This is a genomic window from Pseudomonas lijiangensis (assembly GCF_018968705.1).
In the GTDB taxonomy this organism is placed as follows: domain Bacteria; phylum Pseudomonadota; class Gammaproteobacteria; order Pseudomonadales; family Pseudomonadaceae; genus Aquipseudomonas; species Aquipseudomonas lijiangensis.
Window position 1 is genome coordinate 5,760,172 of record NZ_CP076668.1, and the last position, 57,671, is coordinate 5,817,842.

The 57,671-nt window shown below is 59.9% G+C and carries 54 protein-coding genes and 1 pseudogene (2 of these 55 only partly in view); 23 read left to right on the forward strand and 32 right to left on the reverse strand.

What is annotated here, in order from left to right:
- Positions 1–902 carry the 3' portion of a LysR family transcriptional regulator gene (locus tag KQP88_RS24670; RefSeq protein WP_216704446.1) on the forward strand. 52 nt of this gene lie to the left of the window's left edge, so the window shows 902 of its 954 coding nt (coding positions 53–954); the start codon falls outside the window, past its left edge; it ends in the stop codon at positions 900–902.
- On the opposite strand, the gene KQP88_RS24675 is transcribed toward KQP88_RS24670, so the two are convergent.
- From KQP88_RS24675 to KQP88_RS24685, 3 genes are all read right to left on the reverse strand, one after another.
- On the reverse strand, positions 853–1,074 hold the full coding sequence (locus KQP88_RS24675) for a PA3496 family putative envelope integrity protein (RefSeq protein WP_200994395.1): 222 nt from the start codon (positions 1,072–1,074) through the stop codon (positions 853–855). The two genes, KQP88_RS24670 and KQP88_RS24675, sit on opposite strands and share 50 nt — an antisense overlap.
- 96 nt (positions 1,075–1,170) lie before the next feature.
- Entirely contained in the window at positions 1,171–2,037 is an 867-nt protein-coding gene (gene hexR / locus KQP88_RS24680; RefSeq protein WP_025262576.1) for a transcriptional regulator HexR, read from the reverse strand.
- A gap of 167 nt (positions 2,038–2,204) precedes the next feature.
- Positions 2,205–4,700 (reverse strand): putative bifunctional diguanylate cyclase/phosphodiesterase, encoded by a 2,496-nt coding sequence (locus KQP88_RS24685; protein WP_216704447.1) that lies wholly within the window; start codon positions 4,698–4,700, stop codon positions 2,205–2,207.
- Between the two features lie 235 nt (positions 4,701–4,935).
- Between KQP88_RS24685 and uvrD the strand changes: the two genes are divergently transcribed.
- The 3 genes from uvrD (at position 4,936) to KQP88_RS24700 (ending at position 8,908) form a co-directional block, all read left to right on the forward strand.
- Entirely contained in the window at positions 4,936–7,119 is a 2,184-nt protein-coding gene (gene uvrD / locus KQP88_RS24690; RefSeq protein ID WP_216704448.1) for a DNA helicase II, read from the forward strand.
- Positions 7,120–7,430: 311 nt separating this feature from the next.
- Positions 7,431–8,273, forward strand: coding sequence for a Tim44 domain-containing protein (locus KQP88_RS24695; RefSeq protein ID WP_216704449.1), 843 nt, complete (start codon positions 7,431–7,433; stop codon positions 8,271–8,273).
- Positions 8,274–8,500: 227 nt separating this feature from the next.
- Positions 8,501–8,908, forward strand: coding sequence for an SMI1/KNR4 family protein (locus KQP88_RS24700; protein ID WP_025262580.1), 408 nt, complete (start codon positions 8,501–8,503; stop codon positions 8,906–8,908).
- A 28-nt stretch (positions 8,909–8,936) separates the two neighbouring features.
- Here KQP88_RS24700 and KQP88_RS24705 read toward each other — a convergent pair whose 3' ends face one another.
- Positions 8,937–10,703 carry a cation:proton antiporter gene (locus KQP88_RS24705; RefSeq protein ID WP_122320681.1) on the reverse strand — a complete coding sequence of 589 codons (1,767 nt, stop codon included), beginning with the start codon at positions 10,701–10,703 and terminating at the stop codon, positions 8,937–8,939.
- Between the two features lie 309 nt (positions 10,704–11,012).
- On the opposite strand from KQP88_RS24705, the gene KQP88_RS24710 reads away from it, so the two are divergent.
- Positions 11,013–11,498 carry an acyl-CoA thioesterase gene (locus KQP88_RS24710; RefSeq protein WP_117167877.1) on the forward strand — a complete coding sequence of 162 codons (486 nt, stop codon included), beginning with the start codon at positions 11,013–11,015 and terminating at the stop codon, positions 11,496–11,498.
- Between the two features lie 139 nt (positions 11,499–11,637).
- Here KQP88_RS24710 and pdxY read toward each other — a convergent pair whose 3' ends face one another.
- A complete protein-coding gene (pdxY, locus tag KQP88_RS24715) occupies positions 11,638–12,510 on the reverse strand; it encodes a pyridoxal kinase PdxY (RefSeq protein ID WP_216704450.1) in 873 nt (290 codons plus the stop codon).
- A 114-nt stretch (positions 12,511–12,624) separates the two neighbouring features.
- On the opposite strand from pdxY, the gene KQP88_RS24720 reads away from it, so the two are divergent.
- Positions 12,625–13,017 (forward strand): DUF3301 domain-containing protein, encoded by a 393-nt coding sequence (locus KQP88_RS24720; protein ID WP_198723206.1) that lies wholly within the window; start codon positions 12,625–12,627, stop codon positions 13,015–13,017.
- Here the strand turns inward: KQP88_RS24720 and KQP88_RS24725 are convergent.
- Positions 12,999–13,973, reverse strand: a complete 975-nt coding sequence (locus tag KQP88_RS24725; RefSeq protein WP_216704451.1) for a CobW family GTP-binding protein — start codon at positions 13,971–13,973, stop codon at positions 12,999–13,001. The genes KQP88_RS24720 and KQP88_RS24725 overlap by 19 nt on opposite strands.
- A gap of 54 nt (positions 13,974–14,027) precedes the next feature.
- On the opposite strand from KQP88_RS24725, the gene KQP88_RS24730 reads away from it, so the two are divergent.
- Entirely contained in the window at positions 14,028–14,402 is a 375-nt protein-coding gene (locus KQP88_RS24730) for an NADH:ubiquinone oxidoreductase (RefSeq protein WP_095068077.1), read from the forward strand.
- Here the strand turns inward: KQP88_RS24730 and KQP88_RS24735 are convergent.
- A complete protein-coding gene (locus KQP88_RS24735; RefSeq protein ID WP_216704452.1) occupies positions 14,399–15,049 on the reverse strand; it encodes a DUF1826 domain-containing protein in 651 nt (216 codons plus the stop codon). The two genes, KQP88_RS24730 and KQP88_RS24735, sit on opposite strands and share 4 nt — an antisense overlap.
- Complete coding sequence (gene zigA, locus KQP88_RS24740; protein WP_216704453.1) at positions 15,049–16,257, reverse strand: zinc metallochaperone GTPase ZigA; 1,209 nt, start codon at positions 16,255–16,257, stop codon at positions 15,049–15,051. Before zigA ends, KQP88_RS24735 begins: the two co-directional genes overlap by 1 nt.
- Positions 16,258–16,410: 153 nt before the next feature.
- Here zigA and KQP88_RS24745 point away from each other — a divergent pair, with 153 nt between their 5' ends.
- Positions 16,411–16,803, forward strand: a complete 393-nt coding sequence (locus KQP88_RS24745; RefSeq protein WP_095068080.1) for a glutamine synthetase — start codon at positions 16,411–16,413, stop codon at positions 16,801–16,803.
- A 6-nt stretch (positions 16,804–16,809) separates the two neighbouring features.
- On the opposite strand, the gene KQP88_RS24750 is transcribed toward KQP88_RS24745, so the two are convergent.
- The gene (locus KQP88_RS24750) at positions 16,810–18,039 is read right to left on the reverse strand and encodes an N-acetylmuramoyl-L-alanine amidase (RefSeq protein WP_198723214.1); all 1,230 of its coding nucleotides are present in this window, start codon (positions 18,037–18,039) and stop codon (positions 16,810–16,812) included.
- 186 nt (positions 18,040–18,225) lie between these two features.
- Entirely contained in the window at positions 18,226–18,747 is a 522-nt protein-coding gene (locus KQP88_RS24755; RefSeq protein WP_198723217.1) for a DUF3617 domain-containing protein, read from the reverse strand.
- Positions 18,748–18,906: 159 nt separating this feature from the next.
- Here KQP88_RS24755 and cls point away from each other — a divergent pair, with 159 nt between their 5' ends.
- Positions 18,907–20,346, forward strand: a complete 1,440-nt coding sequence (cls, locus tag KQP88_RS24760; protein ID WP_216704454.1) for a cardiolipin synthase — start codon at positions 18,907–18,909, stop codon at positions 20,344–20,346.
- A 2-nt stretch (positions 20,347–20,348) separates the two neighbouring features.
- Here the strand turns inward: cls and cfaB are convergent, their stop codons facing one another.
- From cfaB to hflK (KQP88_RS24785), 5 genes are all read right to left on the reverse strand, one after another.
- Positions 20,349–21,533, reverse strand: a complete 1,185-nt coding sequence (gene cfaB, locus KQP88_RS24765) for a C17 cyclopropane fatty acid synthase CfaB (RefSeq protein ID WP_216704455.1) — start codon at positions 21,531–21,533, stop codon at positions 20,349–20,351.
- Between the two features lie 197 nt (positions 21,534–21,730).
- Complete coding sequence (locus KQP88_RS24770; RefSeq protein WP_216704456.1) at positions 21,731–23,644, reverse strand: cation-translocating P-type ATPase; 1,914 nt, start codon at positions 23,642–23,644, stop codon at positions 21,731–21,733.
- Positions 23,641–24,678, reverse strand: coding sequence for a protease modulator HflK (gene hflK / locus KQP88_RS24775; RefSeq protein WP_216704457.1), 1,038 nt, complete (start codon positions 24,676–24,678; stop codon positions 23,641–23,643). Before hflK (KQP88_RS24775) ends, KQP88_RS24770 begins: the two co-directional genes overlap by 4 nt.
- A complete protein-coding gene (hflC, locus tag KQP88_RS24780; protein ID WP_200994407.1) occupies positions 24,675–25,700 on the reverse strand; it encodes a protease modulator HflC in 1,026 nt (341 codons plus the stop codon). The genes hflK (KQP88_RS24775) and hflC overlap by 4 nt, the downstream gene beginning before the upstream one ends.
- A gap of 11 nt (positions 25,701–25,711) precedes the next feature.
- The gene (gene hflK / locus KQP88_RS24785) at positions 25,712–27,664 is read right to left on the reverse strand and encodes a protease modulator HflK (protein ID WP_216704458.1); all 1,953 of its coding nucleotides are present in this window, start codon (positions 27,662–27,664) and stop codon (positions 25,712–25,714) included.
- Between the two features lie 486 nt (positions 27,665–28,150).
- On the opposite strand from hflK (KQP88_RS24785), the gene KQP88_RS24790 reads away from it, so the two are divergent.
- The 3 genes from KQP88_RS24790 (at position 28,151) to KQP88_RS24800 (ending at position 32,775) form a co-directional block, all read left to right on the forward strand.
- Complete coding sequence (locus tag KQP88_RS24790; protein WP_200994410.1) at positions 28,151–29,770, forward strand: glucan biosynthesis protein D; 1,620 nt, start codon at positions 28,151–28,153, stop codon at positions 29,768–29,770.
- Between the two features lie 401 nt (positions 29,771–30,171).
- Complete coding sequence (locus tag KQP88_RS24795) at positions 30,172–31,479, forward strand: hypothetical protein (protein WP_216704459.1); 1,308 nt, start codon at positions 30,172–30,174, stop codon at positions 31,477–31,479.
- A gap of 9 nt (positions 31,480–31,488) precedes the next feature.
- Complete coding sequence (locus tag KQP88_RS24800; RefSeq protein ID WP_216704460.1) at positions 31,489–32,775, forward strand: glycoside hydrolase 5 family protein; 1,287 nt, start codon at positions 31,489–31,491, stop codon at positions 32,773–32,775.
- Here the strand turns inward: KQP88_RS24800 and KQP88_RS24805 are convergent.
- The 9 genes and pseudogenes from KQP88_RS24805 to flgA form a co-directional block, all read right to left on the reverse strand.
- Positions 32,769–33,422, reverse strand: coding sequence for a response regulator transcription factor (locus tag KQP88_RS24805; protein WP_216704461.1), 654 nt, complete (start codon positions 33,420–33,422; stop codon positions 32,769–32,771). The two genes, KQP88_RS24800 and KQP88_RS24805, sit on opposite strands and share 7 nt — an antisense overlap.
- The gene (locus tag KQP88_RS24810) at positions 33,422–34,486 is read right to left on the reverse strand and encodes a sensor histidine kinase (protein WP_216704462.1); all 1,065 of its coding nucleotides are present in this window, start codon (positions 34,484–34,486) and stop codon (positions 33,422–33,424) included. Before KQP88_RS24810 ends, KQP88_RS24805 begins: the two co-directional genes overlap by 1 nt.
- Before the next feature lie 54 nt (positions 34,487–34,540).
- On the reverse strand, positions 34,541–35,842 hold the full coding sequence (locus KQP88_RS24815) for an ABC transporter ATP-binding protein (protein ID WP_216704463.1): 1,302 nt from the start codon (positions 35,840–35,842) through the stop codon (positions 34,541–34,543).
- Between the two features lie 12 nt (positions 35,843–35,854).
- Positions 35,855–37,609, reverse strand: a complete 1,755-nt coding sequence (locus KQP88_RS24820; RefSeq protein ID WP_216704464.1) for an ABC transporter permease — start codon at positions 37,607–37,609, stop codon at positions 35,855–35,857.
- Between the two features lie 365 nt (positions 37,610–37,974).
- Positions 37,975–38,838, reverse strand: coding sequence for a methyl-accepting chemotaxis protein (locus tag KQP88_RS25680; RefSeq protein WP_407681848.1), 864 nt, complete (start codon positions 38,836–38,838; stop codon positions 37,975–37,977).
- A 39-nt stretch (positions 38,839–38,877) separates the two neighbouring features.
- Positions 38,878–39,897 (reverse strand): annotated as a pseudogene (locus KQP88_RS25685) (methyl-accepting chemotaxis protein); the annotation flags it as partial.
- A gap of 191 nt (positions 39,898–40,088) precedes the next feature.
- Positions 40,089–40,517 (reverse strand): flagella synthesis protein FlgN, encoded by a 429-nt coding sequence (locus KQP88_RS24830; protein ID WP_216704466.1) that lies wholly within the window; start codon positions 40,515–40,517, stop codon positions 40,089–40,091.
- Between the two features lie 51 nt (positions 40,518–40,568).
- Positions 40,569–40,859 carry a flagellar biosynthesis anti-sigma factor FlgM gene (gene flgM, locus KQP88_RS24835; protein ID WP_216704467.1) on the reverse strand — a complete coding sequence of 97 codons (291 nt, stop codon included), beginning with the start codon at positions 40,857–40,859 and terminating at the stop codon, positions 40,569–40,571.
- A gap of 87 nt (positions 40,860–40,946) precedes the next feature.
- Positions 40,947–41,669 carry a flagellar basal body P-ring formation chaperone FlgA gene (flgA, locus tag KQP88_RS24840; protein WP_253950528.1) on the reverse strand — a complete coding sequence of 241 codons (723 nt, stop codon included), beginning with the start codon at positions 41,667–41,669 and terminating at the stop codon, positions 40,947–40,949.
- Between the two features lie 162 nt (positions 41,670–41,831).
- On the opposite strand from flgA, the gene flgB reads away from it, so the two are divergent.
- The 11 genes from flgB to flgL all read left to right on the forward strand — a co-directional run bounded on the left by flgB (position 41,832) and on the right by flgL (position 52,092).
- Entirely contained in the window at positions 41,832–42,248 is a 417-nt protein-coding gene (flgB, locus tag KQP88_RS24845; RefSeq protein WP_216704468.1) for a flagellar basal body rod protein FlgB, read from the forward strand.
- 14 nt (positions 42,249–42,262) lie between these two features.
- A complete protein-coding gene (flgC, locus tag KQP88_RS24850) occupies positions 42,263–42,670 on the forward strand; it encodes a flagellar basal body rod protein FlgC (protein WP_216704469.1) in 408 nt (135 codons plus the stop codon).
- A 3-nt stretch (positions 42,671–42,673) separates the two neighbouring features.
- Positions 42,674–43,351 (forward strand): flagellar hook assembly protein FlgD, encoded by a 678-nt coding sequence (locus KQP88_RS24855; RefSeq protein ID WP_216704470.1) that lies wholly within the window; start codon positions 42,674–42,676, stop codon positions 43,349–43,351.
- An 81-nt stretch (positions 43,352–43,432) separates the two neighbouring features.
- On the forward strand, positions 43,433–44,581 hold the full coding sequence (flgE, locus tag KQP88_RS24860; RefSeq protein WP_216704471.1) for a flagellar hook protein FlgE: 1,149 nt from the start codon (positions 43,433–43,435) through the stop codon (positions 44,579–44,581).
- 3 nt (positions 44,582–44,584) lie between these two features.
- Entirely contained in the window at positions 44,585–45,340 is a 756-nt protein-coding gene (locus KQP88_RS24865; protein WP_216704472.1) for a flagellar basal body rod protein FlgF, read from the forward strand.
- A 31-nt stretch (positions 45,341–45,371) separates the two neighbouring features.
- Entirely contained in the window at positions 45,372–46,154 is a 783-nt protein-coding gene (gene flgG, locus KQP88_RS24870; protein ID WP_216704473.1) for a flagellar basal-body rod protein FlgG, read from the forward strand.
- Between the two features lie 23 nt (positions 46,155–46,177).
- A complete protein-coding gene (locus tag KQP88_RS24875) occupies positions 46,178–46,858 on the forward strand; it encodes a flagellar basal body L-ring protein FlgH (protein ID WP_216704474.1) in 681 nt (226 codons plus the stop codon).
- A gap of 11 nt (positions 46,859–46,869) precedes the next feature.
- Positions 46,870–48,015 carry a flagellar basal body P-ring protein FlgI gene (locus tag KQP88_RS24880; protein WP_216704475.1) on the forward strand — a complete coding sequence of 382 codons (1,146 nt, stop codon included), beginning with the start codon at positions 46,870–46,872 and terminating at the stop codon, positions 48,013–48,015.
- Entirely contained in the window at positions 48,015–48,980 is a 966-nt protein-coding gene (gene flgJ, locus KQP88_RS24885; RefSeq protein WP_216704476.1) for a flagellar assembly peptidoglycan hydrolase FlgJ, read from the forward strand. Before KQP88_RS24880 ends, flgJ begins: the two co-directional genes overlap by 1 nt.
- A 278-nt stretch (positions 48,981–49,258) precedes the next feature.
- Complete coding sequence (flgK, locus tag KQP88_RS24890; RefSeq protein WP_216704477.1) at positions 49,259–50,869, forward strand: flagellar hook-associated protein FlgK; 1,611 nt, start codon at positions 49,259–49,261, stop codon at positions 50,867–50,869.
- 26 nt (positions 50,870–50,895) lie between these two features.
- Entirely contained in the window at positions 50,896–52,092 is a 1,197-nt protein-coding gene (gene flgL / locus KQP88_RS24895) for a flagellar hook-associated protein FlgL (RefSeq protein ID WP_216704478.1), read from the forward strand.
- Positions 52,093–52,219: 127 nt separating this feature from the next.
- On the opposite strand, the gene fliR is transcribed toward flgL, so the two are convergent.
- From fliR to KQP88_RS24935, 8 genes are all read right to left on the reverse strand, one after another.
- Positions 52,220–53,008 (reverse strand): flagellar biosynthetic protein FliR, encoded by a 789-nt coding sequence (gene fliR / locus KQP88_RS24900; RefSeq protein WP_216704479.1) that lies wholly within the window; start codon positions 53,006–53,008, stop codon positions 52,220–52,222.
- A gap of 5 nt (positions 53,009–53,013) precedes the next feature.
- The gene (gene fliQ / locus KQP88_RS24905) at positions 53,014–53,283 is read right to left on the reverse strand and encodes a flagellar biosynthesis protein FliQ (protein WP_216704480.1); all 270 of its coding nucleotides are present in this window, start codon (positions 53,281–53,283) and stop codon (positions 53,014–53,016) included.
- Positions 53,284–53,299: 16 nt separating this feature from the next.
- On the reverse strand, positions 53,300–53,998 hold the full coding sequence (gene fliP, locus KQP88_RS24910) for a flagellar type III secretion system pore protein FliP (RefSeq protein ID WP_216706041.1): 699 nt from the start codon (positions 53,996–53,998) through the stop codon (positions 53,300–53,302).
- Between the two features lie 59 nt (positions 53,999–54,057).
- A complete protein-coding gene (fliO, locus tag KQP88_RS24915) occupies positions 54,058–54,480 on the reverse strand; it encodes a flagellar biosynthetic protein FliO (RefSeq protein WP_253950529.1) in 423 nt (140 codons plus the stop codon).
- Positions 54,477–54,953: a flagellar motor switch protein FliN gene (fliN, locus tag KQP88_RS24920; protein WP_253950530.1), complete on the reverse strand. Its 477-nt coding sequence runs from the start codon at positions 54,951–54,953 to the stop codon at positions 54,477–54,479. Before fliN ends, fliO begins: the two co-directional genes overlap by 4 nt.
- Positions 54,946–55,998, reverse strand: coding sequence for a flagellar motor switch protein FliM (gene fliM, locus KQP88_RS24925; protein ID WP_216704481.1), 1,053 nt, complete (start codon positions 55,996–55,998; stop codon positions 54,946–54,948). The genes fliN and fliM overlap by 8 nt, the downstream gene beginning before the upstream one ends.
- A gap of 3 nt (positions 55,999–56,001) precedes the next feature.
- Positions 56,002–56,475, reverse strand: coding sequence for a flagellar basal body-associated protein FliL (gene fliL / locus KQP88_RS24930; RefSeq protein ID WP_216704482.1), 474 nt, complete (start codon positions 56,473–56,475; stop codon positions 56,002–56,004).
- Positions 56,476–56,597: 122 nt separating this feature from the next.
- On the reverse strand, positions 56,598–57,671 hold the 3' portion of the coding sequence (locus tag KQP88_RS24935) for a flagellar hook-length control protein FliK (protein WP_216704483.1). 294 nt of this gene lie beyond the right edge of the window; only the last 1,074 of its 1,368 coding nucleotides appear in the window; the start codon falls outside the window, past its right edge — the gene reads right to left on this strand; its stop codon occupies positions 56,598–56,600.

The following is a 57,671-nucleotide window of genomic DNA, read 5'->3' on the forward strand; positions in this document are numbered from 1 at the left end:
AAGTCTGCGACCTGCGCTCCTACAGCCGTGCCGCGGAGGAAATGGCCCTGACTCAACCCGCTGTCAGCCTGCAGATCCGCCAGCTTGAAGAGCTCATCGGTCAGCCGCTTTTCGAGTATGTCGGCAAAAAGCTGTACCTGACCGAAGCCGCCGAAGCCCTGCAACTGGCCAGCCGTGACATCTTCGGGCGCCTGGAAAGCCTGGATATGCAGCTTTCCGACATGCAGGGCTCGTTGCAGGGCCAGTTGAAACTGGCCATCGAGTCGAGCTGCAAATATTTCATTCCGCACCTGTTCGCGGCCTTCAAGCGCCAGCATCCCGAGGTCATCCTCAACCTGACCGTGGTCAACCGCGCCATGGTCATCAGGCGCCTGTCCGACAACCGCGACGATCTGGTGGTGATGTCCATGGTGCCTCAGGACATGGGCCTGGAATTCCTGCCGTTTCTCAACAACCCGATTGTGGCGGTGGCACCGGCCAGCCATCCTCTTAGCAAGCAGGAACAACTGAGCCTCAAAGACCTGGAACCCTGGCCGCTGCTGATTCGCGAAGCAGGTTCGGGGACCCGCAGAGCGTGCGAGGAATACTTCAAGGAAAAGCGCGTGCATTTCACCCAGACACAGGAAGTGTCATCCAGCGAAGCGCAGCGCGAATGCGTGGTGGCAGGACTTGGAGTGGCGCTGCTCACCCGTCACGCCGTCTGCGCGGAGCTCGCCACCGGTGCCCTCAAGGAGCTGCCAGTGGCCGAGTTGCCGCTTTATCGCAGCTGGTGCGTGGTACAAGCCAGGGATAAACGCCTGTCTCCCGTGGCTCACGCATTCCTTGCGTTCATCCGCACCGAACGTGCGCAGATCAGCCAGCTTGTCGAGCGCTTCGACGGTCGTCCACGGACGGCTGGCTAGCCTGCCAGTGATTGCCGGTCATGCTGTCCATGTAATCGCAGAGGTCCTGATTGAGCTGCCGCGCTTCGCAGTAACTTTCAATCGCGCGACGAAACTCCATGCGGCGCTGGTCTTCCTGCTGACGACGAGTCTTGACGGTGCTGTTGGGTAAGTCATCGTAATGCCGAGCCATATCCTGTCTCCCAGTACGTTGCGGGAGTACAGAGTGACGCCGGGGCATGACGCTCAGACGGCGAATGCATGACAAGTTGATGAAGGTTGGCGCCCTTCAGTCCTCGTGGGCTTTAACCGACTTGGGGGACAACCGCAGGCTGCGCAGACTGCGCTTGACGCTCTTGAGGTGGTTGACCAGACTCGGGCCGCGAGCCATGGCAACACCCATCGCCAGCACATCGATGACCACCAGGTGCGCGATACGCGAAGTCAGCGGCGTGTAGATTTCAGTGTCTTCATGCACATCGATGGCCAGATTGACCGACGACAGCTCGGCCAGAGGCGTCTGGCTGGGGCAAAGCGTGATGAGTGTGGCGCCGCTTTCGCGAACCAGATTCGCCGAAATCAGCAGATCCTTGGAGCGACCGGACTGGGAAATACACACCGCGACGTCGGTCGGCTTCAAGGTCACTGCCGACATGGCCTGCATGTGCGGGTCTGAATAAGCCGCAGCGCTCAACAACAGACGGAAGAACTTGTGCTGGGCATCGGCCGCTACCGCACCCGACGCACCGAAACCATAGAACTCCACACGATTGGCGCCCGCCATGGCGGTCACGGCCAGTTGCAAGGCATGGGGATCGAGGTTTTCACGCACTTCCATCAAGGTGTGCAGGGTGGTGTCGAAAATCTTCAGGCTGTAATCGGCAACCGAATCGTCTTCGTGAATCGCGAACTGACCGAAACTCGCTCCGGCTGCAAGGCTCTGCGCCAGCTTGAGCTTGAGGTCCTGAAAGCCCGTACAGCCGATGGCGCGACAGAAGCGCACGATGGTCGGCTCACTGATCCCGACGCTGTGGGCCAGGTCAGCCATGGAACTGTGCATCACGGCCGCAGGGTCAAGCAGCACATGGTCGGCTACCTTGAGCTCCGACTTGCGCAGCAGATTACGTGACTGGGCGATGTGTTGCAGCAGATTCAAGAGGCAGACTCGCTAATGATGCGGTGGGCGGGTTGTAGCTTTCTTGTAGTTATACTACATGACCTGCGAGCCGCCCAGTTAAACGAGCCCTGAACGTCATACACAAGCCATTGAATGACAAATCTTCCGTTTTTGTGGGAATAATCCTACATTTTGGAACGCTGCCACTATGGCCGGGCCAGGCTCAACATCCCCTCCATCATCGACGCTTCGAGCGGTCGACTGATCAGATAGCCCTGAACCTCATCGCAACCCTGCGCCTTCAGAAACTCCAGTTGTTTCTCGTTTTCCACACCTTCGGCCACGACCTTGAGCCCCAGGCTGTGAGCCATGGCGATGATCGCCTGGGTAATTGCCGCATCTTCCGTGCCGTCATCCAGGCCACGAATAAACGCTTGATCAATCTTTACGTAGTCCACCGGGAAGCGTTTGAGATAACTCAATGAAGAGTAGCCGGTGCCAAAGTCGTCGATGGCCAGTTTGACGCCCAGCTCACGCAACTGCTGAAAGGTCGCGATGATGTGTTCGACGCTGTCCAGCAACTGGCTTTCGGTCAGCTCCAGCTCCAGCAAATGCGGCGCCAGCCCCGTCTCGTCCAGGACCTGCCTCACCAGACTGACCAGCTTGCCCTGCCGCAACTGATGCACCGAAAGGTTGACCGAAACCCGGATCGGCTCAAAGCCCTGACGCTGCCACTCACAAGCCTGCCAGCAGGCCTGGCGCAGCACGAACTCGCCGATGTCGGCAATCAGGCCGGTTTCTTCGGCCAGACCAATGAACTCGCCCGGCGGCACCATGCCCCGCGTCGGGTGACGCCAGCGCACCAGGGCTTCGGCCGCATCCAGACGGCCATTTTCCAGCAGCATCTTGGGTTGATAGAAGACTTGCAACTGGTGCTCTTCAATGGCTTTGCGCAGCTGGATTTCCAGTTGCAGGCGCTCCAGCGTGCTGGCCCGCAGGCTTTCGGTGAAGAACTGGAAGTTGTTGCCGCCCAGATGCTTGGCATGCCGCATCGCCATATTGGCCTGACTCACCAGTGCCGAGACTTCACGGGCAGAGTCCGGCAGCAGGCTGATACCCACCGAAGCACTGATGACCAACTCGTTACCCGCCACCGACAGAGGCGTACGCAGCTTGCTCAACAAGCGGCTGGTAACACGCGCCAGACTGGAAAGGTTGGCATAGGCATCGAACAGCACGGCAAATTCATCGCCGGACAGACGCGCAATGGTGTCCGCCTCCGGCATGGCGCTGATCAGGCGGCGGGCAACATGCTTGAGCAACTGATCGGCGACTTCATGGCCCAGGCTCTCGTTGAGCAGCTTGAAACGATCCAGGTTGATATGCAGCAGCGCCAGGCTTCTTCCGCCCTGACGCACCCGCAGATTCGCTTCGCGCAGGCGCTCCTTGAACTGCGAGCGATTGGCCAGACCGGTCAACTCATCGAAATGCGTGAGGTAGCGCATACGCTCTTCGGATTCGCGGTTGGCCGACAGATCCGTAAAGAAGCCGACAATATGGCTGACATTGCCTGCAATATCGCGCACTACAGTCATTTGCAGCCATTGCGGGTACAACTCGCCGTTCTTGCGCGCCTCAACCAGTTCGCCCTGCCAGCTTCCGGTCTGTTCCAGTGCGTGGTGAATGGCCTGGAAGTGACGGCGGGCATCGAGGCTGCTGGCGATATCCATGACCTGACGTCCCACCACGTCTTCAGGCGTATAGCCCGTGAGCCTGGAGAACGCCTGATTGATGGTGAGAATCCGGTACTGCGGGTCGAAAATCATGATGCTTTCGCTGACCGCATCGAAAACCTTCTCGGCCAGACGCGGCGGGCTTTTGCTCAAGGCCAGATTGGCGGCTTCAAGCTCCAGGGTGCGCTGCGCCACACGCTCCTCAAGCCCGGCCTGCGCCTCGCGCAGACTGTGCTCGGCCTGACGACGCTGCTCGACCTCACGGCCCAGAATTTCATTGAGTTCATCGCCCTTGGCCCGAGCCTGCTGCAAATGCTCGATCAGGGCCTGGTTCTGAAAACGCTGCAACAGGCTGCGCAGTATCAGGCGATTGATCTGCCAGGCCACCACAATCAGGGCAAACAATAGAATCAGACCCAGCCAGCCCCAGCCACGCAAAGGCACGTCGCCGCCCATAAACAGATAGGCGATGGGAGGTAACAGACACGACAGGCTGAAGGTGAGAAACGCCGTGAGGCTGACGGCATAGGCCACGCTGGCGCACAGGGTTGCGCCGCCGATCATGCCGAACACCCAGGCCTGCTGCTCGAAACTGGTCACGGGCACCAGCGCCATGGCTGCGCAGGCCAGGGTCAGACCGCTGACCACCGCGCCAAGCAGAAACATCCGCCGCCAGACCGGTTGTGCCTGACGCTCGGGAGATGCAGCGCGAAACGCTGCAACCTGAATGATCCGCAGGCCCACAAGCACCGCCAGCCAGATCAGCCAGATACTGACCAGCATGTAGCGCTCAGGACTCCAGAGCAGCCATGCGCAGACCAGACCACTGATGAACATGAACAGGGTCGGCAGCAATGAACCCTGATAAAGCATGCGCGTGCGCTCGACCCTCAACCGGGTCGCGAACTTCTTGCGAATGGCCCGCCGGCTGGTGTCAGAAGCATCGTGGGCACTGAAGCTGAAAGGCATGACGGGGTTCTTGTATTTGATAAGACCTTGGCATGTGTCGAGCATACACAAGCGCTGGGCCAGACCAAACTGCCGCCACCATAAAACTGTGACTTTCAGCGCTGTTCCGCACAACTTCGGCACAGCGGATGCCTCTCGAGGTCGGACATGACCGATCGTCAGCATCGGCGGCTTTTTTATTACCCATGACAAAGCATGGTTTGCCCGCCATGGCGCGGCACCCTAGAATGCGTCGATGCGCGATGATCTCTCTCTCCTTCTCAATTCCCTCAACGATGCCCAGCGTCAGGCCGTAGCTGCCTCCCTGGGTCGTCAGTTGGTCCTGGCCGGCGCTGGTTCCGGCAAAACCCGTGTGCTGGTGCATCGCATCGCATGGCTGATGCAGGTCGAGCAAGCCTCCCCGCATTCGGTCCTGTCGGTGACGTTTACCAACAAGGCCGCAGCCGAGATGCGTCATCGCATCGAGCAACTGATGGGCATCAGCCCGGCAGGCATGTGGGTCGGCACCTTCCACGGCCTGGCACACCGCCTGCTGCGAGCGCACTGGCAGGAAGCCGGGCTGGTGCAGACGTTCCAGATTCTGGACAGCGACGACCAGCAGCGTCTGGTCAAGCGCGTGATCCGCGAGCTGGGACTGGACGAACAGCGCTGGCCGGCACGTCAGGCACAGTGGTTCATCAACGGCCAGAAAGACGAAGGCCTGCGCCCCAAACACATCCAGGCCAGCGGCGATCTGTTCCTGGGCACCATGAAGTCGATCTACGAAGCCTATGAAGTCGCCTGCCAGCGCGCCGGCGTCATCGACTTCTCCGAACTGCTGCTGCGTGCGCTGGACCTCTGGCGCGATCATCCCGGCCTGCTGGCGCATTACCAGCGGCGCTTCCGTCATGTTCTGGTGGACGAATTCCAGGACACCAACGCCGTGCAGTACGCCTGGTTGCGACTGCTGGCCCAGGGCGGCGACAGCCTCATGGTGGTGGGCGACGACGACCAGTCCATCTATGGCTGGCGTGGCGCGAAGATCGAGAACATTCACCAGTACTCGTCGGACTTCCCCGACACCGAAGTCATCCGTCTGGAGCAGAACTACCGCTCGACGGCCAGCATCCTCAAGGCTGCCAACGGTCTGATCGTCAACAACAGCGGTCGCCTGGGCAAAGAGCTGTGGACCGATGTGGGCGATGGCGAGCTGATCAACCTGTATGCCGCCTTCAACGAACACGACGAAGCGCGCTACGTGGTCGAAACCATTGAAAGCGCCTTGAAGACCGGCCTGTCGCGCAACGATATCGCAATCCTCTATCGCTCCAACGCCCAGTCGCGGGTGCTGGAAGAAGCCTTGCTGCGCGAGCGCATTCCTTATCGCATCTACGGCGGCCAGCGATTCTTCGAGCGTGCCGAGATCAAGAACGCCATGGCGTATCTGCGCCTGCTGGAAGGCCGTGGCAACGATGCAGCGCTGGAGCGTGTCATCAACGTTCCAGCACGGGGCATTGGCGAGAAGACGGTCGAGGCGATTCGCGAGCATGCACGCCACACCGACATTTCCATGTGGGAAGCGATGCGTCAGCTGGTGGCCAACAAAGGCCTGACCGGCCGCGCTGCCAGTGCATTGACCGGGTTCATCGAACTGATCGAAAACCTTTCGGCCAAGGTCATGGAAATGCCCTTGCACCTGATGACACAGACCGTCATCGAGCAGTCGGGGCTGATCACTTATCACCAACAGGAAAAAGGTGAGAAAGGTCAGGCCCGGGTGGAAAACCTTGAGGAACTGGTCAGCGCTGCGCGCAACTTCGAGAACAATGAAGATGACGAAGAGCTGACCCCGCTGGCGGCCTTCCTCGGCCATGCGTCACTCGAAGCGGGCGACACCCAGGCTCAGGAGCACGAAGACAGCATTCAGCTCATGACCCTGCACAGCGCCAAGGGCCTGGAATTCCCTCATGTGTTCCTGGTGGGCATGGAAGAAGGGCTGTTCCCGCACAAGATGAGCCTGGAAGAGCCGGGCCGTCTGGAAGAGGAACGCCGCCTGGCCTACGTCGGCATCACCCGCGCCATGCAACAGCTGGTGATCACCTACGCAGAAACCCGTCGCCTGTATGGCAGCGAGACCTACAACAAGGTGTCCCGTTTCGTTCGCGAGATTCCGCCGACCCTGATCCAGGAAGTGCGCCTGTCCAATAGCGTCAGCCGTCCTTTCGGTGGTACCCAGAAAGTCAGCAACAGCAGCCTGTTCAATGGCACCGGCATCCCCGAAACCCAGTTCACGCTGGGCCAGCACGTGCAGCACGCCGTATTCGGTGAAGGCGTGATCCTGAACTTCGAAGGCTCCGGCGCCCAGGCCAGGGTGCAGGTCAACTTCTCCGAAGGCAGCAAGTGGCTGATGATGGGTTATGCGAAGCTGGTGCCCATCTAAGCCACAAACAAAACCTGTGGGAGGCAGCTTGCTGGCGAAAAAGGCCTGAAAACCGGCAGATATTCTGCGGTTGTACGCTGAAGTCGCCAGCAAGCTGCCTCCCACAAGGTAATTTATCGCCCGGACTGATCGGCACTCCCCCTATCGAGGTAGTGGAAGAAAATTCCTACAACTCTTTATTTCCCCTCCTACCGCCCAAATAGACAGGTCTTACGGACCTCATGCAAAAGTCCGAAACATTAACGCACTAGCCATCGACTGCCCTCCTGTGCAACATGGCGCGCATGCATTCATACAACGGGAATACCCTTATGCAACGTTTTCTAAGCATGGCTCTGGCGCTGTGCATCGGACTCACCATGAGTCTGGATGTGAACGCCGCACGTTTCGGTGGTGGCAAGAGCATGGGCTCGGCACCGTCGCACCAGGCACGCCAGGCCGCTCCGGCCACTCCGGCTGCTGCTCCTAACGCTGCCGGTCGTCCGGCTGCCGCTGCCAGTGGCGCGTCTCGCTGGCTGGGCCCATTGGCCGGTATCGCTGCCGGTGGCCTGCTGGCTGCAATGTTCATGGGTGACGGCTTCAACGGCCTGCAGATCTTCGACATCCTGATCATGGGCCTCATCGCCTTCCTGATCTTCCGCTTCATTGCGCGTCGTCGTCAGCAGCAACAGCCGAAAATGGCCGGTGCCGGTGCTCCTTACCAGCGTGAAACCAGACAGCCCGCGCAGAACTCGATCTTCGGTGGCGCGTCTTCGGCTCCTGCGGCTCCGGTCATCAACGCTCCGGCCTGGTTCAACGAAGAGCGCTTCCTGGAAGCCGCCCGCAGCCACTTCCAGTCGCTGCAGCAGCACTGGGATGCGAACGAAATGGACAAGATCGCCGAGTTCGTGACACCACAGATGCTGCAATTCCTGAAAAAGGAACGTGCCGATCTGGGCGACGGCTTCCAGTCGACCTACATCGACAACCTGAACGTCCAGCTGGAAGGTGTGGATGATCGTGCCGACAAGACCATCGCGACCCTGACCTTCTCCGGCGTCTCCAAGACTTCGCGCTTTGACCAGGGCGAAGTGTTCAGTGAAAGCTGGAACATGGAACGCGCTCAGGGCGACAACCAACCCTGGCTGGTTGCCGGTATTCGCCAGAACGGCTGATCCCCAGGCACATCCAGCAGCACAGAACCCCGGACTTGTTCCGGGGTTTTTATTTATTAGTCACCCGCAGCTAACAAATGCAAGTCTGAAAGGTCCCACGCTTGATGTGAATTGAAAGCAGACAGACCAGGATTTTTCGTACAGAGCCTATCCGATCGGGTAGTTATTTTGAGAAAAGCTTTAGGCTACTGTATAACCCGCGCCATCAAGCTTAGAGGACCCATGTCGTGGAAGAAGTCATCGAACAATTGCGTGAACAAAACGAGCCGGTTCCGGTTCCCCTCGAACTGCCTGACGAAGATCAGCTCGTCGAGATCGAGGAACAGCTGTTTATCAATATTCCCTACGTCTTCAAGGAATTCCTTCTGACCGTCAGCGACGTCGTGTATGGCAGCCTTGAGCCCGTCACCGTTACCGACCCTCAGTCACACACCTATCTGCCGGACGTCGCCGCGACCGCCTGGGATCTGGGTGTGCCTCGTGAACTGATCCCGATCTGCCAGGACGGCGACGATTATTATTGCGTCGAAGAAGATGGCACCGTAGTGCTCTGGTCCGGCGAAGAAGAGCTGGTGACCGAAGAGAACTGGGAATCTGTCTGGCACTGGGCACGGGACGTCTGGCTGGAAAGCTGAGACACCCCGCACACAGGTATCGCCGGGCTCAATGCCCGGACGACTCCTGATTGTTGTTGCCCAGGGTTTCCAGCAGGGCAATCTGCATCCGCGTATGCACGCGGATGAACCAGCGCCACAGCAATGCTGCAACCACCGCCGCAATCAGCACGATCACCAGCAACAACTCGCTTGTCGGCAGAATGCTCGCCGACAGAGCAGCCAGCAGAATGAAGATCACCACCAGCGACAACAGCGGAATCACCTCCGCTACCACCTTGCGAACCCGCACGGTATGCCTTCCGGCCATTTCAGGCTTCACGCCCATCTCCGCCAGCAGCATCGACAGCGCCTTGAGCTTGCGGTACGCCGCAATCAGGAAAGGTAGCGACAGCAGCAATGCCGCCCCACAGATCCAGGCCTTCTGCTGACCTACATCGCTGACCCACTCACTCATGTAAGCGCCGATACGTCCGGCGAAATAACCACCGCTGAAGAAGATCGCTATCACCAGCGCCAGGTTGACCCCGACCTGCAGCAGTATCCGCCGGATCATCGACGCCAGCACGGCGCCCTGCCCTTGAGGCTGAATGCTGCGCAGCCATTCGCCGTACATGTTGAACACCCGCGCCACGCGCCCTGGCACGATGGACGCCAGTTGCAGCGACAGCGGGTCGGCGGCGCGAATCAGGTAAGGGGTCAGCAGCGTGGTAATAGCCGAAACCGCCACCGCCACGGGATAGAGAAAATCGCTGGTGACCTGCAAGGTCATGCCCAGCGCCGCGATGATGAAGGAAAATTCGCCAATCTGTGACAGCCCCATGCCGACGCGCAGCGAGGTCCGCCCATCGTTACCGGCAATGAAAGCCCCGAGCCCGCAGGACAGCATCTTGCCGAGCACCACGGCGACGGTAATGAGCGCGATGGGCCAGGCATATTCCAACAGGACTTTCGGGTCGATCATCAGACCAATGGCGACGAAGAAGATGGCGCTGAACATGTCGCGAATGGGTTCGATAAGCCGCTCAATCTTCACCAACTGGCGGGATTCGGCCATGATCGCGCCGATCAGGAAGGCCCCCAGCACCATGCTGTATTCCAGCTTCACCACCAGCAGGCAGAAACCGAAGCACAGGCCAAGCACCGTCACCAGCAGCATTTCGTTGCTTTCGAACTTCGCGACGTAAGACAGCAGGCGCGGCACCAGCAGAATGCCGATCACCAGGGCCACGATCATGAACAACGACAGTTTGCCGACCGTGGAGAAGACCTCGCCGGAACTCACCGAGCCACTGACCGCGATCCCCGACAGCAAGGCGATGATGCCGATGCCGAGGATGTCTTCGACGATCAGCACCCCGAAAATCAGCTGGGCAAAGTGCTGGTTCTTCATCTTCAGGTCATTGAGCGCCTTGACGATGATGGTGGTCGAGGAAATCGCCAGGATCGCGCCCAGGAACAGCGAATCCATGGTTTTCCAGCCAAAGAACTGGCCGATTTCGTAGCCGATCCAGATCATCAGGGCAATTTCGAGAAAAGCCGCGATGAACGCCGTGGCTCCGACCTTGAACAGCTTGCGCAGGCTGAATTCCAGCCCCAGGCAGAACATCAGGAAAATCACCCCGAGCTCTGCGAGGGTCTTGATGGTGTCTTCGTCATGGATCAGCCCGACTGGCGGGGTATGCGGACCAATGATGAAGCCGGCAACGATATAGCCCAGCACCACCGGCTGCTTGAGGCGATGGAAGAGAATGGTCACCACACCCGCCACCAGCATGATCACTGCCAAATCCTGGATAAAATTGACGGCATGCATGGGTGTGGCTCCTTTTTGATAAATGATGCCTGAAGCTCCCGAATAGCCAGCGAAGCTGAAAAGTCGGAAGTTGCATCAATAAAACGCTACGAAAAGCGTAAGAAAAAACCCGATCCACGGGTTTTGGGAGAGTAACACTGCACCCGTCGAGAGAAAGCCGGTGCAATATATGGAAACAGATAGACCTCAAGCGTGACGGCATTCACTCCGCCAGCGTCCCGATAACTGTCTGTTGCAGGTAGTTGAACCACCCTCGTGAGCGCCAGCATAAGGCGCCACTCATGATGACCTTGACCGTGTGAGTACGCTATGGAACCCGGAAACGCCCAGCTGTCGATGACTGTATTGATGACCCCGGACATGGCCAACTTCTCTGGCAATGTGCATGGCGGTACGTTGCTCAAGTACCTGGATGAAGTCGCTTACGCCTGCGCCAGCCGTTATGCCGGTCGCTACGTGGTGACGCTGTCCGTGGATCAGGTGATTTTCCGCGAGCCGGTTCACGTCGGTGAACTGGTGACCTTCCTGGCCTCGGTGAACTACACCGGCAATACCTCGATGGAGGTCGGGATCAAGGTCGTGACCGAAAACATCCGCGAGCGCTCGGTCCGCCACAGCAACAGTTGCTTCTTCACCATGGTCGCGGTGGATGACAACCGCAAACCGGCCAGCGTCCCGCCACTGGAGCCGGAAACCGCCGAAGGCAAGCGCCGCTTCATCCAGGCCCAGCAACGCCGCCAGATTCGCCAGGAACTGGAAAAGCGTTATCAGGAAATCAAGGAAGAAGCGCCTTAATTGCTGATCAGTTAAGAGGCAAGGTCACAATCCGTGGGAGGGGCCTTGGCCGCGACAGCCAGCTTTCAGGCGCTGAAAATGTGTTGCCTGTAAGCAAGTCGTCGCGGCCAAGGCCCCTCCCACAAGTGACAGGTATGCCTTAACTGATCAACCGCACCGCCTCAAACCGCACTCGCGGATGAGCAATCCGGTCCTGCGCCCGCACCAGTTCCAGCTCATAGCTGCCACAGGCCTGGGTTTCCAGCAGCACTTCATGCACCGCCGCAGCCGTGAATTCGAAAGCCGCGACCAGATCGTCACCCAACAGCACACGCGCCAGGAACAACCCCGACGTCAGATCACCCACGCCCACCGGCTGACGTGGAAAGGCCAGCAACGGACGACGCAGGTGCCAACTGGCATCGGCGGTCACCAGCAGCATTTCAAAACCGTCGGCCGCCTTGCCGGGATAGTCCAGGTGTTTGACCACCACAGCCTTGGGGCCTCGTGCCAGTAACGCCCGCGCCATGGCCAGGCAATCGAGCAGGGATTCAGGCTTGCGGCCAGAAAAGCTGTCCAGTTCCAGCTGGTTCGGGCACATGAAGTCCGCAACGGCTGCGGCTTCTTCCAGGAGAAAATCACTGACGTCTGCCGGAACGATGCAGCCCTTCTCGGGATGTCCCATGACCGGGTCGCACAAGTACAGCGCCTTGGGATTGGCCGCCTTGATACGCGCCACACCCGTCAGAATCGCCCTGCCCTGCGCCGCACTGCCCAGGTAACCGGACAGCACGGCGTCACAGTTGCCCAGCTCACCAATGGCCGCGATACCTTCGATCAGCGCCGGGATCTGCTGGGGAGCCAGCACTTCGCCCGTCCATTGCTTGTATTGGGTGTGATTGGAGAACTGGACCGTGTTGAGCGGCCAGACATTGACCCCGATACGCTGCATGGGGAACACCGCTGCGCCGTTGCCTGCGTGGCCGAATACCACGTGAGACTGGATGGCGAGCAAGTGAGGTGTACGTTTCATGGGAGGATCCTGAACACGATGCAAATGCAGTAATAAGAAATTTAAGTCGCGCAGTATGGCTGTAAATCACTTAGGGCAGTTAAGCTGAAGACTCCTGAGTAGGAGCACTCTGCCATGCTGACCCTGGGAAACATTTTCGTGCTGATGCTGTTCGCAAGTGCGGCAGCCTGGTTGTGGCATGCCCACGGTCTGCGCGAGCGAGCGCTGGAGCGTGTCAAACAGCATTGTGCCCGGCTCGATCTGGAATTGCTGGACGGCAATGTCGCACTGCGACGCCTGGCGTTCATCCGTGATGCCCAAGGCCACAAGCGTCTGGCACGTGTCTACGGCTTCGAGTTCACGGTCACCGGCGAACAGCGTCATCCGGGCACTATCACCATGTTCGGTGCCCATTCGGCGCAGATCGAACTCGCACCCTACCCGTTTGAAATTAAAACGCCACCACCTGGCGCTGAAATCATCGAAATGAACAAGTGGCGCGAGACTCATCAACAGCGCAAGCAGTGAGCCAGTTGCGCCTGAAGCGTGATGCTGTCCTGCGGCGTCTGGAAGATCAGTTCCAGACGCGAATCCTGACGCCACTCGCTGCCTTGCCATTCAAGGCGCGAGCCCTCCAGGCAATTGGCTGAAAACCAGCCTTCGGGACTGTGGATAACCATCTTCGCACGCCGCCAGGCAAGGCTTTCCAGCCACTGCCCCAACGTCGCAAGGTCAAATTGCCGGGAAGGATGCCAGCGCCAACCGATACTCCAGCCCTCCGCACTCTCCTGGCTCAGGCAGATCGGTTCCTTCGGATCAGCCCACACGGCAGGCAGTTGCCCGAGACTTCGGGGCAGAACGAGGTTATCCACAGCGCGGTTATCCACAGCACTTCGCTGTGCAAAGCCCGGCAAGTGAGCCAATTCGAGCTGCCCTTGCTCGACCCAGACCAGCGAATGTTCCGGCAATGCCTCGACCAGCCGCTGACGGGATGCTTGGTCGACAGTCTGTGCCTTGTTCATCACCACCAGCCCCGCCTCCGCCAGCGCGTCCTGCTGGGTGGCCGGTAGCGGCTGGCCTGCCGCCATGCTCATGGCGTCCAGCACCATCACGCCAGGCTGAACACTGAGCACGCCCAGCCAGGGCGCCTGTCGCAACTGAGCCATGAGTTGCAGCGGATGGCCAAGGCCTGAAGGCTCGATGAACAATCGGTCGGGCCGCGCCTTGCGCAGCAACCGCCCAAGACCGATCTGAAACGGAACGCCGTTGACGCAACACAGGCAGCCGCCAGCCACTTCGCCAAGTGCGATACCATCGGCATCCACGCTCAGGAGCGCAGCATCCAGACCGATCTGGCCGAACTCGTTGATCAGCACCGCCCAGCGCTCATCGGCCGGTTTCTGGCTCAGCAGGTGCTTGATCAGGCTGGTCTTGCCGGCGCCCAGCGGGCCACCGATCACATGGGTCGGGATGTTCTGCAGCATCTGGAGTCGCTTCTGAGAGTGTCGTTTGCAAACAATGATGAAGGAAAGCTGACAATGCGAGCCCTGGGGCTGCCCGTTCGATTGGCGTTGATGCTGCTGGCAATGACATCCGGCAAGGTATGGGCCCAGGCGTGTCTGGTGCACAGCCAGGCTGAGAGGTTAGACGTCAAAGTCTGTCAGGAAAACCTGAATATCCCGAAAGACCTGTTTCGCGACGGCTTCTGCAAACCGCAGCTGGCAGGCCAGAAAACAGAAGTGACCTTCTCGGAAAGCTGCCCGGCCGGCGCCTTTGGCATCTGCAGCAACGCACAGGTCGCCAATATGCCCTATCACGAGAATATCCACTATTACGGCATCGCCAGCGACGCGCTTTATCTCAAGCCGTTTTGCGAGGGGCAAAGCAAGGGCAAATGGCTGACGCCTGATTAAGCTAGCCAGTCCAGCGTCAGAATCAGGCGACGCTCGTTGCGCTCCAGTTGCGGCGAACGATGCACCAGCCCCAGCCCTTCGTTGCCACTCCAGCGCTCGCCCTTGAGCAAGGCCACTGCGCCGCAATCGATCTGCTGGATTCGATCCGGGTCCTGCGGTTCCGCTTCAGGGCTGCCAAGTTGCTTGCGGTCGATGGCGTTTTCCTTGAGCCACTGGCTGCCGATCCCGGCATAGGTGGTGACCAGCCGCACCGGCACGTGATCGACGTGAAAGCGCGGGCACATGGCCTTGTCCAGCGCACGCAGGCGCAGACCGACGCACTCGGCGCCCAGCAGGCAGGCATAGGCGCTGACCAGCCACGACACATCTGCGATGAATCCGTCATAACCCTGCAGGTCGGCATAGCCCGAAGCCAGGCCTTGCAGATTGGGTTCGACATCGCCGCCCTGCACGTCCAGGGTCATGGACTCCGACAACGGCTCGTTCAAGGACAGCAGCAAGGCGCCGAAGTCCTCGATATGCGCAGGCAACTGACGCTGCCAGACCGACAGGTTGACGCCGTCCTCCAGCACTTGCCCCAGCACTTCGGGGGTATTGCCCTGCACCTGACGGGCGCGGGGCTGGAACTTCAAGACCGGAGCAAGCATCAGGCGGCCTCCTCGGCGTGCCAGTCGCCGAACGGGTCGGGCAGCAAGCGCCAGCTTTCCGCACCCATGGCCAGTTCGTCATCGGTGAGCAGGCAGGCATCCAGCTCAGCTGTGAGCTGGGCGAAATCGATGTTTTGCCCGATGAAAACCAGTTCCTGGCGGCAATCACCGGTTTCAGGCGACCAGTTGTCCATGATCGACATAATGTTCTCCTGATCCTGAGGCCAGTGTGCGCGACTCACGAAGCGCCACCAGCGGCCCGCAAAGCCGTGACGCATCAGGCCGCCAGCCTGGGACCAGCTACCGGCATCCTTGTATTTGCTCGCCAGCCAGAAGAAGCCCTTGGAGCGCAGCAACTTGCCATTGATCCATGGCCGGTCGATAAAGCTGAAGAAGCGCTCCGGATGGAAAGGCCGACGCGCCCGGTAAGCCGTGGAAGCGATGCCGTATTCCTCGGTTTCAGGAACATGCTCGCCGCGCATTTCCTTGAGCCAGCCCGGCGCCTGGGAAGCACGCTCGAAGTCGAAACGACCGGTGTTGAGGATGGTCGACAGCGGCACCTGGCCCATGACCATCGGCACAATCTCGGCATGGGCATTGAGGCGCTTGAGGATGGCCATCAATTCTTCGCGTTCGCTGGAGCTGATCAGGTCGATCTTGCTGAGCAGGATCACATCCGCAAACTCGATCTGCTCGATCAGCAGGTCGGTAATCGAGCGGTCATCGTCTTCGCCCAGGGTTTCACCGCGGGTCGCCAGGCTTTCGGAAGCCTGATAATCGAGCATGAAGTTGACGCCATCGACCACGGTCACCATGGTGTCCAGGCGTGCCATGTCCGCCAGGCTATTGCCCGCTTCATCGCGGAAGGTAAAGGTTTCGGCCACCGGCAGGGGTTCGGAAATGCCCGTGGATTCGATCAGCAGGTAATCGAAGCGCCCATCCTGAGCCAGACGGCTGACTTCTTCGAGCAAGTCTTCGCGCAAGGTGCAGCAGATGCAGCCGTTGCTCATCTCGATCAGCTTCTCTTCAGCCCGGTTCAGGCTGACATCGCGCTGGACTTCGCCGCCATCGATGTTGATCTCGCTCATATCGTTGACGATAACGGCGACCCGCAGATTCTCGCGATTGCGCAGCACATGATTGAGAAGGGTACTTTTCCCGGCTCCAAGAAAACCGGACAGAACGGTAACAGGCAAACGATTCGACATCAGGATTCTCGGGCCAGGTTGCAAGGCTTGCACCTTGTTGATGTAGGCTGCACCGGGTCTGTTATCGACACCTTGGCAGCCAGCTCTAATCACCCGACAATGTTATAGTATAACGATACAAAATTGCCAACCCGTTCGACAAAGGGCGTCTGCGTGAAACACATTTCAAAAGGCTTGTTCACGTTACTGATATTGATCAGCGCGCAAACCCTGGCGGCAGGCCCGCGGCCACCCAGCGTGGATATGGCGACCTGCACCCGCAGCGCGACCCTGCTGGCGTGCAGCGATGCGCAAGGCAATGGCTACAGCGTTGCCACAGCGGGTTCGACCACGTATTTGCGGGGCTATGAAGTCATAGGCAAGAAGCGCTGGGCGCAGACCAACAGCCGGTTCGATCAGTTGACCTTCTTCACCGGCCTGGCCTCCAACGGCGATGCCTGGATCGGCACCATCCAGCGCGTCGGCTGGACCACCATCACCCGGGTGTCCAGTTCCGACGGCACACGCAGCAAGATCACGTGCAGCCGCCTGAGTGGCTGCCACTGAGCCGCATCAGGCCTGGGCCTGTTTCTTCTGTTCCTGAACCCAGGCCATGTGGGAATCCAGCGGCGGGTTGCGCTGGAAGTAACGCTGCAAACCCTCGAACAAACCGTCGGCCACGGCCTGCTGATGACGCGCCGTCACCAGCCGCTGACTGTCGCGACTGTTGGAGATGAAACCGGTTTCCACCAGGATCGACGGCACATCCGGTGACTTGAGCACCGCGAACCCGGCCTGTTCCACGCGCTTCTGATGCAGCGTGGTAATGCCTTCCAGACTGCCCAGTACGGTATGGCCCAGTTGCAGGCTGGCGGCGATGGTGGCGTTCATCGACATGTCGAGAATGACGCCAGCCAGCATCGGGTCCTTGTCCTTGAGGTTGAGCAGCGAAGTAGCGCCCAGCAGGTCGGCACCGTTTTCACGTTGAGCCATGAAGCGCGCCGTCGCCGATGTCGCGCCGCCTTCGGACAGAGCGAACACCGAAGCGCCGGAAGCCGTGAGACGCGGCGCAGCATCGGCATGCACCGAGATAAACATGTCGGCCTTGGACTTGTGGGCAAACTCCACGCGCTTGCGCAGAGGCACGAAGAAGTCATCGTTGCGCACCAACCGCACATCGAAACCTTTTTCACGCTTCAGACGTTTGGCCAGCAATTGGGCGATGGACAGCACAACGTCTTTCTCCCGCTCGCCTCGGGAACCGACAGCGCCAGGGTCCTTGCCGCCATGCCCGGCATCGACCACCACCATGATGTCACGCTTCGGGTGAGCCTTATCCGTGGCCTGGGCCTGAACCGGAGGCGGCGGCGCGACAGCAGCCATCTGCACCGGCGCGCTGGCGGTGGAACTCAGGTCCAGCACCAGGCGATGGCCCTGCCCGCCTTCCGGCCCGAGCAGAAAACTGTTGAGCTGCACAGGAGCCGTGAGGTCCAGCACGATGCGGGTGTCGTCGCCATGACCGTAATGCCCGGAACGGATCGACTTGATCACCGTACGATCCAGCGCCAGTTGGCTGAAATCCCCGGTCAGCCGCGAGCCCGTGACATCGATGATCAAACGGTCAGGCGCAACCAGGGTGAAGGTCTTGTATTGCACAGGCCCGCTCAGGTCGAGCACCAGCCTCAGCTTGTCATCGCTGCGCCATAGCCGTGCATTGCGGATCTGCGTGGCACTGGCCCCAAAAGGCAAGGCCAGCGCAGCGCTGGCCAGAAGCATGTTGAGCAGGATTTGACGTCGGTGCATGGCAGGTCTCACGAAACAAGGCGAGCATCCCGGCTCATGAAGTATCACCGCAACAATAGTAATAACATAACACCATGTTACAAGTGAAACTTGAAGCCTTACATGAAGATTGGCACCGACGAGAATCCTCTGATTACGGGCAGTAAGTACATGACCGAAAAGAAAAATGTTCCACGTGGAACGTCATCAGCTCCGTGGAGCGACTGCACCGCACTGCGGCCCTAGCCAGACGGCACGAGTATCCATGCTGCCGTTCTGTTGCTGGCCGGTGGCATTGAAGGTGCCGACCACCTTGGTGGTGAACTCGCGATTACTGAGAAACTGTGCCTGCCCGGTGCCTTGAGCCTTGGGGCAACTGAACTGGAAGTTCCAGGTCTGGCCATTGCGAGCAGTGATCTTCTGCGAACAGCCGGATTTGGGATCGGTCAGGGGAATATCGTCCGACTTGACCTGCGCTTCGGTCAGGCAGAATCGCACGCCTTGCCCGCCCAGCGTGACGCCTTGCTTCTGCATCATCTGTTCCATCATGGCGCGCTGCTCAGGGGGCAGGTTCTTCAATTGGCCCAGCATCAGTTGCAGATCCGGCAGCGCCTGACCATCGACTTGCATGTTGCTGGAAGTCAGCTCCCACAAACCCGGTTGCAGCATCTGGGCTTGAGCCACGGGTGCTGCCAGACAAAACATCAACGCCAACGCGCGTTTGTTCATTTAAGAAATCCTCGTAAGAACATTGCCCAGACAAGCCTGAGCGGGCCGACGCATCTTAGACGACAGAAGCGTTGACCAGTTGCACCGCGATTAAAATAGCGACAATCCCGAGCGGCTGTGGTCTGTTATAGGCGCAAAAGTGAGGAGCATTGTTTACGTATGGATTTCCATAGCCCGTATTTCTTTGGCTACGTCCTGGCTTTCATCCATCTGGTGGGTACCGCTGCCGCCATCCATGCATTGCTGACCGTGCGCACCGCGCAAGGCGCGATTGCCTGGGCGATGCCGCTGTTTTTCATTCCGTACTTCACCCTGATTCCTTATCTGGTCTTTGGCCGTAGTTCGTTCGACGCCTATATCAAGGCCCGGCGCGACGCCAACAGTGAAATGCGCAACGCCATCGCCAACCTGAACTGGCGGCCCTGGATCGAAGAGGCCGTAGCTGCAAGGCGCTCGGATGCCTATGCCTCACTGCGCGCCATGCCCAGACTCGGGCGCATGCCGGCTCTGGCCAATAACGAGGTCAAACTGCTGATTAATGGCCAGGCAAGTTTCGATGCCATGTTCGCCGCCATCGAGCAGGCACGGCAGACGGTTCTGGTGCAGTTCTTCATCATTCATGACGATGAACTCGGGCGCCGCCTGCAAACCCTATTGCTGAAAAAGGCCGCCGAGGGCGTGGAGATTTTCGTGCTCTATGACCGGATAGGCAGTCATGCCCTGCCCGCTTCCTACAGCGAGACACTGCGCGCAGGCGGCGTACAGATCAAAGCCTTTGCAACCCATGGTGGCTGGCTCAATCGCTTCCAGATCAACTTCCGCAATCACCGCAAGATCGTGGTGGTCGATGGGCTGAAAGGCTATCTGGGCGGGCACAACGTCGGTGATGAATATCTGGGACTCAAGCCGCCCCTGTCGCCCTGGCGCGATACCCATGTGCAGGTCATCGGTCCAGTGGTGGCCTGCCTGCAGGAGTCGTTCGCCGAAGACTGGTTCTGGGCCACCCGTGAGTTGCCGCCCATGAACCTGCCCGAATCCTTTCCCGAACAGGGCGTGTTGTGCCAGTTGCTGGCCAGCGGTCCGGCCGACGCTCAGGAAACCTGCTCGCTGTTTTTTGTCGAAGCCATCCATGCGGCGACCGAGCGAGTGTGGATCACCAGCCCTTATTTCATACCCGACGAAGCCGTGACGGCAGCCTTGCGTCTGGCGGTGTTACGCGGTGTGGATGTTCGGCTGCTGCTGCCCTCGCGCCCCGATCACTACGTGGTTTACGCCGCATCTACCCTGTTCGCCTTCGATGCCGTGCGGGCTGGCGTGCGGGTATTCCGCTACAAACCGGGGTTCCTGCATCAGAAAGTGGTGCTGGTGGACAACGAAATCACCGCCATCGGCAGCGCCAACCTGGACAACCGTTCGTTCCGGCTGAATTTCGAGCTGATGCTGCTGACGGTCGATACGAATTTCGCTCGCGAGGTTGAAGCCATGCTGACTGACGACTTCAACCTGAGCCACGAGATATCCCTTGAGGAAAGCCGCGAAACCCGCCACCTGCACCAGTTGGGCATGCGTGTGGCAAGGTTGATCTCGCCGATCCTGTAGCGTCAGCGATAGATGTCCTCACGGGTCAGCGGCAAATCATGCCCGCCATCGGCAAAGGGTTTGACCGCCAGAATCTGGTGCAGATTGATCCAGCCTCTGGCGAAGGCATAGGAACAACCGGCCAGATACAGCCGCCAGATACGCAAGGTATGTTCGGGCACCAGAGCAGCGGCTTCGCTGAGGCGCGCCTCGAGGCGAGCGCTCCAGTGCTCCAGGGTCCTGGCGTAATGCAGGCGCAGGCTTTCGACGTCGACGATTTCCAGCCCGGCGTCACTGATATGCGCGCTGATCATCGCCAGATGCGGCAGCTCACCATTGGGGAACACGTAACGGTCGATAAACTCACCGGCACCACGTCCCACCGGCCTGCCATCGGTATGCAGGGCCGTGATGCCGTGATTCATCACCAGGCCGCCCTCCTTCACGGCGCCGAACAGACACTGTGTATAAAGCGGCAGGTTGCCGTGACCTACATGTTCGAACATCCCCACACTGACCACCTTGTCGAAACGCTGGTCCTGAGGCAGATCGCGGTAGTCGAGCAATTGCAGCTCGACCCTGTCCTGCAACCCTTCGGCACTGACCCGTTCACGGGCAAGCACCAACTGCTGCTGACTCAAGGTGATCCCGAACACTTTCACGCCATACTCGCGGGCTGCAAAACGCGCCAGGCCGCCCCATCCACACCCCACATCCAGCAGATACTCGCCGGGCTTGAGACGCAGCTTGCGGCACAGATGCTGGAATTTGTCCTGCTGCGCCTGCTCCAGCGTCTCCCTGCCAGTCTTGAAGTAAGCGCAGGAATAGACCATCTCCTGATCGAGCCAGAGCTGGTAAAAACTGTTGGACAGGTCGTAGTGATAGGCAATCGATGCCGCATCGGTGGCCTTGTCGTGCCGGGTTCGAACGGGAGAACTGGAGTCTTCGTTTTCCAGCAGCGCGCGGGTCAACTCGTCGCAGACCCTGATGACCTCGCTGATTGAGCCTTCCAGTTCCAGCCGCCCTTCCACAAAGGCGCTGCCCAGCAGGTCGAGGCTGGGGTGAGTGAAGTCGGAAACCAGTTGCGGGTCCTTGACGACAATCGTGACGCTTGGCGCAGGTCCCAGATCCAGCTCATGACCGTCCCAGAGTTTGAGACGCAATGGCAGGCGGAGATTCTGCAAGGCCGTTGGAAGTTGCACGTTCATATGAATTGCCCCCCTATCCAGAAGCTGGAGAAAGGTAGTCCAGACGGTTCCACAGGAACCGAGGCTATTGGCAGGGAAAAACTTACAGGGAACGGCCTTGTGCCCAATGATTCGAGCCAAACGTGCAGCCTTTCATGGATCACCCTAGTCTTGAATGACCATCATTTTGTAACAGAGTTCTTCAGGCTGAGCGCCCTTTACAATTTTAGTAGCGCCTCCTGAAAGCGCAGCAGCCTCCCGGCATTCCCCAAGACCAACAAGGTGCTCAGGTTATGCAGCACCGCCGCCAGCATGGCACCCGCAACACCGAGTAGACCAAAGGCTGCCAATGCAACGATAGCCAATGTCCAGCCCAGGCCGATGATCACATTCACTTGCAGGGTCTGACGGCACAGGCGGCTCAGGCGAACGCAGGTGCCGAGACGACGCAAGTCGCTGCCGATCAGCACGATATCCGCCGAAGCCAGAGCGATATCGGCACCGCCAGCGCCCATGGCGACGCCGACGACACCGGCCTTCAAGGCCAGGGAATCGTTGATGCCGTCACCCACCACCATGGGCCTGAAGCCCTGGGCAATTTCACCTTTGACCCGATTGAGTTTGTCTTCCGGCAATGCCTGCGCCTGAACGTCGACGATCCCGACTTCCCGCGCCAGAGTGTCGGCAACGGTCTGGCGATCCCCGGTCAGCAACAATTGCCGCCCCAGACCCAACTCGCGCAATTCGGCCAGCGCCTTGTGGGCCTCGGGTTTGAGCGTGTCGGACAGCAGCAACCAGGCCTGAAAGACACCATCCAGCGCCAGCCCGGCCAGCGGGCCGTCATGCTCGGGCACCGCAGGCGTGGCAATGCTCAGTTGCTCGAACAACTCGGGACGTCCCAGTGCCGCTTCACCATGGGCAGTCGATGCCACCACGCCCAGGCCTTGGCGTTCACGAATATCGCTGAGCGGCAGCAATCGATCCTTATCCACAAGCCCGGCCAGTGCGCGACTGACCGGATGGCTGCTGGCCGATCCGAGGCTGGCCGCCAATGGCAGCAGATCCGCATGCCCCGCGCTGTCCTGTATCGATTGCAGGCGCAGGGTGCCAAACGTCAGGGTGCCGGTTTTATCCACAACCAGAGAAGTCAGGTCTGCCAGTTCTTCGAGAAATGCAGAGCTGCGGATCAGAATCCCGTGACGGGCCGCCACGGCAATCCCGGCAATGGCCGTGGCCGGAGCAGAGAGCACCAGCGCACAGGGACAGGCCGCAACCAGCACGGCCAGCATCGCTTGAGCGTCCTGGGTGATAAACCAGGTCAGTGCGGCAATCAGCAACACCAGCACCATGTAGCTGCCGGCATAGCGTTCCAGCAAACGGGTGATGGGCGGCTTGGAACGCTCGGCGTTCTGCATCAGCGCGATGACCTTGCCCAGCGTGGACTGGTCGCCGGTGCGCGTCACTTCGATGCGCAGCAGGCCGTCGAGGTTGATCGCACCGCCGTAGACCTCCATGCCCGCCTGAGCCTCCAGCGGGACCGACTCGCCGGTAATGGAAGAGGTATCGAGGCTGGCCTGACCCGACAGCACCCGGCCATCGGCGGGCACGCGGTCACCGGCCCGTACCTCGACCTGATCACCGGCCTGCAACGTCGAGTTATCCACTTCATGCACGCTGCCATCGGCCTTGATAAGCCTGGCGTGGCTGCGGGTCAACTGGCCCACCGCCTGAATGGCTTCCTGAGAGCCGATCACGCTGCGCTCTTCCAGCACATGGCCGAAGATCATGATGATCGGCAACAAAGCTGCCGTCATGAGATCACCCGTGGCCCATGCACCCAACATCGCCAGCGCAATCAACTGATCGGTGATGCCGTGCAAACTCGGGTGGCGCAAGCTGTGCCAGCCGGCGCTGATGACCGGGATCGCCACCAGCAGCGAGGCCGCGCCCAGCAGCAACTGGCTGACACCGGTCTGTTCAGGCGTAATCAGCCGCCAGATCAGGCCAAGCCCCAATAAGCCCAAGGCCAGCATGGCAAGGGTCAACTGGCGGGCCGCACTGCGTTGTTCCGCGTTGCTTAGCAGGCTGGCGGCTTCGGGCCTGGCGTGGGTGTGAACGGCTTCGCCACTCATTGTTCGGCTCCCTGAATGATCAGGCGGGAATCGTCTTTGGGATTGACCGTCGTGACCGATCCGGCCTGCCCGAGAATTTTCGGCACACGCTCGCGGTAGAGGCGTTGCAACAGGCCGGGATCGTTACGGTTCTGGACCGACTGCGAGAGGCTGGCCACGGTCGCGGTGTCGGTCCGGGCCTTGGCCAGCCGCTCCGACGCCTGGGCGTGCGCGACCTGCAAGGTTCGGTCGGCCTGCTGGTTGGCAGCCTGGGTGAGTTTTTCCGCCTCGTTGCGCGCATTGGCCACGGCCTGATCCGCCTGCTGGCTGGCGGTCAGCACAGCATTGAACGCATTGACGGCAGCCTTGGGCAGACTGGACTGCACATCCACCCGCGCCACTTCGATGCCCACTCCGGAACCTGTGGCCGCCAGTTCGGCCAGACGCTGATTGATCCCGCGCACCAGATCGCTACGTAACCGCTCACGCCGTTCGGCGGCCTTGCTGTCGACCCCGATCATCTCAGGGCGGGCCACCAGAATGGTGTCCAGGTCACGCCCTGCGGTCAGCGCCACGGCGCTGCGATTGACCAGCCGGTCCAGAGCGGGCAGCACGTGTTCGCCCTGCAGGACAAAGGCATACGGATCGGTCACCTTGTAGAACACTGTCACATCCAGCTGCACGACACCCGCATCGCCAGTCAGCAGAAAACCCGAGCCTGCCAGGGCATCGCTCATGGGCACGGCAAAGGTGGCGACCTCGTCGGCCTTCTGGGCCTGAGGCGAACGCAGCAAGGTTTCGACCCGACGCTCGATCACCCGGTCCGCCGAAGGCAGCAGGACCACACGCTCCAGCGGCTGCGGCCAGGCAATCAGCAAACCGGCGTTCTGTACGCGCTCCAGCTCACCGAAGCGCATGATCACGGCGCGGTTCTGAGGATCAATCTGCCGCACGTTGGACGTCACCCAACCCAAGGCCGCCAGCAGCGTCACGCCGTACAGTCCCAGAAACGCCAGGCGGCTGGCCTGCAACCACGGGCTTGAAGGCTCACTCATGGTTGCGACCCGCTCTTGGCGTCCAGCGTGGGCGGCCCGTCCACCAATACCCGGAATGGCGCAGCGTCGGTGCGCAGAATCAGCTTGGTACCCGGCGTCACCACAGTGCCCAGCGTGTCGAGTGAGCGCAGCAGGTTGTAGAGCTGTGGCGAACCCGCATAGGCGCGGCCATAGATCTCGGCGGCTTCGACCCGCGACTGCGCTTCGATATCCGCGGCCTTGACCGTGGCGTCAGCTTCGACGATGCGCGCATCGCGTTCGGCGGCCGAACGGATCTGTGCAGCTTCACGCTTGCCGGCAGCCGTGCGTTCAGTGGCGATGGTTTCACGCTCGGCGCGCATGCGGTCGACCGTGGCGTTGAGTGTCACCGACGGCAAGGTCAGGCGCTCGACACCCACCTGCAGGACTTTCACGCCATAGGTGGAAAGCAACTGCTGCTCGATCTGCTGGCGCAGCTGGTTTTCGAAGCCGGTGATATTCACCTTGCTGGCATCGGTATTGACCAGACTCGACAGGTCGAAACTGCTGGCCGTGGTTTCCAGCGCCGAACCCACGAAGGTGCGGATCTGCCGGGCGGCCTCATCGGGTTGGTTCTGTACCGCGCGCATGAAACGTTGCACGTTGTCCCCATCGCCCTGCACCTGCCACGCCACGTAGGCCTGGACGATGATGCGCAAGCCATCGCGAGTCCCCACATCCTGCAAACCGCTGGAGGTGGTGCGCAAGCGCAGATCCACAGGAATCGTCGCCTCGAACGGCGCAGGCCAGCGCCAGCTCAGGCCCGGCTCCAGCAATACCCGGGACGGATTGCCGAAGCGGGTGATCACAGTCGCTTCCCCGGAGCGAACCTGCACCAGGCTCGCCGCCGCCAGGGCAAAGACGATCAGCAGACCTGCCAGCCCCATGCGCAGCCAGGTGCGCTTCCCTGGCACGGCGGTTTCATCGTGATGGTGGTGATGATGCCCGCCATGGGCATGATCGCTGTGGTCGTGATGGTCATGGTGATGATGGAACAGACTCAAGGGACGACTCCTTACTGAGCGGCTTTACGCGGCGCCGTTGGGTCTGCCGGTGGGGTGAAGGTGCGAAGGTCGATGGTCGGCGCACTGTTGCCGCCCAGACGGTGATCGATAACCAGCAATCTGGCGTTGCTCAGGCCATGGCTGAGCTGGGTCAGGTATTGCTCCAGCAGGAAGGCTTGCCCGGCCTTCGCGTAAGCCTGACGCTCGGCACTGAAACGCAGGTCTGCGCCTTGTGCAGTGGCCAGCACTTCACGGGCATTGGCGCTGGCCTGGTCATGGGCGACGCTGGCATTGAGTTGTGCCTGACTGGCTTGCGCACTGGCCGCGCCGCGCTCACGGGCAATCAAGGCCTGAGCACCGATCTGCGCAGCCTGTACGGCATGGTAGGCATTGGCGGCCCCGGCTGGCGGATGGATGGCCTCCACCACCGTGGCGAGAATTTCCACGCCACTGTCCAGACGCTGGAGATCCGCCTGAACCGCCTTGCCAATCTCATCGGCCAGCCCTGTGCGTTGTTCGCCGAGCAACTCATCCAGCGTGCGGGAAGCAAAATCATGGACCAGCACACGGCTGGCGGTGCTGCGAATCAGGGTTGGCACATCGGCGCTGTTGTAGGTTGCAGCCAGTGCAGCGGCATCGCTCAGCCCGATTCGATAGACAAAGCGCACATCCATGTTCACCACCTGGAAGCTCTGCTTGTCCCCTGCACTGCTGGCGATGACCTGGGATTTTTCATTGATATGGCTGGCGTCCCACAGGCGATTGGCGCTGGCAGGCGGTGGACCTTCGGCAGGGTCCAGAAGCTGCTCCACGGCACTGGCTTCGGAAACGCTGGTGGCCATCTCGTGAACCACACCGTTTTCCACCGCCAGCACCTTGCCGAACGGCCAGGGCAACCCGACATGCAGACCCGGTCCGAACACCTCGGCAGGCTTGCCGAAACGCTCATAGATCCCGCGGCCCTGCATGGGGATTTCGTGCACACCGGTCAGTGCCCAGCCCAGAGCGGCAATCACCGCCAGGACCGGCAAAAAGGCACGCCGCATATAGCTCAGCGCCCAGATCTGGCGCAGATCGATACCGAAACGGTTATGCAATTCATGCTGCAACACCAGCAACGGACGCGGCGGCCAGCGCAGCAGGTCAGCCATGAAACTGCTGGCCATCAAGCGAGGCTCAAGGCGCTCATTGCGTGGCGCGAAGAACGACAGCGCAGCGCGCAACAGGAATTCGATGGCGACCAGCGTCGGCAGGATGCCGATCAGCACGGCCAGCCGAGGCGGCCAGATACGATCGACGCTGGCGAAGAACAGACACAGGGCACCGAGCAGCAAGGCCCCGATCACCATGCGGGTCAGTTGCGCCAGTTGCCCGGCTTCGGGCCATTGGGCGGTCTGTTCATGACTGAACTGCCGCTCCAGCACCAGCAGCCCGAAAGCCATCAGCAGCATGAGACTGCCTGCCAGATTGGCGACCGAGGACAGTTCGGTGCCGGGCAAACTCAGGTCCCAGACCAGACGGATGCAGATCAGCGCCAGCAGCGACCAGCCCGCGAGCCACAAGGCCGACGCGCCCAGTTGGGCAAGCAGGGATTCACCCGCATCGCTGAAGCGGGTCAGCAGGCGCTCATACCAGCCGCTTTCGTCGATCGGCGGCAACGCCTGGCTCTGTTGTTCCCGAGGCGCGAGTGCGCCCATGGCTCCTGCGCGCCAGCGCGCCACCGACAGAGCCGATTGCAGACCCGCCGCCAGCAGCAAAAAAGCCGCCGCGCCGTTGACCAGGACTGCCATCCACAAGGAACTGGGGGAAAAAAGATCGATGAACAGCGCCAGCACCAGCCCGGTGATGCTCGCTGCGACAGCCAGATACCTGAGCCGACTCAGACGCCGGGCCTGTTGTGCCGCCAGTTGAAAGCGCGGCAGCCCTTCGAGGTCAGCGTGCCCTACATCCAGATCAACCCGCATCGCTACCCCGGAACCTGACTAATGCCGTGAATGATAGCGTTACGATATAACGCTGATCGTGAAACTTTCGTCAGGTGGGGGTTCGCGAATGAATTCGCTCCCACCGAAGGGCTGTAGGAGCGAATTCATTCGCGAAAAAGACGCCCCAGATACTAGCAAAATGATTGCTGAATATTGCATGACTAATGGCTTTCCAAGAGCCTGAAAACCCGGTTTCACGGCCACTCATCCGCCACAGACTCCTCTGAAAGCCTTGTGCCAAGCGGTCACCAGCCATCACAGGCTGGCCGGATCAGCCCTGAAATCCCTCGCCACTCGCCCCTCTCAGCCCCTGTTCATTGACGATGAGCGGCATTTTTTTGCACCTATTTTGGAACAGCATCTCGTCTTTGTTATCTGTTGTGGGTAGTTTGCGTTCGGCAAGGAGTCGTTGGCGCGCCATTTTCTTGTGCAGGACGCACAGAATTACTCAGAGGCTTCACTTTTATGAATCGCAGGAATCTCCTTAAAGCTTCCATGGCGTTGGCCGCCTACAGCAGCTTGCCGGCCTCGGGGCTTTTTGCTGCGCGAGCACTTGCCGCCGCTGCGGACGGCGAGATCGAGCATTTCGATTTCCCGACATTGCAGGCTCACGCCAAACAACTGGCCGGCAAGGCCTATGTCAGCACCAAGCAGGTGCTGCCGCCGGTATTGGCGGACATGACGCCGTTGCAGTTCAACGCCATCCGCTACGACGCCGCGCACTCCTTGTGGAACGACGTCAAAGGCCAGCTGGACGTGCAGTTCTTCCACGTCGGCATGGGCTTCAAGACTCCCGTGCGCATGTACAGCCTCGACGCCAAGACCAAACAGGCGCGGGAAGTGCATTTCCGTCACGAGCTGTTCAACTACGAGAACAGCGGCATCGACAAGAATCTGGTCAAGGGCGACCTGGGCTTTGCCGGGTTCAAGCTGTTCAAGGCCCCGCAAATCGCCGTCAACGATATCGTGTCGTTCCTGGGTGCCAGCTACTTCCGCGCCGTGGACGGCAACAATCAGTACGGCCTGTCGGCACGCGGTCTGGCCATCGACACCTACGCCAAGCGTCAGGAAGAGTTTCCAGACTTCACCAAGTTCTGGTTCGAGACGCCGGACAAGAACGCCACCCGCTTCGTGGTCTACGCCCTGCTGGACTCGCCGAGCGCCACCGGTGCGTATCGCTTCGACATCGATTGCCAGTCCGGTCAGGTGGTGATGGAAGTCGACGCACACATCAATGCCCGGGCCGACATCGAACAACTGGGCATCACGCCGATGACCAGCATGTTCAGTTGCGGCACCCACGAGCGCCGCATGTGCGACTCGATTCACCCGCAACTGCACGACTCCGACCGGCTGGCCATGTGGCGCGGTAACGGCGAGTGGATCTGCCGCCCGCTGAACAACCCGGCCAAACTGCAGTTCAACGCCTTCTCCGACAAAGATCCGAAGGGCTTCGGCCTGGTCCAGTACGACCACAACTTTGCCAGCTATCAGGACACCGTGGTCTGGTATCACCGTCGCCCGAGCCTGTGGGTCGAACCGACCACGGCATGGGGTGAAGGCGAGATCAGCCTGCTGGAGATCCCGACCACCGGCGAAACGATGGATAACATCGTGGTGTTCTGGACCCCCAAGGCCAAGGTCAAGGCGGGCGAGTCACTCAACTACGGCTACAAGCTGTTCTGGAGCCCGCTGCCACCGGTCAGCACTCCGCTGGCTCAGGTCAACGCGACCCGTTCGGGCATGGGCGGCTTCACCGAAGGCTGGGCACCCGGCGAGCACTACCCGAAATACTGGGCACGCCGTTTTGCTGTGGACTTCCACGGCGGCGGTCTGGACCGCTTGCCAGAAGGCACAGGTATCGAGCCGGTGCTCACGGTTTCCCACGGCAAGACTCAGGACTTCAACATCCTCGTGTTGCCTGACATCAAGGGCTACCGCATCACCTTCGACTGGCTGCCTGACAGCGACTCGGTAGAGCCGGTGGAAATGCGCATGTTCATCCGCACCGGGGATCGCACCCTGAGTGAAACCTGGCTGTACCAGTACTTCCCGCCTGCTCCGGACAGACGCAAGTACCCGTAAGCCTGAAGGACCGGATAAATCCGGTCCTGCAACATGATGCTGATCACTTAAGGCAAACACAAAACTTGTGGGAGGCAGCTTGCTGGCGAAAAAGGCCTGAAACCGACAGATATTCTGCGGTTGTACGCGAAAGTCGCCAGCAAGCTGCCTCCCACAAAGTAATCTATGGCCTCAACTGATCGGCATTAGTCCTACAACAGATGTTTTTCATGCGTCATCGCCTCCAAAGTTGACAGCTCGGCGAACTGCGTCTGATATATCCCTTGTCACGCCGTTGCGAGCATTCGCTCCAGACCTGCTCTTCCCTCCTTCAGTTCTTCCCTTATCGACCCGCCTGTCGCGGTCGAGAGCGGTAGCTTTGCCCATCCGAAATTCCTGACGCTCTTCAGAAGGCCGACATCATGGAGTTGAACCCTGCGGACAAGACGGCCGAGAGGCCGTCGATCCTGTCATTCGATAAATCGACCGTCGTCGTGTGGGTGGTCATCGGCCTGATTCTGGTCGAAACCTTTTCCGGCGTGCTGCGCTTCTACTTCGACAAGGCAGGCATCAGCCCGCTGCTCTATGTGCCCAAGATGGCGTGCGTCCTGTTGTTTGCCCTGGAGTTGCGCACGTTCAGGGCCGGAAGGCTGTTCTGGACGTGCATGCTGCTGTGGGTATTTTTCGCGATGCTGGCGATGCTGCATGGCGCCAGCCTGTTCAATATTGCCTTCAGCCTGTTCGCCTTGAGCCCGCTGTTTTTCGGGCTGGTGTGCAGTGAATACCTGTTCCGGCGCAGAAAACTGCTCGCCTGGGCCATCGGCTTTTGCCTGCTGGCGTCACTGGCGGGCCTGGCGCTGGACAAATACACCTTCGTGCCCTGGAAAGGCTACACCTACAGCGTGGGGGAAACGCAGCTCAGCGCCAACATGTCATGGAGTGCGGACGATGAAGACCGGATTGCCGGTTTCGCCCGGATGTCGAGCCTGCTGTCGATCCTCATCGCCCTCTACAGCCTGTACCTGCTGATGTTCATCCGCTCGCGGCCGCTCATCCTGCTGCTGAGCGCAGTGGCACTCTACGGAATCGTGCTGACCACCAGCAAGGCGCCCGCCGTCGCCTTCGTGCTGACCCTCGGCCTGCTGCTGATCCAGCGGATGAACTGGCCCTCCAGGCTGGCCTGCATCCTGGCAGTCATGGCCGGTTTGCTGCTGCCGACGCTTGGGCTTTTGCATGACTTCGATGCCCGGACAGTCAGCAGCGGCGGCAGCTCGCTGGCGTCGCTGTATGACCGGCTGAACAACACTTGGCCTAATATCGTCGACGCCATGACCCTGGCTGGCTGGGGCATGACCGGAGCGGGGTTCGGAATGGTCGGCAGTACGCTGACGATGTTTCCGGTTCCGGGCGCCGACATCTTCATGACCATCGACAGCAGCGTCCTCTACCTGTGGGTAATGCTGGGGGTGAGCGGGCTGTTGCTGTATGCGCTGCAGATTCCCCTGTTCTTCGCCCTGATCAACGAGCAAAGCCCGTTGAGCCGCATGTTGCTGGCGATCGGTTTCTGTTGCTGCCTGATCAGCTGGACCACGGATATCTTCGAGGTGACGGTAGCCAACCTGTTCATCGGCCTGGCCGTGGGCCATGTGCTGTTCGCCCGCCGTGAAGAGGATATGCAGGCGAACGGCCCGGCGCACATGCAGATCAACGCCCTGCCCGCTCCGCAATGAGGCCACGACATGAGAACCCTTGCATGGCTGCTGCTTGGCTGCCTGTCCGGTCACGCATCGGCCCAGGAAGAGCCGGTCTTTCTGACGGGGATCGGTACCCATCTGATGAATTTCGATCACCCGTTGAGGCAACCGCTCAATCTCGCCGAACAGGCAGGCTTCAATGCGGTCAGGGACGATATCTTCTGGTCCACCGCCGAGCCCAGCCCCAATCAGTGGCGCATCATCCCCCAATGGCGCAACTACCTGAACATGGCCAGTGACCTGAACCTCAACAGAACAGCCATTCTGGGTTACAGCACCTCGTTTCATGGCAACGCCAAACCCCGCACGCCCGAGGTGACAGCGGCGTTCCTGAAGTATGTCGACTACGTCAGCCGGCAACTGGGCAACAAGGTGAGTTTCTACGAGGTGTGGAACGAGTGGGATCTGGACGGGCCGAAGGACCGCAAACTCAGCCTGGACTATGCCGATCTGGTCACCAGCACCGTGCCAGTGATTCGCAAGAACACCCGCGACGTCAACGGGCCCCCGGCGAAGATCCTGGCGGGTGCAATTACCCGCGACGGCATGAACGGCGGCTTCGCGAACGGCCTGATCGAAAGCGGCGTGCTGGATCTGGTGGACGGCCTGTCCCTGCATCCTTACGCCCATTGCTCTGCCACCAACGGCAACACACCGGAAGCCTGGGTGCGCTGGATGACTCGCTACGAGCAGGACATCCGCACCCGCGTGGGCCGTGCCGTGCCGCTCTATCTCACGGAAATGGGCTGGCCCAGCCATCAAGGCCCCTGCGGCAAGAGCGAGGTCACCCAGGCCGTCTACATGGCGCGGATCTTTTTTCTGGCGCGCACGATTCCCAATGTCAAAGGCCTGTGGTGGTACGACCTGTTCAATGACGGGCCGAACCGCTACGACCAGGAGCATAACTTCGGGGTACTCAATGAAGACCTGTCGCCCAAGCCCGCCTACGCCATGATGCAGGCCATTGCGCCGATCATCAGCAGTTACACCTACGATGCCCAGGCCAGCACCCTGAGCGACAGCACTTACCTGCTGTACTTCGACAAGGGCGATGAGCGGGTTGTGGTGGCCTGGGCCATCGGCCAGCCAACGGATAAGCAGATCATCAGCGAACGGCCCATGAGCGGACCGGTGAGGCTGACCGACACTATCAACCCCGAACAGGGCCGCATCGACAGCAAGCAGTCATGGCAGTGTCAGGCCGGCCGCTGCTCGACCTCGGTCAGGCTGACCAACTTCCCCAAGATCATCAGCCTGAGCAGCAGTCACTGATCCAGCGGCGCGCCTGATGACTGAAGACGCTCGGCAAACTTGACCAGATCCGCCAGAGAGTCGGCCTGCATCTTGCGCATGACCGAGCCGCGCCGGACCTTGACCGTTATTTCGCTCACGTTGAGCCGATCCGCAATCTGCTTGTTCAGCAGGCCGCAGACCACAAGCTCCATCACCTGCTGCTCCCCCGCATTCAGGCTTGCATGACGCCGCTGCAACTCGGTTTCCACCGCACGGGACTGACGCCTTGTCCGATCCTGCACCAAGCCCTGCTGGATGGCGTCCAGCAAATCCTGCTCACGAAAAGGCTTGGTCAGAAACTCCAGAGCCCCCGCCTTCATCGCCCGCACCGACATCGGGATATCGCCATGCCCGGTGATAAAAATCACCGGCAGCCCGATACCCCACTTCGCCATCTCGCTCTGAAAATCCAGGCCGCTCATGCCCGGCATCCGCACGTCCAGAATCAGGCAACCGGGTGCATCGGGTCGCGGGCTGTGGAGGAACTCCCGGGTTGAGCCGAACAGCATGGCGCGCAGCCCGACCGAGGCCAGCAAGTCCTCCAGAGACGAACGCACCGACTGATCGTCGTCGACCACGTAAATGATCGGTTCTTCGTCCTGCGGGGCCGGAACGATTGTTTTCATCAGCTCTCCATCTTTGCGGTAGGCAGGGTGAAATGAAACGTCGCGCCGCCCTGCTCGCCGGGCGTCACCCAGATGCGGCCGCCATGGGCTTCAATAATGGAGCGGCTGATCGCCAGGCCAATCCCCATCCCCTGCTCCTTGGTCGTGTAGAAGGCATCGAAAATCCGTTCGAGATGTTCCGCCGGGACGCCGATGCCGTTATCGGATACCGAAAACCGGACATCCGAGCCTGCGCGCCAGTCCACCACCACCTGCAATTGGGCCTGACCCGGCTCATGGCCGCTCATGGCGTCCATCGCATTGAGCATCATGTTCAGCAGCACCTGCTGGATCTGCACACGATCAGCCAGCAACGGCGGCAAGCCATCGGGAATGTCCACCGTCAGGGTAACGCCCTGCTGGTTCATTTCACTATGGGCGAGGGAAACGATTTCGGCGACGGCATCGGCCACGCTCACCCATTCCTTGTGGGTCGAGGCCGGTTTTGCCAGCGCCCGCACATGCACGATCACATCGCTGGCCCGGTTGGCGTCACCGATCATGCGCTCGATGGCCTGTCGGGCCTTGGGCAGGTTCGCTGGCTCGTTCGCCAGCCAGCGCAAACCGGCATTGCCACTGGTGACAATCGCCGCCAGCGGCTGGTTGACCTCATGGGCGATGGACGCCGTCAGTTCGCCCAGCATGTTGACTCGCGCAATCTGCGCCAACTGGGTACGCGCCTCGTGAGCCGTGCGGATCGCCGCTGCCAGGCGCAACGCCAGATAGGTGGTCATGGCAATGGCCAGAAGGCTGATGCCGCAGTTGATCAGCCCTGATTCACTGGCTCGGGAGGTGGTCAATTCGTAGCTGATGACGGTGAGTCCCATGCAACCCAGCGCGACGGCGATCACGCCACCGGCCGGCATGAAACGCGCCGCCAGCAGCACCACGGCAATCTGGAAAACCCCGACCGCAATTTCCAGATCCGTCAGCGTATCGGCAATCGCAATGGCCACCGCCAGCGCGAGCAATGCGGCCAGTCGAACGGCCATTGCCGCCTTGCCAAAGGTTTTCGACTCACGCATTGCCCGGGTCTCGCTGGTTGATGAAGGCTGAATATGCCAGTTTTCGTGGAGCGCTTATGAGGGATTGTCGAGGCTGAACTGATCCAGCACTTCATCATAGGCAAAAAGCTCGGCATAGCGGCCCCACTGGGTAACGCTACGCAAGGTCTGCATTGCATCGCTTTCGGACATGAAGTCTTCCAGCTGGTCCCGGAAGCGCCGCGCCGGTGCCGTATGGGTGGCGCGATCATCCAGCACGCGACGGATATGCGCCACCAGCGGTACGAAACTCAGCAGATGATGGGCGAACAGTTGTTTGCGCTCATCGATATCGGCCAGGGCATAGCGACGCGCCGACGGCAGCAGGCGGATATCGCCACCCTTGAGTTCGGCAAAGCGCAGCAATTGCAGGACTTCGGCAATGGGGAACAGCTCGTCGGCGTTGTAGTGCAACGCGCTGGCCAGCTCCGGCAAGTCCGCCGTGGCGCCATAAGGCGGCGCATGAATCGCCTCGATCAACCCGGTCAGCGCGTTGATGGAAACCTGCGGCAGCACCATGCCCAAGCCAGTACCCGGAAAGACGCCCTGACGCAGTTCGCCAGCGTCACTGTCCTGAGTCATGAGCACGTAGATCTCTTCCACCAGAGCCCTGAACAGCGGGTCCTGACGGTTGCGCGGCTGTGGCAGATCGACCTTGATCTCGCTGACCACCCGACCGGGGTTGGAGGAGAACAGCAGGATGCGATCACACATCAGCACCGCTTCAGCGATGTTGTGGGTCACCATCAGGATCGACTTGATGGGCATCCGGCCTTCGGACCACATGTCCAGCAGATCGGTGCGCAGGGTTTCGGCGGTCAGCACGTCTAGGGCCGAAAAAGGTTCGTCCATCAGCAGCACGTCAGGGTCGATCACCAAAGCGCGAGCCATGCCCACACGCTGGCGCATGCCGCCCGACAGCTCCTTGGGATACGCACTCTCGAAACCGTCCAGGCCAATCAGGTCGATGGCCGCCAATGAGCGCTTGCGGCGCAGCTCTGCAGGCACTCGCTGCGCTTCCAGGCCGACTTCCACGTTCTCCAGCACCGTCAGCCACGGGAACAGCGCAAAGCTCTGGAACACCATGCTCACGGTCGGTGCCCGCCCTTGGGGCCCGGCGGGGAAACTCACTTCGCCAGCGGTAGGCACCACCAGACCGGCAATGGAGCGCAGCAGCGTGGACTTGCCCGAACCCGAGCGCCCCAGCAGACCGATGATCTCGTTTTCATTGAGCTTGAGCGTCACGTTGTCCAGCACCAGACGTTCTTTGCTGGCCTTGCCGTAGACATGCCGGACTTCGCGGACATCCACCAGGCAGCGCTTTTCGATAGTCATCATGCTTTTCACTCCTCAGACCAGGCTCAAACGGCGCTCGGCAAACCCGTAAAGCGGGCGCCAGAGCAGGCGGTTGAAGGCAATTACAAACACCGACATCACGACGATGCCCAAGGCAACCCGGGCGAAATCACCCGCCTGAGTGGCACTGGCGATATACGAACCCAGCCCGGTCGCCTGCAGGGACTTGTCACCCCAGGACACAGCCTCGGCCACGATGCTGGCGTTCCACGAACCTCCCGATGCGGTGAGCGCGCCGGTGATGTAGTAAGGGAAGATCCCCGGCAGGGCCACGCGCCGCCACCATTGCCAGCCGCGCATGTTGAAGATCCCGGCCACTTCCCGCAGATCGGTCGGCAAGGCGCTGGCCCCGGCGATCACGTTGAACAGGATGTACCACTGGGTTCCCAGCACCATCAGCGGCGAGAGCCAGATATCCGGGTTCAGCTTCAGCCCGACAATGGCGATGACCGCGAACGGGAACAGCACGTTGGCCGGAAACGCCGCAAGAAACTGCGCGACCGGTTGCAGCCGTTCAGCCCACACAGGACGCAAGCCGATCCATACACCGATCGGCACCCAGATCAGACTGGCAATGACGATCAGCAGGACCACACGCAACATGGTCACCAACCCGAGGCCAAAAGCGTTCGCCACATCGTCCAGCCCCAGTGTCTGGCTGATGAAGTGCATCAGCCAGACACTCGCGGCCACACAACCGGACAGCACCAGGACCAGCCAGAGGCTGTCAGCCAGGCGGTTCACCTTGGGCGTGGACGCGGTCTTGCGCGAACGCCCCAACGCCGCCCAGTTCACGGCCATCAAGACACGCCAGGGCGCTGTAAACGCTGCACAGACAGCAGGCACCAGGCGCGAACGCCCCAACAGGCTGTACATCCATGAGCGCGGACGTTTTTGCGAGGCGGTCTGCTCGAAACGAAACTTGTCGGCCCAGGCCACCACCGGCCGAAACAGCAACTGGTCGTAGCACAGGATCACCAGCGCCATGGCCCCCACCGCCCAGGCCACAGCCGCCGGGTCCTTGTGGGCGATGGCCAGGGCCAGCCAGGAACCGATGCCCGGCAGGTTGATCTGGGTATCGCCCACCGAAATCGCTTCGCAGGCCACCACGAAAAACCAGCCGCCAGACATCGACATCATCATGTTCCACACCAGGCCCGGCATGGCGAATGGCAACTCCAGCCGGAAAAACCTGAGCAGCGGCGAAAAACCGAACTGGCGACTGACTTCATTCAAATCGCTCGGCACCGTGCGCAGCGACTGATAGAAACTGAACGCCATGTTCCAGGCCTGACTGGTAAAGATGGCAAAAATGGCCGCAAACTCTGCGCCCAATTGCCGACCGGGAAACATGCCCATGAAAAAGGTCACGGTAAATGCCATGAAACCCAGAACCGGAACGGACTGTAATATGTCCAGCGCCGGAATAATGATCATCTCCGCCTTGCGACTCTTGGCCGCCAGAGTGGCCACGACAAATGTGAAGATCAACGAAGCCGCCAGCGCCGCAAACATGCGCAGTGTTGTGCGCAAGGCATACTCCGGCAACTGCGCCGTATCGAGCACCATGGGTGAACTGTCCAGTGCCGTCAGGGGTTGCGCCATCTGATGGACGCCGTGAAACACCAGCACTGCGATCACCGCCAGAAGCAGCACACAGATGAAGTCGGCCAGACCGGACACATGATTGCGCGTCGATCCGTACTTGAGAGGTGGTAGTTTTTTACCGGATTCAAAGACAGAGTTCATGGCTCACCTCGAACAATTGCGTACAGGCAAGGGCGGCAAAGTTCAAAGAACTGGCCGTGAGCGTTGAGAGAAGAGTTATAAGTTAAACAACTGTGCTCTAGTGATGAGCAAGTTTATAGAAGTGCGGGAAAGACGTGAAACCTGCAAAAGTACCCAATTAACAGACTTATATATAAGTTGCGTATACCAAAGTATAGGGGGCTTCGCTCACGGTAATACCGATCAGTTAAGGCTTACCTGTCACTTGTGGGAGGGGCCTTGGCCGCGACGACTTGCTGACAGGCAACACATTTTCAGCGTCTTCAAGCTGGCTGTCGCGGCCAAGGCCCCTCCCACGGATTGGGACCTTGCCTCTTAACTGATGGTTACACCCGGAAATGGCTCACCATCATCTGCAACTGGTTACCCAGTCGCGCCAGTTCGACGCTGGAAGCAGCGGTTTCTTCGCTGGCTTCGGCCGTCTGTTCGGACACATCGCGAACGTTCAGGATGCTGCGGCTGATTTCGTCGGCCACCGAACTCTGTTGTTCGGCTGCGGCGGCGATCTGCTGGTTCATGGCCTGGATGTTGGAAACCGTGCGCGTGATGCTTTCCAGGGAAGTACCTGCCTTGCGGGTCAGTGCAACACTGCTGTCGGTCAGGCTGCGGCTGCCAAGCATGATATCGGAGACCTGACGAGTACCGTTCTGCAGTCCGGCAACCAGGCTTTCGATTTCCTCGGTCGATTGCTGGGTACGCTGGGCCAGACCACGCACTTCATCGGCCACCACCGCAAAACCACGCCCGGCTTCACCGGCACGAGCCGCTTCGATGGCGGCGTTGAGCGCCAGCAGGTTGGTCTGTTCGGCCACGGCCTTGATCACGTCCATGACCTTGCCGATCTTGTCGCTTTCCTGCTCCAGTACCGTCATGGCATCGCTGGAGCGCAAGACTTCGTTGGCCAGCTTTTCGATCTGTTGAATGGCTTCGCCCACCACCTTGTCGCCTTCACGAGCTTCCTTGTCAGCCGTGGAAGCCGCAACCGAGGCCTGCTCGGCATTGCGCGCCACTTCATGCACAGTGGCAGACATCTCATGCATGGCAGTGGCCACCTGATCGGTCTCGACTTTCTGGTTGTTGACCCCGGCACTGGTCTGCTCGGTCACCGCTGAAAGCTCTTCGGCAGCGCTGGCAATCTGGGTGACGCCATCACGAATCCCGGTAATCAGCTCACGCAGCGTGGCACCCATGCGCTGGATGCCTTGTTGCAACACGCCCAGCTCGTCGCGACGAGTGACCACCACGGTGTGGCTCAGATCACCCGAAGCAATGCGGTTCACGACTTCCAGGGTTTCCTGCAACGGACGGGTAATCTGGCGAGTGATGATGATGGCCGCAAACACGCCCAGTAGCAGAGCAATCAGCGTACCGACGAGCTGGAGGTTACGCGCCAGGGAAGTGTCTTGGTCAGCCAGGGTTTTCTGCAGGGCAGTGAGTTCAGTGCCCACCTTGAAGATCGCATCCCCAAGAACCGTCATTTCCTTGCGCGTGACATTGATGGAGTTATCCGCATCCTTGAAGCCCTGTACAGAGGCCTTGTAGGCACGCAGTGCCGTTTCCAGTTGGGCAACCTTGTCGCTCTGGGTCGCATTGAACGCAGCCTTGAGCTTGTCGACACCCTGGATGGTGGCGTCTATTTGCTGGAATGCCGCCTGCTCGGTCTTGTCCGAAGGATTGCCGGTATAGCCACGCACTTCGTAACGCGCCAGTTGCACGTCCATACGGGCACTGGCAATCAGTTGCAGCAGATCGGAACGCGCAGGATCGTAGGAATCCAGCTTCATGACCGACTCATTGATCGCGGAAAGAAGCTCATTCGCCCGCGTCGCATTGACGCCCATTTCGGCACGCACAGTGACACTGTTGCGATAAGCCGTGCGCATCTGGTTCAGAACCTTTTCATAGCTATTGAGCTGATCGCCCAGGCGCTCCAGAAGCTGTGCATTCGCCGGATTGGTGAAGTTTTTCAGGATGGACTGTCGAGCGCTCTTGAAGGCATCCAGCTGAGTCTGGACATTCTGAGCAGCGGTCTCATCGCCATCGGCAAGCATGTATTGCAACCGGGCCACACGCATCACCGTCAGCTTGTTACCCAGTTCAGTGATATCGCCGATTCTGTCGGTGCGGTCGATCAATCTGTCCAGGCTGTTCCAGCCCACAAGAGCCAGTAGCGCGGTAAAAATCAGAACCAGGCCAAATCCCAGGGCCAGTTTCATGTTGACGCTGATATTCGCAAAACTGCTGTTCATAAACTCTCCGTGGTGTTCATCGATGCGGCCATGCAAAAGCTGAGGATTTTATTTTTTTAAGCAGCAGACTCGCGCACAGGCATATCGGCCCACCGGGCCTGAAACTTGATCAAAAAAGTCAGAAAGAGGCGTGAAAAAATTTTCTGGAATGCAGGCGTGGCAAGGCGCGCTTCAGGTTTTCCGAACGCATCTCAGGTATCGCGTTGCGCCCGGCCATCGGGACCATACAGCTTGCTGCCGATGATCGTATTGAGAAAACTGACGATGCGCTGGTTGTAACTCATGCGCAGGCTGAGGGTGCCGCCATTGGTTGTATTGATACTTTTTGCCCGTTGGGCCAGAGCCTGCAATTGCTTCCAGGCCTCGACGCAATCGGCATCCTGAGCCGCCTTGAGCGCACCTTTGCGGCCCACGCCGTAGCCAAGTTTTGACTGGGCGGCGGCACGAATGGCTTCCAGTTGCTCCAGTTTGAGCAATGCAGCCTGTTTGCCAGCGGTCAGTTCGCTCAGTCTTTCGCCTTCGATCCTGGCCTGGGCCAGAGCGCGCCGCTCCTGCTCCAGCAACTCGACGAGGTGCATGACCGTCTGTGTTTGCAGCTCCAGGTGTCTCGCCAGGCTCATAGGTATCCACAGCTCATAAGTTTCGGTTTCAGTTTCGGTAACGCGGAGCGCTCAGGCCGGGTCGCTCAGCATTTCCCGAACGCTCGACACCAGGCCGTCATAGATCGACTCGGAACTGATCTGCATCGTGCCGCTTTCGATGGCCTGGCGCAGTTGCGCCACTTTTTCCATGTTTACGTCAGAATCACTCTCAATATCGGCCATGGACGTGATGCTCAGCGCGTCCAGATCGGCATCGGTCGCCTCCAGTGTCTGAAGCTCGGCCCGTTGAGAAGTGGTGCCGGCCAATTTGCTGTCAGTCGGCGGAACTGGATTGGTCAGGTTAGCGCTTATGATTTTCACGTTAGAGGCTTCATTGGCTGTTGTAAGGTCACTATCGGCAATCGAAAAGGCAAACTTTGACCGGTGATCGGGTTTCGTCGAAAAAATTTAAAAGCGCAGCAACAACTCGTTCTGGCCAGTCACTTGCGCATTCAGGGTCTTCCCATCACTGCTCAAGACCCTGACGCTACTGCCCAGGCTGCCATTATCCAGAGCCTTGCCTTCAAGGCTGATCCTGAAACCGGCTCCTTGTGCCTTGAGCACCACCCGCTGGTTGCGCTCCACCAGCCAGCGCTCGCGGAAGTTGTTCTGCGCCAGGGCGCTGCCCTGACTGAAGGTGCGGCCGGCCTGACGTCCAATGATTTGCTCGGGCTTCAGCACCGCACCTTTGGGCAAGCCTTCCAGCGGGCCACGCTTTGTAGCCAGCATGTTCGCCTGCACGACATCGCCTGACGCAATCCGCTGGGTCGCGACCACGTAATCACCGACAGCCGCCACGCTGACCTGCAGATAACCGGCAATGCTCTCCTCCCCTTCACAACGCACCTCGACCGCCACGCGGCCATACGTGTTCTGCTCGGGATGAACCAGCGACGGCAGCGGACTTTCACACGCAACAATGCGCAAGGCCGGCTGACCGATATCGATGCTCAGCACCTGGCTGCGCGGCGGCAATCGCTGCGCAATCACATAGCGCACCCGATCTTGCAGCACATCGGTCTGGGCCTCGACGGCCGCACTCTGCAACAGGCACATCAAGACACAGCCACTGGCGCCCGCATGGCCAAGCAGGCACATGAGCTGTGCGCGAGAGCGGAGAAAATCTCTCATTGAGCCAATCCTCTGAGGTAGCAAGCGAAGAATTCTAGGCTCCTCGGCGACAAGGCAAGGCCTGAATTGGTCGGCAAATAGCGGCCTGTTTCGGCCTTTGCATCGACGGCCTTGGGACTAACCTGCGAGCCGTTCAATTATTTGATGCACAGGTCCGCAAACATGATCGACAAGCTCGATAACGAGCTGCGCTTTCAGCAGAACGCAATGAGTTTGCGGGCTGAGCGTCAGCAGGTACTGGCCAACAACATCGCCAACGCCGACACGCCCAGCTTCCGGGCGCGCGATTTCGATTTTTCCGCAGAACTGAGCAGTGCCCTTCACAAAGAGCGCGCCAGCGGACAAGGCATGTCGCTGTCGACCACATCTGATCAGCACCTGCATTCGACCTCCAGCAGCAGCTTTTCGACCCGCTCGTTGCTGTATCGCGTGCCGGACCAGCCAAGCCTGGACGGCAACACGGTGGACATGGATCGCGAGCGCGCGCAGTTCAGCGACAACTCCGTCAAATACCAGGCCAGCCTGACATTCCTGAGCAGCAAGTTGCAGTCGCTCAAGACCGCCATGCAGTCCGAATAACGCAGGTAGACACCATGTCGATGTTCAGCATTTTCGATATCGCCGGTTCCGCACTCAGCGCGCAGTCCCAGCGCATGAACGTGACCGCCAGCAACCTGGCCAACGCCGATACCACCAATGGCCCCGATGGCGATGCTTATCGGGCGCGCCAGGTGGTGTTCGAGTCGCAATACCAGAGCGGCAGCAAGATCGGTGGCGTGCGGGTAAGTCAGGTAGTGGAAGACGGCTCGCCCATGCGCCAGGAGTATCGGCCCGGCGACCCGCTGGCCGACGAGGAAGGCTACGTGACCATGCCGAACGTCGAGCCGGTCAGCGAAATGGTCAACATGATCTCTGCCTCGCGCTCCTATCAGGCCAACGTCGAAGTCATGTCCACCAGCAAGGAATTGATGCTCAAAACCCTGACTTTAGGCGAGGCGTAAACAATGGCTACCACGATTTCCAGCTCGGTCCTCTCGACCATGAACACGAGCAGCGGCACCGCTGAAAGCAGCGCTACGGCCTCAGAGGAACTGCAAGACCAGTTCCTGACGCTACTGACTGCCCAGTTGCAGAACCAGGACCCGACCGATCCGATGGACAACAGCGAGATGGTCACGCAACTGGCGCAAATCAGCACCATCAGCAGCATTGAAGACCTGGGCACCACGGCAGACACCATTTCCAGCCAGATCAGCGCCAGCGAAACCCTGCAAGCCTCGGCTCTGGTCGGCAACGGCGTGCTGGTGGACGGCAATAGCATCAAGGTTTCGAGCGGTGAAGCCACCACCTTCGGCGTCACTCTGGCCAGCGATGCAGAGGACGTGACCATCACCATCAGCGACAGCAGCGGCAACGTGGTTCGCACCATAGAAGAAGGTGACATGAGCGAAGGCACCCAGGCCCTGTACTGGGATGGCCTGCAGGATGACGGCACTACCGCAGCCGACGGTGCCTACACCTTCAGCATCACGGCCACTGCCGATGACACAGCCGTAACCGCCACAGCCCTGAATTACGCACTGGTGACCGGCGTGACGACCGACAGCAGCAACGCCGTTGCCCTCGATCTGGGCGGCGTCAATGACAACGTCGCGTTGAGTGACATCAGCCTGGTGCTTTGATTTCCGGGCAATCCAATCCCCCAAAAACCCTTCGCAGTTGCCAGGACTGCTCGTCATCGTTCGCATACAAGGAGAAACACCATGGCTTTTTCCCAAGCGCTTAGTGGTCTGGCGGCAGCTTCGACAGACCTCAATGTCGTCAGTAACAACATTTCCAACTCCCAGACCGTGGGTTTCAAAAGCTCCACGACACAGTTCGCCGATGTTTACTCGGGGGCCGATGTCGGCTTGGGGACGAGCGTTTCAGGCGTGGTCCAGAACTTCTCGGACGGCAGCCTGACCACGACCGATAACGAGCTGGACCTTGCGATCAACGGTGATGGCTTCTTCACCTTCACCGACGGCACACAGACCGTCTACTCGCGTAACGGGCAATTGACCCTGACATCCGAAGGCTATCTGGAGAACGCCGCAGGCGACCAGTTGCTGGGTGTCAACGGTGTCATCCAGATTCCGACCTCGGGGATGCAGGCCAGCGCCACCACCGAGCTGGATGCCGAGCTGAACCTGGATTCCAGCGAAGACATCATCACCGATACCTTCGACCAGACCGACTCCTCGACGTACTCCTACTCCACGACGGCGACCCTCTACGATTCGTTGGGCAACAGCCATACCAGCACCTTGTATTTCAGCAAGACTGCCGAAAACACCTGGGAAGTTCACACGGCCATCGATGGCAACCTGCTGAGCGAAACCCAGACAGTGGAATTCAGCTCCAGTGGCCTGATCACCAGCGGCGAAACCGGCACTTACACCTATGACCCGGACAATGGTGCCGCGGACATGACCATCGAGCTGGATCTGACGGGTACGACCCAGTTCGGTAACGACTCCTCGGTGTCCGACATTTCACAGGATGGCTACACCTCCGGCAGCCTGGTGAGCTTCACCATCGATGAAACCGGCACGGTGATTGCCACCTACTCCAACGATCAGACGCAAAACATTGACCAGATCCAGCTGGCCACCTTCAGCAATGAAAACGGCCTGCAGGCCAACGGCGACAACACCTGGCTGGCCACGACTGCCTCCGGCCAAGCCTTGCTGGGCGTCGCGGGCAGCGGTTCGCTGGGTTCGATCCTGAGCGGCACGACCGAAGACTCCAACGTCGATCTGACCACCGAACTGGTGAACCTGATCATTGCCCAGCGCAACTTCCAGGCCAACGCCAAGTCGGTCACCGCGCAAAGCGAAGTGCTCCAGCAAGCCGTGAATATCGGGTCGTAATACATGGATCGCATGCTCTTCACGGCCATGAGCGGAGCCAATCAGGCACTCGAACAACAAGCCGTCGTGGCCAACAACCTGGCCAACATCGTGACACCGGGCTTTCGGGCGCAACTGGTCGAAATGCAATCGTCCCCTGTCGCGGGCGAGGGCTTGCCGACACGTGTGTCGGTCGCGGCCCAAGGGTTCGGGGTCGACTGGACCCAAGGCCCGATCGTCCATACCGACCGTAACCTGGATGTGGCCATCGGCGAGAACGGCATGCTCGCCGTACAGACCGCCGATGGCAGCGAAGCCTACACACGACGCGGTGACCTTCAGGTTGATGGCACTGGAGCCATGACCGTGGGCGGACGCCCGGTCATGGGCGATGGTGGCCCGGTGGTCGTTCCGTTGGGCAGTGAAGTCACCCTTGGCAGCGACGGCACGATCAGCGTTCGTGAAGTCGGCATGGGGCCCAGAGGACTGAGTCCTGTCGGACGGCTGAAACTGGTGTCGGCTTTGCCCGGCACGCTTCAGGCCGGTACCGATGGGTTGTTTCGCACCGCGCCGAATGCCAATGGCGTCAGCCAGCCCTTGCCTGCGGACGAAAGCATGCGTGTAGCGCCCGGCTCACTGGAGGGCAGCAATGTCAGCCCGACCTCCGCCATGGTGGCAATGATCGATAACTCGCGGCGTTACGAGATGCAGATGAAAGCCATCAGCAGCGCCGACGAAAACGCCAAGAGCGCCAACAACCTGCTGTCGCTGCAGGGCTGACCCCACGGTTGAATGAATAAGGAACCGCTCGATGATCAGATCACTGTGGACAGCCAAGACCGGGCTGGAAGCCCAGCAGGGACAAATGGACGTTATCGCCAACAACCTGGCCAACGTCAGCACCAACGGCTTTAAACGCTCACGTGCCGTCTTTGAAGACCTGCTTTACCAGAACGAACGCCAGCCGGGTGCGCAAAGCAGTACCGACACCCGTCTGCCCTCGGGCTTGCAGGTCGGTACGGGGGTGCGTGAAGTTGCTACCGAGCGGCTGCACACTCAGGGCAACCTGGAAGAAACCAGCAACTCCAAGGACCTGGCCATCAATGGCCTGGGCTTTTTCACGGTGGATATGCCCGATGGCACCACTGGCTACACCCGTGACGGCAGCTTCCAGCTCAATGCCAACGGCGAGATGGTGACGTCCAACGGTTACACGCTGGCAGCGGGTATCACCATTCCGGCCAATGCCACGGCTGTCACCATCAGCACCGACGGTATCGTCTCGGTCACTCAGGCTGGCAACTCCACTTCGACGCAGGTCGGACAGTTGAATCTGGCGTTGTTCATCAACCCGGCCGGTTTGCAGAGCATGGGGCAGAACCTCTATCAGGAAACCGATGCCTCGGGTGCGCCCACCGAAACCACGCCCGGCCTCAATGGTGGCGGCTCGCTGTCCCAAGGCTATGTGGAAACCTCCAACGTCAATGTCGTGGAGGAAATGGTAGGCATGATCCAGACCCAGCGCGCTTACGAAATCAACAGCAAAGCCGTCGAGAGCTCGGACGAGATGCTCCAGCGTCTGACGCAGCTCTGATCGCCATGTCCGGGAAACGCAAAATGGCCCATAAACGCCCACCGGCATGGCCTCTGTTGCTGGTCATCGCAGGCATGCTGGCGACGACTGGCTGTGATCAGTTGCCCCACAAACCGGTCGTGCCCGAAGAAGAAATGCAGGTGCCGGTCCAGCCGAACCGTCTGGCCAATGGTTCGCTCTATCAGGGTAGCCGTGGGTCGCAGCCCTTGTTCGAGGACCGTCGTCCGCGCATGGTGGGCGATACGCTCACCATCGAACTGGAAGAACAGGTCAGCGCCAGCAAGACCTCCTCGTCCAACGCCAACCGCACTGGCTCCATCGGTCTGAGCCTGGCGACCACCTCAAGCCGCGCCTCTCAGGTTGGCGACTTCGGGCTGGACGCTTCGACCACCAATGACTTCAGCGGTGGAGGTGGCTCACAGGCCAACAATTCCTTTACCGGCACCATTTCCGTAACGGTCATGCAGGTCATGCCCAACGGCCACTTGCGAGTGCGCGGCGACAAACAGATCGCGATCAACCAGGGCACAGAATTCATCCGTTTTTCGGGCGTGGTCAATCCACGGAGCATCACGGGGGAAAACACCGTGTCTTCGACCCAGGTTTCCCAGGCCCGGATCGAATACGTCGGTGATGGCTATATCAACGAAGCACAGCGCATGGGTTGGCTCCATCGCATTCTTCTCAACCTTTCTCCTTTCTGAGTACGGGAACCATGGCTGACTCTGTATTCATGACGACACTCTTGCGCGCAGCCAGAGCCGGGGCTCGAACGCTGCTGTGCATCGGCACTGCGCTGCTGGGCGGCATGGTCCAGGCAGAACAGATTCGCGATATCGCCGACTTTGCCGGGGTACGCCCCAACAGTCTGGTGGGCTACGGCCTGGTGGTCGGCCTCGATGGCAGTGGCGACCAGACCACCCAAAGCCCGTTCACCGAGCAGAGTCTTACCAACATGCTGTCGCAACTGGGCGTCACCCTGCCTGCCGACGCCAACATGCAGATGCGCAACATCGCCGCTGTGATCGTCACCACCAACCTGCCCGCCTTCGTCCATCCCGGCCAGCAGATCGACGTGGTGGTTTCCTCCATCGGTAACGCCAAAAGCCTGCGCGGCGGCACCTTGTTGATGACCCCCATGAAAGGTGCAGACGGCGAGGTCTACGCCCTGGCTCAAGGCAACCTGATGGTGGGCGGTGCAGGCGCTTCGGCCAACGGCAGCAGCGTACAGGTCAACCAGCTTGCCGGTGGACGCATCAGTGGAGGTGCAATCGTCGAGCGCTCGGTCCCTCTGAACCTGAGCAATGACAGCGGCTTGCTCAACCTTTATATGCATGAACCGGACTTCGCCACCGCCCAGCGCGTGGTCTATGCCATCAACTCCGAATTTCGCAGCACCGTGGCTTCGGCAGTGGATGGCGGCAGAATCCAGATTCAGGGGCCGTTGTCGCCCAACGAACGGGTCAACTTCATGGCCCGGATCGAAAGCGTCGACGTGTTGCCGATCCAGATGCGCCCCAAGGTGATCCTTGATTCTCGGACCGGCTCCATTGTCCTCAACAGCTCCGTGAAGCTGCACCGTGCAGCAGTGGCCCACGGCAATCTCTCGGTCATCATCGACACAACCAACACCGTCAGCCAGCCCGGCGCGTTCAGTAACGGTCAGACGGCCGTGGTCCCCAAAAGCAATATTTCCATCGAGGCTCAAGGTGGCTCGCTGCATGTGCTTGAAGGCACGGCAGATCTGATGGACGTGGTCAAAGGGCTGAATGCTCTGGGCGCGACACCCCAGGACCTGATGGCGATTCTGCAAGCGCTCAAGGCCGCCGGTTCACTGCGGGCAGAGCTGGAGATCATCTGATGAACATGGCGGACAGCACGACCGGCTTTGCCCTTGATGTGCAGGGGCTGGAACAGCTCAAGCGGCATTCGCGCGAAGATGCCGGGTCGAGCCTGAAGGAAGCCAGCAAGCAGTTTGAAGCCCTGTTCCTGCAGATGATGCTCAAGAGCATGCGGGCCGCGATTCCCAAGTCCGAGATGTCCAGCAACTCGCAGACCGAGTTTTATACCGACATGTTCGATCAGCAGGTGGCGCAGAGCCTGGCGGGCAAAGGCATCGGCCTCGCCGAGCAGTTGACCCGGCAACTGGGCGGTTCCTCTGCAAAGCCCCACTCGCCTGATGTTCAACGCGGCATGGATGCGGCCACCGCCCTTTTTCTGGACTTGCCGCCCTCCGGCACAAACAGTTCAGAGTCGCCCTTTGCAGCCACGGCTTACCCGACACAGGCATTCGAGTCCTGGAAGCGTCGGGAGGTCAGTGGCATGAACAACGAGCAGCCCGAGCATGTGCAGGCATTCATCGCGCGCCTGAGCGAGCCGGCACAAAAAGCCGCTCGCAGCAGTGGCGTACCCGCCGAGCTGATCCTCGCTCAGGCTGCACTGGAAACCGATTGGGGCCGACGCCAGATCACCACGGCCAGTGGCGCCGACAGCCACAACCTGTTCGGGATCAAGGCAGGCAGCCAATGGCAAGGCGCGACCACACAGGTCATGACGACGGAATATGAAGCAGGCGAAGCGCAGAAACAGATGGAAAGCTTCCGCGTCTACCCGACCTATGACGCGGCGTTCAACGATTATGCCCGCCTGATCCGCTCACGCCCCGGCTATGCCGCCGCCCGCAACGCCGCCGACGCGCCGCAGGCAGCCATCGCCCTGCAACAGGGCGGCTACGCCACCGACCCGCGCTATGCACAAAAACTGATTTCGGTCATGGCCACCATCGGCCCGCTGAGACATGTACCGCCCACGGCACAGCTGGACTGATTGCCTGCGTGGACTCGCCCGCAGGACCGGATGTACCAACAAACGTGCAGGAGGCAGCTTGATGGCGAAAAGGGCCTGAAAACCGGCAGATATTCCGTGTCTGTACGCGAAAGTCGCCAGCAAGCTGCCTCCCACAAAGTGACTTGGCAGATTTATCAGGTCCCCCGGTGCTGCCCACCGGCAAATCGATTCGCGAATCACCATGTTTTTTTCACCAACCACCAAAGTTGCGCTTTCGCGGGGCCGATAGTGGGCCTATGTAGCTTAGGAGCTTTGCAATGAGCATTATTTCCATTGGTGTCAGCGGTCTGACTGCCGCACAGATCGCCCTCAGTACCAGCAGCAACAACACGACCAACGCTTACACCGATGGCTATACCCTTCAGGTTGCGACTTTCTCCGAATCCAGTTCGGGAAGCGGTGTGGAAGTCAGCAGTGTCGATCGGCAGTACAACCAGTTCGTCACGACCCAGCTCAATAACTCGATCAGCGCCGAAAGCGCCCTTTCGACCTATCAGACCGAAATCGATCAGATCGACAGCCTGCTGGCCGATGGCGATGCCAGCCTCGATACGCTGATGCAGAGCTTCTTTTCGTCGATCCAGAGCCTGACTTCGGACGCCAGCGACACCTCGGCGCGAGAAGAAGTGATTGGCTCCGCCGAAACCCTGGCCTCTCAATTCAATCAGTTGGGCAGCTATCTGGATGAAATGGCGGACGATGTGAACAACCAGATCGACGATCAGGTCACCCAGATCAACGACATCACCGAGCAGATTGCCGACCTCAACAAGAAAATCAGCCTGTCCAGCGCGCTCGGCACCACTTCCAATGACCTGCTCGATCAGCGGGACCTGCTCGTCAGCCAGCTCAGCGAACTGGTGGATGTCGATGTGAAAACCCAGGACAACGGCAGTTACAGCATTTCCCTGAGCAACGGCCTGGCACTGGTTTCCGGCAATCAGAGCTTTGATCTGACCACAACCGTCTCTGCCAGCGACTCGACCCAGACAGTGATCGGTTACGTCGATGCCGCAGGCAACACCACCACACTGGATGATTCGACCATCAGCGGTGGCTCGCTGGGCGGGTTGCTGGAGTTTCGCGACACCACGCTGACCGAGACACAAAACCAGCTAGGCCTGCTGGCGGTCTCGCTGACCCAAGCCTTCAACACCCTGCAGGAGTCGGGTATCGACCTCAATGGCGATACAGGCACTGCCTTTTTCTCTGTCGACGACCCGAGCGCCTATGGCAGCACCGACAACACCGGCGACGCAACCCTGAGCGTGACCTTCAGCGACGACGTGAGCGAGTTGAGCGCCACCGACTACACCGTCAGCTATTCCGACACCGATGGCTATACCGTGACGCGCAACGACAGTGGTGCCAGTGTCGACTCCACTTACGACAGTGATACCGGCACCCTGACCTTTGCCGGCATGAGCGCAACCATCAGCGGCACGGCCGCCGATGGCGACAGTTTCCTGGTGTTGCCGACCCGCAACGCCGCCAGCAGCTTCAGCACCCTGATTACCGACGGCAGCCTGATCGCGGCAGGGACTTCGACTGGCAGCAGCGATAACACCAACGCGCTGGCCATGCTCGACCTGCAGACCAGTGACATCGTGGGCGGCACCTCGACCCTTAGCCAGACCTACTCGGCCCTGGTCAGCGACGTAGGCAGTACCGCCACCAAGATCGCCGGGCAACTGGAAACCCAGACCAGCCTGACCGAACAGCTGACCACGCTTCAACAATCGGAATCCGGGGTCAACGTGGATGAAGAGGCTGCCAACCTCATCCTCTATCAACAGTATTACCAGGCTTGCGCAAAGGTCGTCGAAGTGGGCACCACCATTCTCGACACCGTTCTCGACATCGACTGATAACCGCCTGAAAGGAGAGTCACGCCATGCGCCTCAGCAGTGCGACGATTTACAACCAGAGCCTGAGCTCCATGCTCGCGCAGGAAAGCGCCTATCAGGACGCCGCCCAGGAAGTGTCCAGCGGCACCAAAGTGGTCACCCCTTCGGACGATTCGCTGGCTGCCGCCCAAGCCGTCAACGTGCGCCAGGCCATTGCTGCCAACGAGCAATACGCGGATTCGCGCAGCGCCATCACGACATCCCTCTCCCAGGAGGAAAGCACGCTCGACAGCATCAACGATGCCATCAGCAGCGCCATGGCCCTGGTCGTCCAGGCCAACAACGGAACCTTGAGCGACGCCGACCGCGAGTCTATCGCCACCTCGCTGCAGGGCGTCTACGACACCCTCGTCACACTGGCGAACTCCACAGACAGCAATGGCAACTACCTGTTCTCCGGTTATCAGAGCCAAAGCCCGGCATTTGCAGTGGATGCCGATGGCAACATGACTTATCAGGGCGACGACAACGTCGTCACGCAACAGGTCAGTTCCACGCAGACCATGGCCAGCAGCGATAACGGGGCGACCATCTTTCTGTCGGTCAGCAGCTCGGCGGGCTACATTGCCGAAGCGGGCGACAATACCGGCACCGTGACTTTCGATGGGCCTGACATTACAGACTCTACAGATGCCAATTACGGCACGGGTTTCACCCTGACGTTCAGCACAGCAGAAGATGGCACGGCCCAGTACAGCATCGATGGTGCTGACCCGGTCGCCTACACCGACGGCGAAACACTTGAGATCAACGGTTTGTCCCTGACTCTGGAGGGCACGCCAGCAGATGGCGATACGATTACCGTCAGCGCAGCAACAGATGCCGACCCGGACCTGTTCGCCACCCTGAAAAACCTGATCACGGCCCTGCAGACGCCCGTGGAAACCGAAGCCGACCAGGCGGCCCTGAGCAACACGCTTTCCACCTCCAGCCGTCAATTGAGCAACGCACAGGACAACGTGCTGACGGTGCAGACCTCGGTGGGTTCGCGCCTCAACCAGATAGAAGTGCTGGATACCATCGGTGACGATCTGGCGCTGAGTTATGCCGAGCGCCTGTCCGGTCTGGTTGATGCCGACTACACCGAGTCGGTGACCGAATACACCTCGCTGCAGGTTGCCCTGCAAGCCGCTCAGCAGACCTTCGTCAGCATTCAGAAGATGTCATTGTTCGAATACATCTGAGGCCCCGTGGGACCGGATTTATCCGGGAAAGCGTCATTTCTGGCGACAAAAACGCTGTGAATGTACCGACCTCTTCCCGGATGAATCCGGTCCCACAAAGTGAAGTGCCCTGCAAAAGCGCGGAAAACTACGGCAACGCCATATTGATGATCAGGTACTGCATGAATTGCAGCGTGCTGGTCAGCAATCGACTGAGAAACTGCCCCAGATCCCCCATGACCACCATCAGCAGTATCAGCCCGACGAGCAGGGTCGCCGGGAAGCCGACCGAAAATACGGTCAACTGCGGCGAAACACGGTTGAGGATGCCCATGGCCAGGTTGATGATCAGCAGCGTGGCCACCATGGGGAGCGCCAGCAGAAGGCCAGTCAGGAAGATTGTGCTGCCGTAGCGGGCAATCAGGTTCCACGCATTGGGATCGAAACGCACAGTGCCGATGGGCAAGGTCTTGAAGGTCAGGGCCAGCAGCTCAAGCACCATCAGGTGACCGTCCAGCGCCAGGAACATCAGGATGGTGATCATGCTCAGAAAGCGCGACAGCACCATGCTGTTGGTATTGGTATCGGCCGAAAAGAACGTGGCGAAGGCCAGTCCCATCTGCATGCCGCAAATCTCGCCAGCCATCTCCACAACCGCCAGGGTAATGCGCATGACCATGCCCAGCGACATGCCGATCAGCATCTGCTCGACAATCACCCCAAGTCCTGCCCATGAAAAGAGGGGAATGTCCGGTGTGGGGGCAAGGTTAGGCGCCAGCAGAAAACTCAGAAGCATCGCCAGGCCGACTTTCACCTGACTCGACACGTTCTTGTGGCCCAGGATCGGGTCGCTCATCAGAAACGCCAATACCCGGCAGAACGGCCAGAAGAAACTGGTCACCCAAAGTTGCAACTGGGCCGAGCTGACTTCGATCACTGACGTCAGCCGATCAGTGTCGGCAAGCTGCTGAACAACGTTCGGGTGTAATCAACCAGCATTTCCATGATCAGCGGGCCGACAAGGACCAGCACGACGCATACGCCTACGATCTTGGGGATGAACGACAGCGTGGACTCGTTGATCTGGGTCGCAGCCTGAAACAGACTCACCAGCAGGCCGATGAACAGCGTCGCAAGCAACACCGGCCCCGCGACCACCAGGCTCATGCGCATGCCTTTGTAAGCCAGATCCATGACCATTTCCGGCGTCATTGTTTGTGTCCTCGCGTCAGGTGTAGAAACTTTGCGCCAGCGATCCCAGCAACAGTTGCCAGCCATCGACCAGCACAAAGAGCATCAGCTTGAAAGGCAGGGAAATAGTGGAAGGCGGCACCATCATCATGCCCAGCGCCATCAGCACGCTCGCCACGGCCAGGTCGATGATCAGAAAGGGAATGAAGATCGTGAAACCGGCCTGAAAAGCCGTCTTCAATTCACTGGTGACAAAGGCCGGCAGCAACACCCGCATGGGCACATCCTCCGGCCCCTGCAAGTCTTCGATCTGGGCCAGGCGCGCAAACAGGGCCAGATCGCTCTGGCGCGTCTGGGTCAGCATGAACTTGCGAAACGGCTGGCTGGCCTGATCAAGAAACTGCTCGACCGATATCTCGTCTTTGGAAAACGGCACCCAGGCCTTTTGATAAGCCTGATCGAGGGTCGGCGACATGACGAAAAAGGTCAGGAACAGAGCCATCCCCAGCAGCACCTGGTTCGGCGGTGCGGAGGTCGTGCCGATAGCAGTGCGCAACAGGCCCAGAACGATGATGATCCGCGTGAAGCCGGTCATCATCAGCAACGCCGCTGGCAGGAATGCCATGGCACTGAGCAGCATCAGGGTTTGCAGGCTCAGCGACCATTGCTGACCGCCCGCCTGCCCGGTAAAAGCGGCCAGCCCCTGAACGGTCGGCTCTGCCTGGGCATTGGCCATGAACGCAAGGCCAGGCACACTCGCCAGAGCGGCCAGTTTCAATCCACGCTGAAACGGCTTCATGAGTTGCCTCCCGGCCTTTCGGGATGACGCTGCAGGTTGCGTTTCAAGGCGCTGGCCAGCCGATCGGCAAAACTGTTGCCCATCACAACCGCATCACTTTCAGATGCCGCTGGTGGTGCTTCCATCTGCGAGAGCGCACTGACCTGTTGGGCCGTCACACCCAGCACCAGCCACTTGCCCTGCACTTCGACGATCACTACTTTTTCACGCTGACCGACATTGGTACTGCCGACGACGCGCACGACTTGCCCCGATACCAGCGAGCGCGAACCGATACGCCGCAGAACCCAGCCGCAGACAAAGACACAGGCGACCACCAGCCCCAGCGCCAGTGCTGTCTTGCCCAGCAAAGCCAGGCTCATCAGGCTCTCTGAAGGTGCGCCGAGGGCAACGGGTGGCGTCTGGCTGACAACACTCATCGGTTGAGCTTTTGGACGCGTTCGGAAGGCGTGATGATTTCCGTGATGCGGATGCCGTACTTGTCATCCACCACTACAACCTCGCCCTGAGCGATCAGGTAGCTGTTGATCAGAATGTCCATGGGCTCACCCGCCAGGCCATCCAGTGCCAGCACTGACCCTTGGGCCAGTTCCAGCAACTGCTTGATAGTGATCCGTGTGCGGCCCAGCTCTACGCTGAGCTTGACCGGAATATCCATGATCATTTCCAACTCGCGCGGTGCAGCCATGGGCTGTGGGGTCACCAGCGGCTTGAAGACTTCAGTGCCGACATTGGCTGGCGTGATGCTTTCGGTCGCCGCCGCCTCGGCTTCGCTCTGTTCGGCAAGGGCCATGGCCCATGGATCATCGCTCTCAGGCTCGACGCCCTGCTCGGCCATGGCCTTGGCCCAGTCGTCGGCCTCTTGCGGCTCGATGTTGTTTGAGTCAGTCATGCTCGGATTCCTTGGCAGTGGGCACATGCCCCTTGACGAAACGGCTGGTAGAAGAAGAGGAAGCAGGGCTTAGCGAGTGATCGAACAATTCCTTCACGAGCAACGCACGCATGCCGTTCTGGCTGCCATATTCACAAGTCATCACAGGTACTCCATCGACGCGCGCATTGACGATATCGGGGAGTTCGATGGGCAGAACGTCACCGACCTTGAGCGCCATGACCTGCCCGACACGGGCATCCATCTCGACGAAGTCCGCGATCAGATCCACCTCTGAATGGGTAATCTCGCCCGCCATGCGCTTGTTCCAGTGCTTCTCCTCTTCGGGGTTCACATCGGTCAGCGGGCCGTTGAGCAACTGCCGCATCGGCTCGATCATCAGGTAGGGAATGACGATGTTGAAATCGCTGGCCAGGGTGCCGACTTCCAGGTGGAAGGTCGCATTCACGACGATTTCATTGGGCGAACTGGTGATATTGGCGAACTTGGCCTGCATCTCCGACCGCAGGTATTCGATTTCCAGCGGGTAGACCGACTTCCACGCATCCTGATAGGCATCCACCGAAAGCCCCAGCAGACGCTTGATGATCCGCTGTTCGGTATGGGTGAACTCGCGGCCTTCGGATTTGGTCAGGAAACGACCATCGCCGCCGAACAGGTTATCCACCACCATGAACACGACGCTGGGAGGAAACACCACCAGAGCCGTGCCGCGCAGCGGTTTCATCGCCAGCAGGTTGATGTTGGTCGGCATCGGCATGTGCCGGGAGAAGTCGCTGTAACTCTGATAGCGCACACTCTCGACCGTGATATCGATGCTGCGCCGGATCAGGTTGAACAGACTCATGCGGAAGTAACGCGCAAACCGCTCGTTGATGATATCCAGCGCGTGCAGACGCTCCTGAATCACCCGATGCTGAGTCGCGGGGTCATAAGGACGAATGCGGGCGTCCTTGAACTTGTCGGCACCACCCGCCGGAGCATCGCTGCCCCCACGGAGCAGCATGTCGATTTCGTCTTGCGAGAGTAAATCGTCTATGGCCATGGGTTACTGCACGATAAAGTCGGTGTACAGGACATTGAGCACCGAGAGTTCAGGCTGCTTTGGCGCCAGAGGCTGTTTGAATGTGGCAAGGATGTTTGCGGCGAGCGTTTCCTTGCCCTTGGCACTGACCAACTGAGTGGTGTCCTGCCCGCCCAGCAATGTCAGAAGGCGACTGCGCAGTTGCGGCATGTACTGCAGGAGAAACTTCTGCGTCGTGTCGTTGCCGACTTCCAGCGCGAACCCCACATACAACATGCTCTGCTCATTGCGTTCGTTCTGAATGTTCACCGTCATCGGCACGATGGTGACCAGTATCGGAGCATGGGCTGGCTCCTCTGCGCTTTTAACGGTTGCCGGCTCATCGGCATGAGCCTTGTCCTTGCTCATGAAGAAATACATGCCGCCAGCACTGACTCCAGCGGCTGACAGCACCAGCAAAATAATCAGGAGCCATGGGGTTTTGCGGGTGGTGGCCATTTGCGAGAACCATGCAAGGAAAGAGAACTATCGGCAGGGTTCAAGTATGAACACCGTCCCGGCCTCGCCATGAGTCAATAAGACCCGAGTAACGGCGGTATCTTCCTGTTTTGATTTGCTATTCAGACGTACAGATCCACACCCAGAGCGCCCGTAACCATCTTCTGAAGCGGCACCTCCTCGACTTCCAGTGCAGAATCGGTGCTGTCTGCAAGGGCGCTGTCGGTGCTGGTGCCCTGGGAATCGCGTCGCTCCTGCTGGCCTGACGCCTGACGCGATGACTCATCGCTGACCGAAGCCTGACCCAGCGTGATGCCCTGTGAAGCCAGCGCTTCGCGCAACTGCGGCAATGCCTGCTCGACAGCCGCCCGAACCGAGGCATGAGCCGACTGGAACTGCGCCTGCGTATTGTTGCTGTCGTTGAGGTCAAGGCTGATGGACAGCGGGCCGAGGTCGGCAGGGTTCAGGTGCAGATCGACCTGTTTCTCGCCGCGCTTGATCATGTCGATCACTTGCTTGCCAAGACCGTCCTGCCAGTCAGTGGAACCGATAGCCGCCGATAGTGCCGAGCCATTGCCGGCCACCTTTTCTGTAGTGTTCATCGTTGTGCTGTTCAGGGTCAGCGACGTCAGGCTGAAGCTGCTTGAAGTATCGCTGTCGGCCTGGGTGTCGGGCTGGCTGTCCATGGATGAGCTGTCACTTTGCGCACCCGGCTCCTGCACCGCGCCTGCCAGGGTTTGCCCAGTCACCGGCTCTTGAACCTGAATCTCCTGATCGACCCTCTCAGCCAAGGTGTCGGCCGCAGTCATGGCCGATGCCGAAAGGTTCGTACCGGTGTTTGCCGCAAGAGCAGAATCATCCGGTAACTGCACCGCATCACTGGCAGCGTTCGGGTTGGCGAGCGTTGCCTGAACCGGTACTGCCGCAACCGCGATCATCGAGGAAACATCAAGCTGGCCAGCGCTCTGGATCAGGTCCATGCGCTGGCGAATGTCATTGAGCGTACTGTCGCTATCGCTTTGCGTGGCCTTGGGATCTGCGCTCTCGACGGCATCATCTGCCGAGGCATACAGATCCAGATCGAACTCTTCGTCCGTGATCGGCGCCCCCTCTTCGATCTGTCCAGTAACTGCCGGCTGGGCAGGCTTCACCACAACGGGCGTGGATACGACCGGCGGCAGCTCGACAGGCAGATC

Coding starts and splice junctions, on each gene's coding strand:
- KQP88_RS24675 (WP_200994395.1), bottom strand. CDS start 1,074: ATGGCTCGGCATTACGATGACTTACCCAACAGCACCGTCAAGACTCGT.
- KQP88_RS24685 (WP_216704447.1), bottom strand. CDS start 4,700: ATGCCTTTCAGCTTCAGTGCCCACGATGCTTCTGACACCAGCCGGCGG.
- uvrD (WP_216704448.1), top strand. CDS start 4,936: ATGCGCGATGATCTCTCTCTCCTTCTCAATTCCCTCAACGATGCCCAG.
- KQP88_RS24695 (WP_216704449.1), top strand. CDS start 7,431: ATGCAACGTTTTCTAAGCATGGCTCTGGCGCTGTGCATCGGACTCACC.
- KQP88_RS24705 (WP_122320681.1), bottom strand. CDS start 10,703: ATGCATGCCGTCAATTTTATCCAGGATTTGGCAGTGATCATGCTGGTG.
- KQP88_RS24710 (WP_117167877.1), top strand. CDS start 11,013: ATGGAACCCGGAAACGCCCAGCTGTCGATGACTGTATTGATGACCCCG.
- pdxY (WP_216704450.1), bottom strand. CDS start 12,510: ATGAAACGTACACCTCACTTGCTCGCCATCCAGTCTCACGTGGTATTC.
- KQP88_RS24720 (WP_198723206.1), top strand. CDS start 12,625: ATGCTGACCCTGGGAAACATTTTCGTGCTGATGCTGTTCGCAAGTGCG.
- KQP88_RS24725 (WP_216704451.1), bottom strand. CDS start 13,973: ATGCTGCAGAACATCCCGACCCATGTGATCGGTGGCCCGCTGGGCGCC.
- KQP88_RS24730 (WP_095068077.1), top strand. CDS start 14,028: ATGCGAGCCCTGGGGCTGCCCGTTCGATTGGCGTTGATGCTGCTGGCA.
- KQP88_RS24735 (WP_216704452.1), bottom strand. CDS start 15,049: ATGCTTGCTCCGGTCTTGAAGTTCCAGCCCCGCGCCCGTCAGGTGCAG.
- zigA (WP_216704453.1), bottom strand. CDS start 16,257: ATGTCGAATCGTTTGCCTGTTACCGTTCTGTCCGGTTTTCTTGGAGCC.
- KQP88_RS24750 (WP_198723214.1), bottom strand. CDS start 18,039: ATGCACCGACGTCAAATCCTGCTCAACATGCTTCTGGCCAGCGCTGCG.
- KQP88_RS24755 (WP_198723217.1), bottom strand. CDS start 18,747: ATGAACAAACGCGCGTTGGCGTTGATGTTTTGTCTGGCAGCACCCGTG.
- cls (WP_216704454.1), top strand. CDS start 18,907: ATGGATTTCCATAGCCCGTATTTCTTTGGCTACGTCCTGGCTTTCATC.
- cfaB (WP_216704455.1), bottom strand. CDS start 21,533: ATGAACGTGCAACTTCCAACGGCCTTGCAGAATCTCCGCCTGCCATTG.
- KQP88_RS24770 (WP_216704456.1), bottom strand. CDS start 23,644: ATGAGTGGCGAAGCCGTTCACACCCACGCCAGGCCCGAAGCCGCCAGC.
- hflK (WP_216704457.1), bottom strand. CDS start 24,678: ATGAGTGAGCCTTCAAGCCCGTGGTTGCAGGCCAGCCGCCTGGCGTTT.
- hflK (WP_216704458.1), bottom strand. CDS start 27,664: ATGCGGGTTGATCTGGATGTAGGGCACGCTGACCTCGAAGGGCTGCCG.
- KQP88_RS24790 (WP_200994410.1), top strand. CDS start 28,151: ATGAATCGCAGGAATCTCCTTAAAGCTTCCATGGCGTTGGCCGCCTAC.
- KQP88_RS24795 (WP_216704459.1), top strand. CDS start 30,172: ATGGAGTTGAACCCTGCGGACAAGACGGCCGAGAGGCCGTCGATCCTG.
- KQP88_RS24800 (WP_216704460.1), top strand. CDS start 31,489: ATGAGAACCCTTGCATGGCTGCTGCTTGGCTGCCTGTCCGGTCACGCA.
- KQP88_RS24805 (WP_216704461.1), bottom strand. CDS start 33,422: ATGAAAACAATCGTTCCGGCCCCGCAGGACGAAGAACCGATCATTTAC.
- KQP88_RS24810 (WP_216704462.1), bottom strand. CDS start 34,486: ATGCGTGAGTCGAAAACCTTTGGCAAGGCGGCAATGGCCGTTCGACTG.
- KQP88_RS24815 (WP_216704463.1), bottom strand. CDS start 35,842: ATGATGACTATCGAAAAGCGCTGCCTGGTGGATGTCCGCGAAGTCCGG.
- KQP88_RS24820 (WP_216704464.1), bottom strand. CDS start 37,609: ATGAACTCTGTCTTTGAATCCGGTAAAAAACTACCACCTCTCAAGTAC.
- KQP88_RS25680 (WP_407681848.1), bottom strand. CDS start 38,838: ATGGGTGCCACGCTGCGTGAGCTGATTACCGGGATTCGTGATGGCGTC.
- KQP88_RS24830 (WP_216704466.1), bottom strand. CDS start 40,517: ATGAGCCTGGCGAGACACCTGGAGCTGCAAACACAGACGGTCATGCAC.
- flgA (WP_253950528.1), bottom strand. CDS start 41,669: ATGAGAGATTTTCTCCGCTCTCGCGCACAGCTCATGTGCCTGCTTGGC.
- flgB (WP_216704468.1), top strand. CDS start 41,832: ATGATCGACAAGCTCGATAACGAGCTGCGCTTTCAGCAGAACGCAATG.
- flgC (WP_216704469.1), top strand. CDS start 42,263: ATGTCGATGTTCAGCATTTTCGATATCGCCGGTTCCGCACTCAGCGCG.
- KQP88_RS24855 (WP_216704470.1), top strand. CDS start 42,674: ATGGCTACCACGATTTCCAGCTCGGTCCTCTCGACCATGAACACGAGC.
- flgE (WP_216704471.1), top strand. CDS start 43,433: ATGGCTTTTTCCCAAGCGCTTAGTGGTCTGGCGGCAGCTTCGACAGAC.
- KQP88_RS24865 (WP_216704472.1), top strand. CDS start 44,585: ATGGATCGCATGCTCTTCACGGCCATGAGCGGAGCCAATCAGGCACTC.
- flgG (WP_216704473.1), top strand. CDS start 45,372: ATGATCAGATCACTGTGGACAGCCAAGACCGGGCTGGAAGCCCAGCAG.
- KQP88_RS24875 (WP_216704474.1), top strand. CDS start 46,178: ATGGCCCATAAACGCCCACCGGCATGGCCTCTGTTGCTGGTCATCGCA.
- KQP88_RS24880 (WP_216704475.1), top strand. CDS start 46,870: ATGGCTGACTCTGTATTCATGACGACACTCTTGCGCGCAGCCAGAGCC.
- flgJ (WP_216704476.1), top strand. CDS start 48,015: ATGAACATGGCGGACAGCACGACCGGCTTTGCCCTTGATGTGCAGGGG.
- flgK (WP_216704477.1), top strand. CDS start 49,259: ATGAGCATTATTTCCATTGGTGTCAGCGGTCTGACTGCCGCACAGATC.
- flgL (WP_216704478.1), top strand. CDS start 50,896: ATGCGCCTCAGCAGTGCGACGATTTACAACCAGAGCCTGAGCTCCATG.
- fliQ (WP_216704480.1), bottom strand. CDS start 53,283: ATGACGCCGGAAATGGTCATGGATCTGGCTTACAAAGGCATGCGCATG.
- fliP (WP_216706041.1), bottom strand. CDS start 53,998: ATGGCCAATGCCCAGGCAGAGCCGACCGTTCAGGGGCTGGCCGCTTTT.
- fliO (WP_253950529.1), bottom strand. CDS start 54,480: ATGAGTGTTGTCAGCCAGACGCCACCCGTTGCCCTCGGCGCACCTTCA.
- fliN (WP_253950530.1), bottom strand. CDS start 54,953: ATGACTGACTCAAACAACATCGAGCCGCAAGAGGCCGACGACTGGGCC.
- fliM (WP_216704481.1), bottom strand. CDS start 55,998: ATGGCCATAGACGATTTACTCTCGCAAGACGAAATCGACATGCTGCTC.
- fliL (WP_216704482.1), bottom strand. CDS start 56,475: ATGGCCACCACCCGCAAAACCCCATGGCTCCTGATTATTTTGCTGGTG.